A 57671-nucleotide genomic window follows, 5' to 3' on the forward strand; every position below is an offset into this window, starting at 1 on the left:
AATGTTAATATTAGGCACCGGAATTAACGGAGCAGCCATCGCTGAATGGGGAAACATCCCGACGGTTATAGCTGCCGCCATAACGGCTGCAATCATTCTTGGCTTAGACACTTGCTTTACCTCTTCTCACGATCATTTTTGGGCTCACTTGATTTATTGTAAGCGTCAAAAACAGCAGGAAATTTTTGCGTCATATGCTGCAGGGAAGCAAGTTGTCGTTGAAAGATACTATCAAATCCGGCTGCCGGAGCTGCCGGCAGATGTGCTCTCATTTTTTCAATTTGTTCCGATTCCGTCAATTCCTGCAACAGAGAAATGGAATGATCAGTAACCCCCAGCACCAAACATTTACCGGCAATCTCAACCACGTACACAGCCCGATTAGGTCCCAGAGGCAACGTAGCCAATATTTTTTGATCGTCCGTAACTGACAAACGCCCCATTTTCTGGCCAAGAAACCGGGAGGTAAAATAGGCCAGCCCAATCACCAAAGCAAAAGTTAGCAGCAATGAAAACACATAACCAATTGTCGACCACCAGGAAAAGGACGCGGTTAGCTGCGGTTCCTGATATGTAAGATACTCCCCGTTTGAGTCTGCGGCAAAAGCTGCACTACTAAAAATTATCGCAGCAACCAGGCAGCAAATCACGCATAATGTCCAAAAACGGCCTGCTTTCTGTCTCATTAACCGACTGCTTTACGAACAGCTTCAAGCACCCTGTCCGGTTGAAAAGGTTTAACGATAAAGTCACGGGCACCTGATTGTATCGCTTCAATGACCATGGCTTGCTGTCCCATGGCACTGCACATAATAACCTTTGCATTCGGATCTATTTTTTTGATTTCCTTTACGGCGGTAATACCATCCATCTCCGGCATCGTGATATCCATCGTCGTAAGATCCGGTTTTAAATCCTGATATTTTTCTAACGCCTTCGCCCCATTCTCAGCCTCACCCACAATTTCATACCCGTTTTTCGATAAAATATCTTTTATCATCATTCTCATAAACGCCGCGTCATCGACAACCAAAACTTTTATTGCCATGAATATATCTCTCCTCGTCTACATTTTAGTTTCCTCTATTGTGATCTTCAACCGCCTTGCTCTGACTCTGTTAAAAACAGATGCCGGGCAATAAGCTACTGAAGATTTTTAGCGCGTTCCAAGGGACTTACTATATCCGTAATCCGCACGCCAAAATTTTCGTCAATGACAACAACTTCCCCTTTGGCAATAAGCTTGCCGTTTACCAAAATATCAACAGGCTCACCTGCTAATTTATCCAGTTCAACGACTGAACCGGGTGAGAGTTCCAGAATATCCCGAATTAATTTTCGGGTACGTCCCAACTCTACAGTAACCTGAAGCGGTACATCCATAATCAAATTAATGTTGCCTTCGTTAGCCCGCATTGCCGGCTGAGACAAGGGAGCAAATTGTACCGGCTGCACCGAGATATTCGGTGCGGACTGAGCTGGAGACGGTTGTTGGACATACGTTGCTGAAGACGGTGCAGTCGGAGCCGGTTGAGCAGGCTGCGGTGAACCAGCAGGAGGAGCCGTCGGAGAAGACGCGGCAGCCTGCTGTGCCTGATCTTCAGCCGGCTGCTGCACTGCCGACATTAGACTTTCGACCATTTCTTTCGCTACATTCACCGGCAGTATCTGCATAATTTCGCTGTCAATTAAATCTTCCACTTCCATTCGAAAAGCAATTTTCACAATACTGCCATCATCCGCTAATGAACTGGTAATGGCAGAATCGGTAGCAAAATCTACCAGATTTACATTAGGCGGTGAAATATCAATTTTTTTCTTAAACACCGTTGACATCGAAGTAGCAACCGAACCCATCATTTGGTTCATGGCTTCCCCGACAGCACTCATATATAACTCGTTTAACTCTGTTGGAGGATTAGTTCCGTCCCCGCCCATCATAAGGTCGGCAATGATGAGTGCATCGGCTTCGCGAATCGCCAGTAAGTTTGTACCCAAGATTCCATGAGTATAACCCACTTCAATCACCAAATAAGGCAATGGATACTCATTTTGAATCGTCTTTAAATCAGTTACTGAAACCCTTGGCGTAGTAATGGATACGCGCCGGCCAAGTAAAATTGACAGTGTAGTAGCGGCGCCTCCCATAGAAATATTACCGATCTCACCGAGAGCATCTTTTTCCATATCGGATAAATCGGCTACCGCATCCGGCGATGCCGCCGGTTCACCCCGCAGCAGCGCATCTATTTCCTCTTGGGAAAGAAATCCGTCACTCATCATTCTCATCTCCTTCAGAAATTATTTGCGTAATTTGTACCGCGATCGTATGATTGGATAATCCGGGCTTGCACTTGAATTTTTCACGCTGCCCGATCAAGACATTCAATTCATCGTCGACTTTAGTGCCTAAAGAAAGCACGTCGCCGACAGATAAATCCAAAAGTTCATGCACCGTAACATTAACCCGTCCAAGTTCCACATTCAAGGGAATAAGCGCCTGTTCTAACTTCTTCTGAATCGCGCTGACATGTTCCGGCAAGGATTGTTTTGCCACTGAAGATGCAACCCAAAAAGTTGTTGTCAATTTAGGCATAATCGGTTCCAAAACAAAATAAGGTATGCAAATATTAATAAGCCCTTCTGCCTGTCCAATCTTTGCCTGCAGAGTAATAATAACCACCATATCGTTAGGTGGAACTATTTGGGTAAACTGAGGATTAGTTTCTATCGCTTCCAGATGCGGTTCTATGGCAACCACTTGTTTCCAGGCTTCCGTAAAACTATCTAACGCCCGGTTAATAACCCGGCGCACAATGGCTTCTTCAATGTCCGTCAGAGAACGGGCTTTAGCCGGCGGCAGACCGGGACCGCCAAACAGCCGGTCAATAATCGAAAAAACGATATTCGGATTCAGCTCCAATATGGCGTTCCCTTTTAAGGGCTCCATATTAAAAACACTGATTACACTGGGACTGGGAAGTGAGCGAATAAATTCTTCATAAGTTAATTGATCGACAGACGCTACATTAATATGGACAAGAGCCCGCAGATGAGCGGAAAGAAACGTATTGACAAGACGGGCAAAATTTTCATGCAGCATATGCAAAGTGCGAATTTGGTCTTTGGAAAATTTATCAGGGCGCCTAAAATCATAAACTTTAATTTTTCGCTGTTTTTCTTCGGTTTGCATATCTTCGGCGGATACAACGCCCGTCGACAGCGCCGATAATAATTCGTCAATCTCCGATTGGGATAAAACGTCAGGCCCCGACATTATTCCCCCTCCTTTCACACCATTTTATTATACAACTTCCAACTCAATGCAACTATAAACTTTATTGCAAAACGAAGTTAGTAATATAGACCTCATAAACCCGATCCTCGCCTAGCGTCTTGTTGACTTCGGTCTTAATTAAATCCTTCAATTGCTCCTGCTTCGCCGGATCAAAATCCTCTATTTTTTGTGAACGTAAAATATGGACTACCGTATCCTGAATTTTAACTTCCTCAGGCGATAGCGCTTTTCCTTCTTTTGGAGCAGCTTTCTTATCCGGTTTTAACTCAAGAATCATCCCAATCTTCAAAAACCGGCCGCTGCTAGAGCCGCCAATATTTAAGACTAATCCGTCTTTAGCATCGCCCAATTTCATAAATACTCCCGGCTCCCGCTGGGCAGCTGCCTTATCTGATGCTTTGTCGCTTACAATTTTGGTGGCTATAAAATAAGAAATTCCTCCTGCCAGCAGCAGACCGACTACTACCATGCCGACAATCAGCATCATTGAAACCTTCTTTTCTCCTTCTGCCACTACCTCACCTCCAATTAACCAATAAATGCTGCCTACAAATTTATACAACTAACGAAACTTACCGAAAATTGCCCGGCGATAATCCATAACTTTGCGAACCAGCTCATCCATAGATTCTTCCACAATTAGTTTTTTTCCGTTTACCAGGGTAATCACTGTGTCCGGAGTTTCCTCAATCGTTTCAATCAGTTCGGCATTCAATACAAAATCATGATCCTTGGATTTTAAACGGGTTATTTTAATCATATTGGGACATCCTCCTTAAAAATCAAGTTACATCTGGGGGGATATTTCCCCCCAGATGTATCTATTACCGTTTCAGATTCGTCAAATCCTGCAGCATCTCATCAGCAACCGTAATAATCTTCGAATTTGCCTGGAATCCCCGTTCAGTAATAATCATATTACTGAATTCTGACGACAAATCCACATTCGACATTTCCAAAGCACCCACGGTCATGGTTGAATCTTTTAGAACATCCATTTTCCCGGAATTGCTGGACTCGCTATATAAATTATCGCCGACTTTTGTCAAACCTCCCGGATTATCGCACATCATAGTAACAACCTGACCCAGATTCCGCTCCTGGCCATTGGTAAATTTGCCAACGATTACCCCATTTGAATCAATCACCGTATTATTCAATTTGCCATCGCTATAGCCATTAGCGTCACTGGTAACCGAGGTAGCAGATGAGAACTGGGTTAATCCGGTCATATCCACAGTCAGAGTCGAACTGTTTGCGCCATTGGTAAAGGAAAGCGGCAGATTCCCGCCACCAGTGGAATAACCCCCATTCTGGGTAAAGGTAACCTTATTGGCCGGAGGAAGCGGACTGGTAACTGTCATTCCCGAATCAGAACTATTGGCTGCCCAGTACCAAGTATTTGCAGCGGGCGGTGCCGTATTGGTTGGAGTCGCGGCACCGGCTGCATACGTTCCGTGCCCGGAATACACGAGATTAAAGTTGATATTCTTGCCATCGTTAATATTTATACCAGTACCTGTGGTCATGTCGGCTACACTCTGACTGTTTAAGGTCGTTATCGTGGCCCCTTTTTCATCTTTCACTGTAATATTCCAGGTAGGTCCCGTAGCTGTAGCAATTGTAACATTCAAGTTTCTTGTTACTCCTCGATCGTCGAGAACCTTAATTGTTTCATTGTGAGTGCTACTGAGAGTATCATCAAGCGTAGTACTATCGGAAACTGAAGTTGTCTTTATCGGTTCCGCATCGGTATAGGCCACAGTACCTGCTTTGTAGCTGCCAACACCGGCCCCAGGATAAGTTAATGTAAAATCAAGGTCTCCCGCTTTAATACCCAAACCCGTACTGTTCATTTGCGCTAATGTTTGTCCAGTCAACGTAGTAAGTGTCGCACCATTCTCTTTCACCGCTACATCCCAGGTTTGCGGCGATGCGGCAGGGTTCGGCGTGACTTCAATCGTCAATGCATGCAATACTCCATTTTTATCACCAACATAAATTTGCTGGCTGGATGGAGTAGTCGAAGTGTTATCCAAAGTCGCGCCGTTAAATTGCACCGCACTGGTGATCATGGGTTTAGCAAAAACCGTGTCAACCGAATAGGCATTGCCCTTAGCGTCGTACACTTCTTTCGTTGTCGCAAATTCACGGGTACCGACTGCATCCTTGTCCGATAAATTAGCTTTAATGGTCAGCGCATCGGTTGCCTTGGCAGGAACAGTCGCCGAAGTCGGTATTTTAATCGGCACAATTGCTGACCTATCAATAACTCCGGTATCGACATTCCCCAAATACCCCATTACATGTTCACCTGTACCAGGAACAACAAAATTACCCGAAGTATCAAAGTTGAAATTGCCTGCACGAGTGTAATATGTATCCCTACCATTCTGAATCGCAAAAAAGCCCTGCCCGTTTAAGCATAAATCCGTTGGATTGCCTGTTGGCTGCGGGCTGCCGGGAGTAAACACGGTATCGACACTAGCAACACCCATGCCGAGACCAATCTGCATCGGATTCGAGCCGCCGGTGGTGGCGCTCCCACCTGAAGCTCCTTGCAATGTTTGGCTCAAAGTATCCTGAAAAGTAACCCGGCTGCCTTTAAAACCAATTGTATTAACATTGGCAATATTATTGCCGATAACATCCATACGGGTTTGGTGATTTTTCAATCCGGAAACAGCGGAAAATAAAGAACGCATCATAATAAAACAACCTCCCTATGATTTCATTTTTATCGTTGCTGCCTCAATCAGTCGGCAGCCTGCAGGGCTTCCTCGAGAGGTCCGGCCCTAAACAATTACAGCACTGTCAATATTGGTAAAAACATTATTCTTCATACTGGCTCCATCCATCGCGGTAATCACGGTTTTGTTTTTGACGCTCACCACTAACGCCAAGTTGTTATTCATCAGCACCAAGGATTCCCTGGCGCCCTTTTGTGCCGCTTTTTCAACTGCAACATTCAGCTTATTGAGTTCCGCCTGATCAAACTGAATGTTACGGCTCTCCAACCGCTGCAACGCATGCTGAGAAAACTGAACGCCGCTGATTTCCTGCTGAAGGACTTGAGCAAAGGCCAGTCCGTTGGCGACTTGGGATTTGGCTGATTTATCCGGTTGATTGATGCTGCTGGATTTCTGTAAGGGAAAAACCGGCTGCTGGGGATAATAAATGCGATTACCAGCCATAGAAATCAGCTTCCTTTCGGCGGGGTAGGAGTAGGCGCATTCTCAACCATTATGACTTGGGATAAATCGACGCTAATCGCTGCCTTATCCAAATCACCAACCATTAGCGAAGGTGTTCCATTGGTCACTTTAACAGCCGAAACAACGCCATAATATACTTGCCCGTCACTCCCGTTCCAGGTAATCTGTTTACCGATCATACTGTTGGCTTGGGTTGAAATCATGGAAGAATTCATATTTTGCATCTGCTCCAAGCTGGTGAACTGTGCCATTTGTGAAACAAACTGGGTATCATCCATTGGTTTCAGCGGATCCTGGTACTGCATCTGGGTAACCAAAAGCTTTAGAAAATCATCCTTACCAAGGGTAGATTGTTTATTTGTGACTTTTGGGGCCGCTGAAGTCCCGGAATTCGACTGTACAGAAATGTCTGACATGATTTTCACTCCTTTCTATATACGGTAATCTACACCTGATGCTGCGGCTGAGGATTGTGGACTGCCCGCCGCCTCCACCGCCTGAATAAACTCTTCGCTAACCGGCTGTCGCTTGTTTTGACTTTTCATTGTCGGCTGTTGCTGAAAATTTTCCCGCGAACCGTCGGAAAAAGATTGTCCCAGCTGGGCCGATACTCCTACATAATCAATTTTAATTCCCTGATCCGCCATTTCTTGTTTTAACTGGGGTATGGCAGATTCCAACATGCTGCGCACTTCCGCATTGCCGGAATGAAAGGTAGTACTGACTGTGCCATTTTCTACTGCCACTTTAAGGGTCAATTCTCCCAGGTGTTCCGGCTTTAGTTGGATAATCATTTCAGAATTGTGACCATTCTTTAGCAAATGAGCCTGCTGAACGATCTGTGATGTGATATCGTAAGGATCATGAACGGAATTTTGATCGGGCTGACTTGGATTGGCCGACTGCATCGCAATTTTGCCGGTAATATTCTGCTGATCGAGCAAGCCCTGAAACGCAGTAGTCGATGCGGAATTGCTATCAGACAAAGAATCCGTATTCTGCCCTGGCAAATGTTCCTTCTGACCGGTAAGCTGACCTCCGTCCTGATAAGCAGTATCATTGGCATTTGTACTATTTTTAACTATTACAGTAGATGCCTCATTAAAAATAGAATTTTTCAAATCGTCATCTTTCGCTAAAGTAGCATTACTGCCAGTTGCCATGCTAACAGAGAGTACGTGAGCATGCCCAGGCTGATTTTCTTTTTGGTCAACAACCGTCTGCTTTTGTCCAGCAGCTGATTCCTTCTGTTCGCCATTGGCTGCAACAGCTGATACAACTAAATCCTGATTGCCGCCAATTACTTCCGTTGGCTGCGCTTGTGTGACATCGAATTGTTGTGTCGTCAAAGCAGCTTTGGGCAAAATCGCAGCCTCTTGCTTTACCAATTGAAAAGGTATTGAGGGATCATTGTTACCGGTCGCCTGGGGTTGCTGCTGACTCACTGTCGATATCTGAGCATTACCGGTCGCCTGGGGTTGCTGCTGACTCACTGTCGGTATCTGAGCATTACCGGACGCCTGGGGTTGCTGTTGACTCACTGTCGATATCTGAGCATTACCGGTTGCCTGGGGTTGCTGCTGACTCACTGCTGAATCAGAAACCACTGCCCTGTCCATTGCAATAAGTTGTTGTCCGACTATACTGTTTTTCCCTTCAGGCGATGCTGCATTTTTACCCTGCCGCATCGTCGGTAACAACTCTACAATCCCCCTAGCAGGAGATTTAAGTTGTCCATTCACAGCGGCAGTAGTTTGAATTACAGTTTTTTTCTCACCAGCACCAACTGTTGAGACTTGCGGTATTGCCCCCGATAAGGAACCCCCTATTATCGGTGCGGTACCCAATAAAGCGCTGGAAACGGAACCCTTGCCATCCACTAACAGCTTTTTGTCTTTTTCGTCCTGTTCCGGTGAATCAGCCTGCTCTTTAGAATCATCCGAATTCGCTTTCCCTTTAGCTGAAGAATTCTTTGCCGTCGGTGATGATTCCCTGGCAGCACTCAAAATGCCGGCAAAACTTTGATCGGTTTTAGCAGCTTCTTCCGTAGATTGGAAACCAGAACCTTTGTCAGATAATGCTGTTTTCGAAGTCTGAATTTTTATTGGAATCATAGCCGCCATCGCATTCATTATTTCACCTCCTTTCCCAGTTCATTTATAATAAAAGGCTGATACTATCTGCCTCTCATCATCGATTGGGTCAAACGAGCAGCACGGCTGCTATCCATCAATGCCAAAATTTTAGCCACCTGCTCATCTTCCATTTTACTTAAAATCGCAATTACAGTATTGTCATCCATTTTATTCAAAATACTAACGGCCTCTTCCGGTTTCATGGCACCATATAACCTAGCCATTTTAGAAATTCGTTTATTTTCTTCCTGCTGCAGTTTCTGCATGGCCAATTTTTCCTGTTTTTCTTTTTCCGGATCCACCGGGATTGGCGCAACCGGTGCAAGAGGCAGCGCCGGCTCCACCGGCTGCAGCCCGGGAACTTGATTCTCGTCCGGCAAGCCGTCTAAATCCACCGGTTCAAAGTTAGTCTGTGGTTTGGTAAAGTATTGACCGATAATTGGGTAATTATATAATTTCCAATTATTTCCCATTCCTTGTAAATCCACTAATTTTAAATAAACGCCTGCAGCAAAACCAAGCCCGCTAAGAATAACTAAAACTAAAACAACAATTCCTATTTTAAAAAATACTCTGGAAGATTTTTTTGGAGGGGAAACGGATTTTTCTTTTTCTGCAAGTTTTGCATTTTTTTCGGCCATCTTCTATGTTAACCCACCTTGCCTAAATTGCGATGCATTCTCAGATAAAATAATATAATGATCACACTATTGATTATATAAGGACAGCACCTTTGCCACATACGACTGGGTTTCCGAATAGGGCGGAACTCCGCCGTAATTTTTTACAGCCTGCGGCCCGGCGTTATAAGCGGCGACCGCTTTAGTCATATCCCCATTAAACTCAGTCAGAAGCTGTCCCAGATATTGTACTCCCCCGTCGATGTTTTCCCGGGGATCCCGAATATTGCGGACACCCAGAGATTGGGCAGTTGACGGCATAAGCTGCATAACTCCTACCGCACCGGCAGAAGAAACCGCATCGGGAGACAAATTGGACTCTGCCGTAGCCACGGCCAACGCCAGCTTGGGATCCACACCATATTTTTTTGCCGCTAAATAAAGCATTTTTTTAATATCACTATCGTTAGCCGCGGTAGAAACTGAACTTGAAGTAATAGCTTGTCCCTGTGCTCCCGCCAAAGCCTGGGGAAAATTGCCGCTGGAGTTACTGCTGCTGGATCCTATTGAGCGTGAAAAGCGCTGCTCAATAGTATGAATCCGCTGTATTACTTGTGTCATTCCATCCATCTAATCACCTGACCCTGTTTTTCGCGCATATTGCTGAGCGCCAATTTCATCAAGACATTTCTGTTCTTCCTGTAAAACTGTGATTTGATATTGCTGAAACCGTTTTTCCCGTAACTTTTCTACGGCCTCACAGTTTTTCGCCGCTTCTTCGAAAATTTGAAGACATTCCTGGCGATTCTTTTCCGCTGCGGCAACAAAATCCTTTTGCCGCAAAATGTCCTTATTTATTTTATCGATATAATTGTGAAAGCTCTTAAATAATTCAACCGTGACTTTCTGACACTGGCGCTGGCAAAAAAGCTTTTGATATTGCGACAATTCTTCTTCAAATTTAGTAAGAACCTTAACCTCTTTATGATATTGCAAAGTTGCCATAGCAAACTGGGACTGAGCCTGCTCTTTTTTCATTTTGCGAAAATTAAGCAATGCTTCTAAACGGAAAGTAAAACGCTGCATCCCGGTCCCCCCCGTCGATCTCATTCAAGCATCAACCGACTAACGTCAGCAACCTGGAGATACTCTCCTCCATGGTTGTATTATCATAAACATCTTGCCGCAAAAACTGCTTGATTCCGCCAATTAGTCGAATTGCCTGATCAATACTGGGGTTACTTCCGGCTGCATAGGCTCCAATATTAATTAAATCCGCTGCTTCCCGGTAGGTCGCCATAATAGAGCGAACTTTTTGTGCCGCCTCATAATGTTCTTTTTGAACAACTTCCAGCATAACCCGGCTCACACTGGCTAATATATCAATAGCAGGGTAATGATTTTGCGCGGCGATGTTCCGAGACAAGACAATATGCCCGTCCAGGATACTTCGTACCGCATCCGCTATTGGTTCGTTCATGTCGTCGCCATCGACCAATACCGTATAAATTCCGGTAATGGATCCCCGGTCACCGTTACCGGCCCGTTCTAAAAGTTTAGGCAGCACAGCAAACACGGAAGGAGTATAACCTCTGGTAGCCGGCGGCTCGCCTACTGTCAGGCCAACTTCCCGCTGCGCCATAGCAAAACGAGTAACCGAATCCATCATAAGCATAACATTGGAGCCCTGGTCTCTAAAATATTCGGCAACCGCAGTGGCTGTCATTGCTCCTTTGATTCGGACCAAAGCCGGTTGATCGGAGGTAGCCACTACAACTACCGACCGCTTCAAACCTTCTTCTCCTAAGTCCCGTTCAATGAATTCGCGGACTTCCCGGCCCCGCTCACCAATTAAAGCAATGACGCTGATGTCGGCTTCCGTATTACGAGCCATCATGCCTAATAAAGTACTTTTCCCTACGCCGCTGCCGGCCATGATGCCTACTCTCTGCCCGCGGCCTAAGGTCAATAACCCGTCGATTGCACGAACTCCTACCGATAATTTCTCGCTTATGCGCCGGCGTGACAAAGGCGGCGGCGGTGCAGCATGCAACGGATATTCCAATTCAACTCCCAATGGTCCCTTTTCATCAATTGGATTGCCTAACCCATCAAGAACGCGTCCCAACAACTGCTTGCCCACTTTGACCTTTAAAGTCTGCTGAGCGGAAATCACTTCGCATCCCGGCCCGATTCCCTGCATTTCGCCAATGGGCATTAACAGCACCCGATCCTGACGAAAGCCGACAACTTCAGCCGGAATGAACGGCGTATCGTTACGGGGACACACATAACATAATTCTCCCAAATTTACACTGGGACCATGGGCTTCAATCACAAGCCCGATAATTTGCGTGATTTTCCCACTCAGCTTCATAGTATCTAGATTATTGATCGCATTGATATATCGGGCTGTATCGATCTGCTTCATGGCAGCAGCCCCTGCAACACCTGCTGAACAGCCGCAAACTGAGTATCCAGCCTGGCATCCACTGTCCCATTAGGAGTTTCAATCATACAGCCGCCAATATCCACAGCCTGATCCGCCGTAATTCTCAGTCCCTGCTCTCGCCCAATCATCTTTTGCAAATCCTGCTTTGCCTGCAAGACCATGTCAAAATCCTCTTGATTCACCCGGATCACAACCTGATCCTGATCCCGTACTTTATCTAATGCAGTCTTTACAATCGGCAAAACGGCCATGGGATTTTCCTCTATCTCCCTAGCCAAAATTTTACGGGCAATTGCCATGGCAATATCAATAACCTGACGTTCGGCGGAAGCAATCATTTCCTTTGCTTCCTGATCCGACATAGCTAAAACATGCTCTGCCTTCGCGACGGCGTCATTCAAACCTTGCTGCATTTGCTCCAATGCCGCTTGTTTTCCCTGCTGCATACCTTCCTCGTAGCCCTGCTGACGGCCAGTTGTCGCGGCTTGCTGTGTGATAATCTCAATCTGCTGATTTGCTTCTTCAATACAAGCGTTTGCTTTTGCCTTGGCGTCGGTGATGATTTTATTCGCCTCTGCTTCTGCTGCTCCAACCATACCAGTAGTTTCCGGGGAATCAAATTCCGGCTCTTCCACCGGCGTTGAAATGTCAGGCATAGAAAAATTACTAGTAATAATAACCGGATCATCCTGCAGCGATACAGATTTTATAATTTTAAACAATGATTTCGTCTCCTTTGCCACGGGAAACAATAATTTCACCGGACTCTTCAAGACGACGGATTACATTTACAATTTTCTGCTGTGCTTCCTCGACATCACGGATACGAACCGGTCCCATATATTCAATTTCCTCCCGGAGATTGTCGGCAGCCCGCTTAGACATGTTTTTATATATTTTGTCACCCACTTCACTGGAAGACGCCTTAAGGGCCAACGCCAAATCTTTCGAATCAATTTCCCGCAATACCAGCTGCAGGGAGCGATCGTCAAGCAGCACAATGTCTTCGAAAACAAACATGCGGCGCTTGATTTCCTCCGCCAGTTCCGGATTCTGGACTTCCAAATTTTCAATAATGGTACGTTCCGTCGTACGGTCAACCCGATTCAGTACTTCAACAATGGAATCCACACCGCCGGCAGCCGTAAAGTCCTGGGTTGCCAGCGACGATAATTTACGTTCCAATATACGCTCCACATCTTTTAATACATCCGGCGAAGTCCGGTCCATAGTGGCAATTCGTTTTGCCACATCCACCTGACGATCCGGCGGTAAGGCGGAAAGAATAGCAGCAGACTGTTCCGGATTCAAATAAGCCATGATCAAAGCAATCGTTTGAGGATGCTCATTCTGGATAAAATTCAATAATTGAGCCGGGTCTGTTTTTCGGGCAAAATCAAAAGGACGAATTTGAAGACTGGAAGTAAGCCGGTTAATAATCGCTACTGCCTTTTCTGTTCCCAGTGCTTGCTCCAAAATCTCTCGGGCATAGTCCAAGCCGCCGGAGGAAAGATACTCTTGCGCCAAGGCCATTTGGTGAAATTCAGTTAAAACTTTGTCCTTTTGCTCTTGTGTCACTTGCCGCTGATTGGCAATTTCTAATGTTAATTTTTCAATTTCATCTTCCCGCAAATGCTTAAACACCTGGGCGGAAATTTGAGGTCCAAGAGCGATCAAGAGTATTGCTGCTTTTTGTTTCGTCGTCATCTCATTTGATTGATACACCTTGTTCCCCCCCTGTTTACTCATCAGCTAGCCATGACTTAATTAATTGGGCAACATCTTCTGGTTTCGATTTAGCCAGTTTTTCAATTTCTTCCCGCTGTTCAATTCTTTCTCTTTCCTGTGGGCTGAGTTCATTTTCGTTCTGAATATTCAATTCCTGATCACCAGGCAAAGTAGCTGCTATTTCTTGCAGTTCCTCTTCTCTTTCCCGCCGCCGGGCAACCATTCGGATGATATATAAAACCGCGGCCAGCGCCAATACACCTAGCCCGATTTTAAGCCACAAGGCGTGAGTCTGCTGTCTTTGATTTTCTTCTTCTTCCTTCTTCTGCTTATCAGCCAATTCCGTATTGAAGGCAATGCTTTCCACAGAAATCGTATCTCCCCGGGTAGGATTGATCCCTATCGCCGAAGAAACCGTTTTCATAATACTGTCCTGCTGGTTTCGATTGATATCGGCATCAACCAGCACTGCCACTGTCAGCCGTTTTATCGACCCCGGTGTTGCCACCACTTTTTCTTTGGTTTCGTTGATTTCATAATTTCGCGTTGCTTCTTTCTTTTCATAATTGGACTGAGGATTGTTGTTAGTATTCGCCACATATCCCGGTATATTGGAGGTTGTGCCAGGAGGGCCTCCCTGGCCTGTCCCGCCGCCTTTATAGCTTTCATTGATATCCTGAGAGCTTCTGATAATTCCTTTATCATCCACCACCGGTTCAAAAGTCTGCTTGTCCACAGTCCGCTGATCAAAGTTAAGTTCCACATTGACCCGGACTGCCGTCTTCCCGGACCCCAATACCTGTTCCAGCAGAGTTTGAACATTCTTTTGCAAGTCATCCTGGACTTTCTTTGTCATTTCAATTTGTGTTAAACTTCCCGCGCTGGTTACTCCCATAGGATCAGCCGGATCATTCAGCACACGAGCATCACTATCAACCACAGTCACATTTTCCGGTTTAAGTCCCTGAATGCTATGAGCCACAAGGTTAACGATACCTTTTACCTGTTCCCGCGATAACTGAGCCGAAGGCCGCAATTTTAACATAATGGAAGCCGTTGCCGGTTTTTCATTCTTTTTATACAAGCTGTCTTCCGGTAAGACAATATGTACTCTGGCTTTTTCTACTTCCGACATTTGTTCTATCGTGCGGGTAAGTTCTCCTTGCAGTGCCTGAAGCAGATATACCTTATTTTGAAATTCCGTGGCACCGAACTTATTTTGGTCAAATATTTCAAAACCTTTATTGCCCCGGGGTAACCCCTGACTGGCCAAATCCAGCCGAACGCGATAAACATCCTTTGACGGAACTAATATCGTCGTCCCATTGCCGCTTATTTCATTCGGGATCTTCATTTCTTTTAGTTTTGCCACAACTTCACCTGCGTCTTTAGCTTCCAAATTAGTAAATAAAGGCACATAATCCGGCCGTCCGCCCCACCAATAACTCCAGGCTACTATAACAGCAAAAATTAGCACGGCTGAACCAACTATGAGATACCTTTGTTTTTTACCAAGGTTTTGCCATAGGCGCAGAGACTGTTCCTTCCATTCGGCCATCGTCTCCACCCTTTCAAGTGACGAATTACTCTATATTATACCTGCATTCGCATAACTTCCTGATAGGCATCGACAACTTTATTACGTACCTGCATGGTTAATTGTAGTGCAATCGTCGCCTTTTCAGCCGCAATCGTTACTTGAGAAATATCCTGTATCTTTCCTGCCGCTAAATCCAAAGAAGCCTGAGCGGAATCATTCTGTAATTTATTTACATCGTTCAACGCATCAGTAAGAAATTGACCAAAGTCCTTAGTGCCGACTGCTGCCGCTGAACCTGATTCGCTAGTAGATTTTCCCTGCACCGGCAGTAATTTCAATGGTGCAATACCCATAATTTATCTTGCCTCCCTACTTGCCTATTTCTAACGCTTTCATTGCCATACTTTTCGCTGCATTCACCGCAGTAACATTCGCTTCATAAGCTCGGGTGGCAGTAATCATATCCACCATTTCGGACACAATATTCACATTTGGCATCTCCACATAGCCATCCTGATTCGCATCAGGATGATTTGGATCATAAACCCTGCGGGTAGGTGACTTATCCTTTTCTATACCGGTTACCCGAACGCCCGAACCGCCATCCAGCTCCTGGGAAAGCATCTGAGAAAATGCCATTTCCCCGGAACGGGGTTCAAATATGACGATCTGCCGGCGATAAGGACCGCCTTCTGCCGTCCGGGTCGTATTGGCATTGGCAATATTATTGGAAATCACATCCATACGCAGGCGCTCGGCAGTCAGACCGGAAGCCGAAGCGTCAATAGCGCCAAACATTCCCATTATTAACGTCTCCCTTTATTGAAAATTTCACTTAATTTAACTTCCTTTAATAGCGGATTTAAGATTGGTAAAATACGTGCCTAACTGTTGAGCCACCGCATCATAATAGATACTGTTCTTAGCAAGGCCGGCCATTTCCACGTCAATATCCACGTTATTTCCGTCTGTTCGAAAGGCAGTACTGTCATCGGTGCTAAGCAGCGGTAAAATTTTATCATTCCCCGGTGTTGGTATATGCTGTTCTTGCGTCCTTGTAAGTTGCAATTTCCCACCATTTACCGCATCCTGCAATAAATCCTCAAAAATAACAGTGCTCTTTTTAAAACCTGGCGTATTGACATTGGCAATATTATTACTGATTACTTTTTGTCTGAGTGAAGCTGCGCTAAGTGCTTGTTCTAACACAGAAACTTGTGATGATGCTAAAAGTGATCTTAGCACGACAAATCCTCCAATATTTTACGTAAAAATATTTTACGCATTTTTATCTTACCCATTTCTACATTCTTTTCCAAAATCCTTTAAAATAGTGGCTTAGCTTCAAAAAATGGGGCTGTCGTACTAAGAAATTAGTGCGACAGCCCCATGCAAAAGCGCCTTATTTTTTTAACTTATTAAGTTCCTCTAACAATCGATCATTCAGAACCTTTATATAGGTTCCTTTCATTCCCAAAGATTTCGACTCAATCACACCGGCACTTTCAAATTTCCGTAACGCATTGACTATGACGGAGCGGGTAATACCAACCCGATCCGCGATCTTACTGGCGACCAACAGCCCCTCATTGCCGTCCAGCTCGTTTAAAATGTGCATTACGGCTTCCAGTTCCGAATAGGATAAAGTTCCCAAGGCCACCTGTACCGTTGCTTTTTTCCGAGCTTCCTCCTCAATCTTCTCACTGCGATCCCGTAGAATCTCCATTCCTACAACTGTAGCGCCATATTCTGCCAACACTAAATCATCATCATTCATTTCATCATTAAATTTTCCGACAATCAAGGTGCCGATTCGTTCCCCTACGCCATGGATCGGCACAATACTAGTATATTTATCACTAAACATGCAGGCAACACCCTCGCTAAATGCGCACATCCCTCTTTTTAATCGCAAATTAGGCGAAGTTTCGGTCACTTTAAGCAGCCATTCAACATAATACTCGGGGAAATGCCCCAGCTGCAAAACACGCTCCCGCATCAAATTGCATTCAAAATCATCCTGTAAAGCATACCCCAGAACATCTCCCGTTTTACTTGCAATGTAAACATTAGCGCTGATAACGCTGCTTAATACCCGAGATATTTCATCGTATTCTACCTTTTCCGATTTCTGTAACAGTTTATTTATTTTTCGAGCGCGGTCCAACATTATCGACATGAATAATCCACCTTTCTCTAGGCTGTTCACCTATCATAATCTTTTAAAACAAACTTATAAAATAAACCGGCTCAAATCCTGATTTACCACTATATGAGCCAATTTTTCATTTACATAAGCACGATCAATAACAACCACTTTGTCCGATACATCCGGTGCATCAAACGCCAGATCTTCCAATAACTTTTCCATAATGGTATGCAACCGCCTGGCACCGATATTTTCGGTTTGCGCATTAACCTCACAAGCAATATTTGCTATTTCATCAATAGCATCTTCGGAAAATTTAATTTTTATTCCTTCTGTTTCCAGCAGCATAATATATTGCTTTATCAAGGCATTTGCCGGTTCCGTCAGTATTTGGCGAAAATCATCCTTCGATAAGCTGGTTAACTCCACCCTGATAGGGAAGCGTCCTTGCAATTCCGGTATCAGGTCGGATGGTTTGGAAATATGAAATGAACCGGCAGCAATAAACAAAACGTGATCGGTTTTCACCGGGCCATATTTGGTCATAACGGTTGATCCTTCAACAATCGGCAGTATATCACGCTGCACACCTTCCCGTGAAACGTCTGGCCCTGAAGAATGGCCGGGGCCGGAAATTTTATCAATTTCATCAAGAAAAATAATGCCGTAATTCTCCGCCAAATTGATAGCAACCGTATTCACTTCATCCATATCAATTAATTTTTGGGCTTCCTCCTGGATAAACAGTTTCCGAGCGTTAGCTACCGTAACCTTGCGCTTCTTCTGCTTCCGGGGCAAGAAATTGCCCAGCATATCCTGAATATTCATTCCCATCTCTTCAACGCCGGACCCGGCAAACATGCCCAGCATCGGATTGGAAGTGTCCTCTACAGTAATCTCAATTAAACTGTCTTCCAGCTCGCCATTATTCAGCTTTTTCTGCCACTCTTCCTGACTTTTATCCGGATTAGGTGAAGGCTCCGGTGCCTGAGCTTCTTGCTGCTTCTCAATACCGCTGCTGGCGGAAAATAACATTTCAAACGGATTCTTAGACGACTCTTTCTTTGTCGCTGGCCGAAAATATTCCAGTATTCTCTCATCCGCCAATTTACGTGCCTGATCATTCACCGCCAGCATTTTTTGCTGCTTGACGATGCGAATCGCAGTTTCAACCAAATCCCGTATCATCGATTCAACATCCCGTCCTACATAACCCACTTCAGTGAATTTTGTTGCTTCTACTTTAACAAAAGGAGCATTCACTAATTTGGCCAGCCGTCGGGCGATCTCAGTTTTTCCCACTCCGGTTGGACCGATCATGAGAATGTTCTTAGGGATTATTTCCTCTTTAAATTCGGCAGGCAGTTGTTTGCTGCGCCAGCGATTGCGCAAGGCTACGGCTACGGATTTCTTAGCCTGCTGTTGACCAACAATATATTTGTTCAATTCAGCCACAATCTGTTTAGGCGTCAGTTCGATCAACTTCATCCCCCCTAATCATAATTCCTCTACCATAATGTGATCGTTTGTGTAAATACAAATAGCTGAGGCAATTTCAATTGCTTCCCTGGCAATTTCAGCCGCCGATAAATCAGAATGCTTGATCATCGCCCGGGCGGCCGATAGCGCATAAGCTCCACCGGAACCGATGGCAGTTACCCCGTCATCAGGCTCAATCACTTCGCCATTACCGGATATAATTAACATATGCTCTGCATCAGCAACAATAAGTAATGCCTCTAATCGTCGTAATACCCGATCCATACGCCACTCTTTCGCCAGTTCAACAGCCGAACGCATCATATTGCCGTTAAATTCCTCAAGTTTGACTTCAAATTTACTAAAAAGGGTAAACGCATCGGCAACTGAGCCGGCAAATCCGGCTAAAACTTTCCCGTGATACAAACGGCGAACCTTTTTTGCGTTATGCTTCATCACCGTATTGCCTCCAAAAGTAACTTGACCATCGCCAGCAATCGCAACTTTATCTCGGTGATGAACCGCGACGATTGTTGTAGCATGAAACATAAAGGTCACCTCCTAAGCGCCTAGATTGGTATACTGACTGCAATCTCTTTTAAATGTCTCCTATTTCCCAAATTCATAAGCTAAGAATGAATCAGCAGCAACGTCACATTTGCAAAAAGCGCCTCACCAACATCTTGCGAAATTGCAAATACGACGAAACATTCAATATCTGCGTAAGTTCGTAAGGGTGTGCTGTGAAGCGTTCTGTTCAATCGATAGATATGGAGGAACTGCTGTATTGGCTGAGTCAATTTTTTCGGCCACACTTTAAAGCGAACTGTAACAAGATATGCTAATTTATACTAGCATAGCCAAGAAAATTATGCAAGAATATTGTCGAATTTTTCTTTAAATTTCCTCAAATTTGTCATTGAGCGCTCTGCGATAAGACTGTTCTTGACCTTTTTATCCTTAATCCGCTGCTCCAGCGGTATCATTAAACCGAAATTAATATTCATCGGCTGAAAGTGGGAAGGATCTGCCTCCGTAATATACCGGCTTAAAGCGCCGTGAGCTGTTTCAGCGGGAAACACAAGGGGCTCTTTCCCTTTAGCCAGGCATAGCGCATTAATTCCTGCCATCAGACCGGATGCGGCAGATTCCACATAGCCTTCCACTCCGGTAATCTGACCGGCAAAAAAGATATCCGGTCGGATTTTCATTTGCATAGTGGACTGCAAAATTCGCGGCGAATTAATAAAAGTATTGCGGTGCATCACGCCAAAACGAAGAAACTCCGCCTGCTCCAAGCCGGGAATCAAATGAAATACCCGTTCCTGCTCCGGCCATTTTAAATGAGTTTGAAAACCGACAAGATTAAACAGTGTCCCGGCAAAATTGTCCTGCCGCAATTGAATAACCGCATAAGGAATTTTCCCTGTGGACGGATTGATTAATCCCACCGGCTTTAGCGGTCCAAACCGCAATGTGTCTATTCCCCTTGCCGCCATTTCCTCTACCGGCATACAGCCTTCAAAGAAAACGGTCTTCTCAAAATTTTTAACCGGTGTTGTCTGCGCTTGAGTCAATTCATTCCAAAAATTTTCATATTCTACTTTATTCATCGGACAATTGAGATAATCTTCGTCCCCCTTGCCATAACGGGAAGCCCGAAATATTTTATTCATATCCAGGGATTCTCCTGTTACTATTGGCGCTGCGGCATCGTAAAAATACAAATAATCCTGTCCGGTCAGTTCTCCGATCGCTTGTGATAACGCCGGCGAAGTTAACGGCCCACTGGCAATAATCAAAAGCTCGCAGCGGGGAATGTCGGTAATTTCCTCATGAATTACATTCACCCGGGGATGAACGGTCAATGCATTCGTTATGTAAGCACTAAATGATTGGCGATCAACTGCCAACGCTCCTCCTGCCGGTACCCTGCTATTGTCTGCCGCCTTCATGATCAAGGAATCAAAGCGCCGCATTTCTTCTTTCAATAGCCCGACTGCATTTTCAACTGCAGTTGCCCGCAGGGAATTGCTGCAAACCAATTCGGCAAACTGATCCGTATGGTGGGCAGGCGGCATGACCTTAGGCCGCATTTCGTATAACTCAACGTCAATTCCTGCCTGAGCAATTTGCCAGGCGGCCTCGCTTCCGGCCAAACCGGCTCCAATCACAGTTACCTTAGCCACTTTTCTTCCTCCGATTCGCCGATTGCTTAGTTTTCGCTTTCTTTGTTCCTGCTTTTTTCGTTTCTTTCGAATTTGCTGTTACTTTACTTGTTTCCTTCGCCAAATCAGCCTGCCTAGTTGGACAAGCATCATTACTGCAAATCGTTACAAAGCGGCCATTTTTAAAATTATGACGAGTCATAAACGAACCGCAGGTTTGACAACTCTCCAGCAGCGGCACATCCCAGGTAACAAAATCGCATTCAGGATAATTTTTGCAGCCATAAAACACTTTACCGCGTTTTGTGCGCCGCTCGACAATCGCTCCGGCGCATTTGGGGCACTTCACTCCGGTATCTTTTAAAATAGGTTTCGTATTGCGACAATCGGGAAACCCGGGACAAGCCAGAAACTTTCCATAGCGTCCGTGCTTAACAACCATATACCGGCCGCATTTCTCGCAGGGAACGTCGGAAACTTCCACCGGGATTTCCGCGTCGCCGATTTCTTCTTCCGCATGAGCTAACGTGGCGGCAAAAGGTTCATAGAATTCTCTCAACAGTTGAATATGGGATCCCTGTCCTTCGGCAATTTCATCTAATTGATCCTCCATACCCGCCGTAAACTCAACATCGACAATAGCTTTAAAATATTGCTTTAACAGGTCAACGACAACAAATCCCAGTTCCGTCGGCTCAAACCTTTTTTCTGTTCGAATCACATACCCCCGGGCCAGAATGGTCTCAATAATTGGTGCATACGTGCTGGGACGTCCGATTCCCTTCTCTTCCAATGTCTTTACCAAAGATGCTTCACTAAATCGGGACGGCGGCTCGGTAAAATGCTGCTGGGAAACCAGCTTATACAGTCTCAGCTTCTGACCTGCCGTTAATTCCGGCAGTGTCGTTTCTTTTTCTTTTTCCTGACTCTCTTTGCTTTCCGTATAAACAGCCATAAATCCGTCAAATTTAATTTTTGATCCGTTAGCCCGCAACTTGTAGCATCCTGCCCCAATGTCTACGGTAACTGTATCATACACAGCAGCCGCCATTTGGCTGGCAATAAACCGCTCCCAAATGAGCGTATATAATCTCAACTGATCACGAGATAAATGAGCTGCGATCTTCTGTGGCACTGCGTCAAAACTGGTGGGGCGAATCGCTTCATGAGCATCCTGCGCTTTTTTCTTTACCGAATATACCGGCGGTTTATCCGGTAAATAGGAACCGCCGTAACCAAGTTCGATATATTTACGGGCATCTTCCTGGGCTGAATCCGCAATTCGGGTGGAATCGGTACGCATATAGGTAATTAATCCGACCGTTCCCGCTTTACCAATATCCAATCCCTCGTATAACTGCTGCGCGACCATCATTGTTTTCCTTGTTGTAAATCCCAGCTTACGGGATGCGTCCTGCTGCAAACTGCTGGTTGTAAAAGGCGCTGCCGGATTGCGGCGTCTTTCCCGACGTTTCACCGTCAAAACGGTAAACTCTGCTTGTTCAAGCTCGGATTTTATCTGTTCGGATTGTTTTTCGCTGACAATTGATATTTTCTCCCCATCCTGCAAAATCAGTTGAGCATCAAACAGGGCTGACCTGGGTTTTTCCCGCAGTTTTGCCGTCATAGTCCAATACTCTTCCGGAATAAAAGCCTGAATTTCTTTTTCCCGGTCACAGATAAGCCGTACGGCAACCGACTGTACTCGTCCGGCGCTAAGCCCTTTACGAACCTTGCGCCACAGCAGCGGGCTTAATTTATAACCGACAATCCGATCCAGGATCCGTCGAGCCTGCTGGGCGTCAACCCTGGCCATATTAATCGACCGGGGATGTTTCACAGCATTTTGAATAGCCGGTTTGGTAATTTCATTAAATTCTATGCGACAATTTTCTGTGGGAGGTATGTCTAAAATATAGGCCAAATGCCAGGCAATAGCCTCGCCCTCCCGATCCATATCAGACGCCAGATACACAACATCAACCGTCTTTGCCGCCGTTTTTAAACTTTTTATAATATCGCCTTTACCGCGTATATTAATATATTTAGGCGTAAAATCATTTTCAACATCCACGCCAAACTGACTTTTGGGTAAATCGCGCAAATGCCCCATAGAAGCCCGGACAATATAATTTTTCCCTAAAAATTTCTCAATTGTTTTTGCTTTTGCTGGAGACTCCACAACAACAAGCGCTTTACTCAACTGACTCCCTCCCCGGCAGCACGGACGTAGCACTGACCGCTGCATTCCGTCACCAGCCCACGCAATTCTAATTGCAATAATATATATGTAATCGTAGTTGGTAACCCATTTGTTTTAAGAATAATTTCTTCAATTCCCAAGGGAGTGTCGTAAGAAAGAACAGCGTAAACATTCTTTTCTTCATCCGTAAGAGACAATTCAGCCTTCTTATTGCGCCTATCCTCCGGCTGCAGATGATATTCTTCCAGAACATCATCTGCAGAATCAATAATTTTTGCGCCTTGCTTAATCAGCCGGTGAGTGCCCTTACTCTGCGAAGAAAAAATACTGCCGGGAACAGCAAATACATCCCGTCCCTCTTCCAATGCATAATCGGCAGTAATCAATGCCCCGCTCTTTTCCGCAGCCTCAACAACAATAACTCCCTGCGACATCCCGTTGATAATCCTGTTTCTGGCGGGAAAATGACCGGGATGAGCCATGGTTCCGGGGGCGTATTCAGAAATTACAGCACCTTTCTCGGCAATTTCAGCCAGCAAGCGACCATTTTCCGGCGGATAATTCACATCTACCCCACACCCCAGTACCGCAACAGTAGACCCTTTTGTCAGGGCGCCGGTATGAGCCGCAGTATCAATCCCGCGGGCGGCGCCACTGACGATGCAAAAACCAGCTTGAGCCAATTCAGCGCTCAGCATCCTAGCAGCATTTCTGCCATATGCTGAAGCCTGCCGCGCACCGACAATAGCGATTATATTTTTTACCTCAGGCAGCCTTCCCCGATAAAATAATACCATAGGGGGATTGTAAATATTGCGCAGGAGAAACGGATACTCCGCATCGTCAATCGAGCATATTTGTATACCCTGTTTTTCCCATTGCCGTACTGCTGTATGTATATTTATATTTTTCCGCTGTACCAACAATTTACTACAGGTATTCCGATCAAGACACCCCGACGACAGCAGATCTTTTTCATCAGCCTGCCAAACCTGTTGCGCACTGCCAAAAAAATCGAACAGCTGTCTCGTCCGCGTTGCCCCAATTCCCGGTATCATTTGCAAAGCCGCCAAATACAACTTGTTCATTTTCGTCTCTGCAACCTCCCTCTTTGCCCTTTATCAGCACGAGTTAACGGTAATTATAGCATATTTCAGCAATGTATACCATGGAAACCACCGTTTTCCTGTCTTATCCCGAAAAAAAATCAGAATAAATTCGGTCGGCAATCACTTCAGCGGCTGCCGGATGTCCTAACCCCAATGCCTGCTGCTTTAAAAAGATTAATCGCTCGGGGTGCTGTACCAGTAAATCGATTAGCAATGATTTGAGTTCCGACAGGGAATCGGCTCGGAGAGCCGCCTTTTGTTCTAATAAATATTGGGTATTGGCTTGCTCCTGTCCGGGAATGGGATGATAAATCAGCATCGGCAGCCCGCGGCTCAACGCTTCTGCCGACGACATGCCCCCTGGCTTGGATATCAGCACATCCGCTGCCGCCATAAATTCATGAACATTATCAACAAAGCCTTCTATTCGCAGATGATGCTGGGGCGCAAGCGGAATACGCCGCAGTTTCTCATACATTTTTGTATTGTTGCCCGTAACTGCAATTATTTGCAACGGAATATCCAAGGTATCGCACAAAGCGATGATCTCGTCGATTGGCAGCATACCGGCACCGCCGCCCATGATCAGGATTGTTTTAATATTGTGTGCGAATTGAAGTTTTTCTTCCATCTGCTGCCGGTCAAAGGGTTGGCCAAAAACCAAATCTACCGGAATTCCGGTAGTTTGGCTTTTGGCCGGCCCAATGCCATATTGCTGCAAATATTCCTGCATCTTTGATCTGGCAACAAAATAATAATCCAACTCCGGATATACCCACAAACGATGTACGACAAAATCAGTAATAATTGCGACAGAAGGAATATGAATCTCCTGTCTATGTAATAATCGTGCTACCAATCCGGCCGGAGTAGCATGGGTACAAACAATGACTGCCGGGTTACATGCCGAAATAAAGTGCTTCATCCGCCGAGCCAAAAAGTAGCTGATCACTTCCCGCCCGAAGAGAGCCAGTGAACCATCATTGCCCCATTGATACATTCGGCCGTAAATTTGGGGAAACACCGCCAGTAGCTTTAAATACATTTTCAAAATTGTATTCCCCAGCCATGGACTAAAAAAGTCAAAAACATTGACAATTTGGACGTCGGCCTGATATTTTAAACGAAAAACGCGAGAAACTGCTTGAGCAGCCCGAATGTGTCCTGAGCCAATGGGAGCGGTAATGAATAGTACCTTAAAAGGTCTGTCCATGACTTCCCCTCCTAATCATGCCAAAATCCGTCTCTGATTTTATAAAGTTTTACTTTCTGCGTGTCAACCGTCTGTTTTAATAAATTCATAGGCGTCAACCCTCGCGTAATAATCTCATCGCCGGCAATCTCTACTAAAGGAACTAAAACAAACCGTCTTGCCGCTAAGCGGGGATGCGGTAGAATTAATTCCGGTACATTTAACTCTACCGTCTCATAAACGAGAAGATCAATATCAATATTTCGCGGCCCCCATCTGGTTACGCGAACTCGTCCCATTCTCTTCTCAATCCCGAGACACACCGCCAGTAACTCTCGTGGAAGCAATTGAGTACGAATCCGGATAACCGCATTTAAAAATTCGGGCTGTTCCTTCACACCGACAGGCTCTGTTTCATACAAAGAAGAAACCGCATCAATCAAAATGTTCTTGTGTGCTGCCAGCAATTGAATAGCAGTTACAATATTGCTCTCACGCTCACCAACGTTTGAGCCCAATCCCAGCGCAATCAATTCTTACCCCTGCTCCGGTTAATTTCTACTTGTACATAATCAATCGGACCAGGAATCGGTACTGCCGGTTTTCGCAGCCGCACCGTAACAGCCGTCACTGCGTTCCAATTAGCGAGAAGCATGTTGGCGATACGGGTTCCTAAAGCTTCCAGCAATTGAAATCTGTGATTTTCAACAATTTCTTTAATCTGACCGTATACAATGCTATAGTCAATTGCTTGTTTAAGGTTATCGGTTTCTCCCGGAACGGCAGCATCGGTATGCAATTCTACATCAATATAAAACCGCTGCCCCTGTTCTCGTTCATATTCGTAAACCCCATGAAAACCATAAAACATCATATTTTTCAATAAAATTTTATCGCTCATCGAAACTCCCCTTTAGCATGCTATCTGTCATTTTAGCAATTCTGGCCATTTCCCGTACGTCATGTACCCGAATAATATTGGCACCTTTGGTTATGCCTAAGGCAACTGTAGCCCCGGTACCTTCCAGCCTGTCTTCCACCGGCAGGTTCAGCACCTCGCCGATAAACCGTTTGCGGGATGTGCCAAGCAACATAGGACAACCAATTGTCTTCAATTCCTCCAACTGCGACATCACTTGCAAATTCTGTGCAGAGGTTTTCCCAAAGCCTATTCCCGGATCAATAATGAAATTTTCAAACGGAATGCCGGCAGCCCGTCCAACTTCAATACTGCGATATAAAAAGGAACTTATCTGTGATAATATGTCCTTCGCATAATTTGTTCCTGTCTGATTGTGCATAATAATGACCGGCACCTGGTATTGGGCAGCGACTTCCGCCATTCGCGGATCACCCTGCAGCCCCCAAATATCGTTAATAATATGTACCCCCAGTTTTAAGGCAGCTTCAGCCACGCCTGCCTTATAAGTATCGACTGACACAGGCACCGAAGATACCGAAAGAATCTTTTCCAGCAAAGGCAGCAGCCGTTCTTTTTCCTTCGCCTCCGACACAGTTTCAGCCCCATGATACGGCCTGGTCGATTCGGCTCCGACATCAATAATGTCTGCTCCAGCATCAATCATTGCCTGAACATGCTGCAATGCCCTATCAGTAGTATTAAATTCCCCCCCATCGGAAAAAGAATCGGGAGTAAGATTTAAAATTCCCATGACCAGTGTTCGATGCGGAAGAATGGACAATCGTTTTCCCGGCCATGAATAATCCCGTCGGGGAAATGCTTGAACGGCATTTAGGACGCTCTCAATCTCGTTTGCCAGCTGCGGCAACCCCCATGGCTGTAATTTCAGCTGCGCTAAAGCTAACCGGTATTGTTTTATGGTTGCACAAATAAGAACGTCGGTATGCGAAATGCTTAGATCCGCTGCCCCTCTGGCTATAGCCACCTCGCCGCCCTTCGCCAGAAAGGTTTGTTTTAAAAGATTGGCCGTCTTTGTTGGCAGTCCCTCTATTTTTATCGTTTTGAATACCGCCTTAGGTGCCATAATAGTAGTGCCCATTTCATCACAATTCAATTTGTTCAGTTCATAGCAAGCCTGCTCCAAATTCTCTATGAATAAAATTCGTGGATTCAACGTTTTTTATCCCCCATTGCAACAAAATATGATTTTATTGTACCATAAATAGTATACAAGAATAAAATCAGCTATACAAATTTAAGTGTGAAGACCGTTATGCGAATGACGAAATCGCGGTCAGGAAAACCGTCATGACATTGGGACGAAACTGCAGAAAAGCCGCCAGCTTAATTCCGAGGCCACTGAAAAAGTCCCTTAGATGCAAAAAAAGGTATAGTTCCTCAAGAAAATGAGGATGCTGTACCTTTTCCTGTATAATTAAGGTATCAAAGGGAGTAGGTTAGTTTATGATATAACAACAACAGTGCAGATTCCTCATTCTCTGGCTAAAAACGCATCTTGCCATGGCTAAATGAAGGTAAAACGGTCATTGGGGATACTGCTTACTCTGAAAAAATACCATCATTTAACCAGGAACAATCACATCGAACTCATCGCTACGTTCAATCCTCTGATTACGCGAGAGAACCGAAAAAATGGGGACGGCATTTAATTTTCTTCAGCTGAAAAATTTTTCCCTAGTTTACCAATCGCCCTCTTCTCAATTCTGGACACATAGGAGCGAGAAATTCCCAACATCTGTGCAATGTCCCTCTGCGTTTTTCGACTGCCATCCGGCATTCCAAAACGCATCTCTAACACCCACTTCTCCCGGCCGCTAAGACGGTTGATCTGCTTATTCAGTCGTTCACATTCACACTGATTTTCCACAGTTTCCGCAACCACATCAGGTGCCGTTCCCAATACATCAATTAAAGTTATCTCATTTCCTCCATGTATTTATCCGTATATTTTTATTGCATCATTACTATATTCGTTGTGGAATTTTACTTCCTTTGTAACATACAAAACCGTTACCATCAAGTACCGTACGTAACATGCTTCTCCGGAAGAATATTATTCCGCTGCCTTAGCGTCGTGTGAAATAGGGAGCAATCTTTGCGTTTTGACTGTCTACTTCGCGGGGGACGCCGCACCCTAGTTTTGTATAATTTTATGTGTTAGTTTGTTTAGTGACATAAATAAATTTTAACACGCAATCCTCAGGCTGTTTAGTCTGGGGATTATTTTTTTCATAAAAAGGCTGCTGCATCTAAGCAGGTTAATTTCTGCTTAGTGCAACAGCCCCTTTTTAAGTAGTTTATCTTATTATCTAGGAAAGCGCAGCGGTTTTCCAGGTTAAAAAAATTTATTGACATTCGAGATGACAGATATACGGCTTGAATAGCGCCTGTCATGCGGTCTCAATTTGGTCATCTGTCTGCAAGCCTAATTTTGCGATTGCCTGTTCGCGCATCTTATATTTCATAATCTTTCCGGCGGCATTCATCGGGAATTCAGTAACAAAATCAATGTAGCGGGGAGTTTTATGTTTGGCCATATGAGAACGAATATAATCCTTAAGTTCGTCCTCAGTTATTGTCATTCCCTCTTTGAGAATCACACACGCCATAATTTCCTCACCATACTGCTTGTCTGGCACGCCTATTACCTGAACATCCTTGATTTTAGGATGTGTATAGATAAAATCCTCAATTTCCTTAGGGTAGATATTTTCACCACCTCGTATGATCATGTCCTTGATACGCCCGGTAATTTTATAGTATCCATTTTCGTCACGCCTTGCCAAATCGCCGGTGTGAAGCCATCCATCTTTATCAATTGCAGCTGCTGTTGCTTCGGGCATTTTGTAATAACCCTTCATGATGTTGTAACCGCGGGCTATAAACTCGCCGTCCACATTGTCGGGTAAATCGTTACCGCTCTCGGGATCGACAATCTTGCACTCAACGCCAGGCAGCGGACGGCCTACGGTATTAACTCGCAAAGCAACAGAATCATCCACGCGGCTTTGGGTACAACCGGGTGCAGATTCGGTTTGCCCGAATACAATTGTAATCTGAGTCATGTTCATCTTTTCTATGACATTCTGCATTACCTTGGTAGGGCAAGGGCTACCGGCCATAATGCCTGTCCTCATATAAGTAAAATTTGTCGTAGAAAAATTCTTATGCTCCAGCATGGCAATAAACATAGTAGGAACCCCGTGGAAGCAGGTTATCTTCTCCCGATTAATGCACTCCAGCGATACCCTGGGAGAGAAATAAGGTATCGGTGACATGGTGACGCCATGAGTCATCGCAGCAGTCATGGCAAGCACCATACCAAAACAATGAAACATCGGCACATGTATCATCATGCGGTCGGCTGTAGAAAGGTCCATACAATCGCCAATGCTTTTTCCATTATTCACTACGTTATAATGAGTAAGCATGACACCCTTCGGGAAACCGGTAGTTCCTGAAGTATACTGCATGTTGCATACATCGTGTTTGTTAAGAGAACGTTCGCGGCGATAAACTTCTTCGAGAGGAATTTTACTGGCTATGGCTAGGGCATCCTCCCACGTTAGACAGCCTTTCTGCCTTGAATCAACCGTAATGATATTGCGCAGAAATGGCAGACGCTTTATGTATAATGGTTTATCCGCTTCGGCGGTTTCAAGCTCTGGACAGAGTTCCTTCATAGTACGGACATAATCAGAATCCTTATATCCGTCTATCATCACCAGCGTATGAGTATCTGATTGGCGAAGAAGATACTCCGCCTCATAAATCTTATAGGCTGTGTTTACAGTGACAAGCACTGCACCAATTTTAGTCGCTGCCCAAAAAGTAATGAACCACTGAGGTATATTAGTTGCCCAGATCGCAACGTGATCACCCGGTTTAACACCCAATACAATGAGAGCACGGGCGAATGTATCGACATCATCCCGAAATTCCGAGTAGGTTCGTGTATAATCCATTGTAGTATACCGAAAAGCATACTGATCGGGAAACTCTGTAACCATGCGGTCAAGTACCTGGGGAAAGGTCAAATCAATGAGCGTATCCTTTTTCCAGATATATTTTCCCGTCTTGGTGTTATTATCAAATAGGCGGCCTTCACTTGCATTATTTTTAATAAAGCGTTCCATATAGTTGACAAAATTTGAAAAAACAACGCCTGCATCATCAAAATCAGCAGCCCAGCGCTTGACCCATTCCAGCGAAACATAGCCTTCATAGTTAATTGAGTTTAAGGCCAGTATGAACTTATCAATCGGTAAATCACCTTCGCCCATTACCCGGTATCGGATGATGCCATTTTCCACAACGGAATCCTTAATATGCACATATTTAATATATGCACCAAGGTTTTGTACCGTCTGTCCGGGTGTTTCACCCGCAAATCGGTAAGGATGATGTATGTCCCATAAAGCGGCCACCGCGTCGCTTGCCACTTGATTAAGCAGTCTGCACAATCGGGCAGTATCCGAATAAACGCCATTCGTTTCTACCAGCAAGGTTACGCCCTTTTCTTCGGCAATTGGAATCAAGCGTTTTAATGCGTCAAGCACAACTCCGTCATCCATATCATCGTTGGACTGAGGCTCAAGATCTGCCAGAATGCGGATATAGGGAGTGGAAAGCTTGGCCGCCAGCAAAATATACTGCACGATCTCTTTATGGTTTTCTTCAGCTTTTTCCGTGAACTTCAAGCAACAACCGGAAGAAAGGCAAGGAATTTCGAGATGCAGCTCCGACAATTTTTTTACCGTTTGCGGAATCTGCGCTGCGGTGAAAGGGTGTGCGTAGGTGGGAAATATTTCGTTACCAAGTCCGTGAATTTCAATGCCGTCAAAACAAAGATCCTTGGCCATAGAATAGATATCTGCCCAGCTGAAATTGGGACAACCAAGAGTAGAAAAAGCAAGTTTCATTGTAACCTCTCCTTGTAAACCTTTTTAAAACCGCTCATAATCGGTCTGTTTTTTGAGCTATACGCAGTAACAAAAAAAGCTTTCGTCTCTTAGCATTTCTGCTAAGAGACGAAAGTACTAGACTTCCGCGGTACCACTCTTGTTGATATACAACATATCCACTCGGCAGCATTATCAAAATGACGAATGCAATTCTCACGATAACGGCGAGAAAGCCGTTCACACTTACTCACTTCCGCTTTCAGTTGACTGCTCAAGGGTGAGTTTCTCCACTGCGCCGCGCGCTGTTTCTCAGCAATCAACAGTTCTCTGGAGCGTCATATCGCAGTGTTTTTTCCCTATCAATGCATTTCATTATTTTATTTACCTAAATTATAGTTCGAGATGAATTCACCGATTTCCTGGTTTTATTGGATTTTGAGTAAACTTTTCTTTGACTTTTTTCTGGCATTCCACTCCTATATCCTTTTTACTCTATATAGGGATAGAATAAAAAAGCTAAAGGTGCGGAACAGAATGCAAATCTTCCAATATAAAAAGCTTACCGGCAAGGCGCCTGTAAGCTACATAATTTTTACATTATGGTGCGGTAGAATGGATTTGAACCATCACGAGGTTGCCCTCACCAGCCCCTCAAGCTGGCGCGTCTGCCGTTCCGCCACTACCGCGAATCTTTATTTTATGGTGCGGCCGAGTGGATTTGAACCACCACGAGGTTGCCCCCACTAGCTCCTGAGGCTAGCGCGTCTGCCGTTCCGCCACGACCGCATTTACTGTTATGCCGCTCCAAGCGACATAGTTATATTACCATAACACCAAAACATCGTCAAGCAATTTTTAAAAATTATCTTCTTCAGTTTCAGAGATTAAAAATCAACTTCTAATTTGTATAAAAACCCCATTCCCAGGCATTCCACAAATTACCTGCCGGAGTAGGATTAGGTCGATAGTTAGCTACCGTTTTCTTCACTACATCAATATTAACTCGAAAGTAAAGAGGAACAACCGGACATTCCTGGATAATCAATTCCTGAATACGAAAATAAATTTGCTTACGAGCTTCTATATCCACTGTTGCAATGCCCTTTTCCGTTAGATTATCGACTTCAGAATTGTGCCAGCCGGGGAAATTATGACCGTCGTATCCATTGGATCGAGTTGGTATCCTTTTAGAATGCCATAAATCAATGTTGTCCGGATCCACGCCACCTACCCAGGCATACATTGCCATATCAAACCGGCGATTTTTTAAAATATCAGCAAAAAAAGCGGCTGTCTCTACCGGCCTGATTTCCACCCCAATTCCTGCTTCTTTAAGTTGCTGAGCAATCGTCTGGGCAACAAGCTCGCGGATTTTATTCCCGGCGGTAGTCGTAAGAGTAAAAGATAATTTTTTTCCATCCTTAGAAAAAATTCCATCCGCCCCCTGAGACCAGCCAGCCTCAGTTAAAAGTTCTTTAGCGGCATTTATATCTCGCGACGCCGGTTGCAGCGTGGGGTTATAAGCCCATGACAAAGGGGACTGATCCGCTGCTGCCGGACTTGCTGCGCTCTTTAATACACTGCTGATAATAGCCCGACGATCAAGTGCCAGAACAATGGCCTGACGCACCCGTACATCCTGGAAAATGGGGGTGTCCAGGTTGTAATCCAAATGCTCCCAAATCATATTGGGCGTAATCACTGTGTTCATTCCAGCAACGGTTTTCACCTGATCCAATTGAGCAAAGTGAATATTGGTTACAAGATCAACTTCTCCTGCTTTTAGTTGCGTCAATAAAACATTAGGATCCGGTATCACCTTGTAAATAATTCCATCCAATTTTGGTTTCCCGCGAAAATAAGCAGGATTTGCCTCCAGTACAACCGCCTCGGCAACACGCCATTCTTTAAATTTAAACGGTCCTGTTCCAACCGGTGCACGATTGAACGATGCTTTATTAATATCCTCCTCAGCTCCCAAAAGATGCTGCGGCAAAATTGTGGAAAACAAGGTTAGATAAGGCGCATAATATTCGCGAAAATGAATAACCACCGTATATGGATCGGGAGTGTCAATCGAAGCAATTTTGTCATAGCCCTCCCGCTGCACAATATTCACTTTCCGATTCATGATGATCTGCCAGGTGAATTTCACATCGGCCGCGGTAAATGGTGCTCCATCATGCCAGCTGACTCCCTGATGAAGTCGATAGGTTATTGTGCGCCCATCGGGACTGACCCCGCCGTTTTGCACGGTCGGGATGTCTAACGCTAAATCCGGTATCCATTCTCCCTTGTCATTAGTAATCACTAAACCGCTAAATATCAGGCTGCTGACCTCGGCCGTAGCTAGTACATCGGACAACAATGGATTCAATGTGTTTGGCTCCTGTAAGCTGCCGAAAGTTAACTGGCCGCCGGTTTTTATCTCTTTCGCCGGATTCTGCGGTAAAGCTTTTTGTCCACAGCCGGTCATGAGTACAATATTAACTAAGAGAATCGCAAGCATAAAAATAGTTCGGATACGCAATTTATCTCCTCCCAAATGCCATAAAAACTCGTAACAGATTCCACACTATTTTATATATAATTCTTTGTAATGCTGCCTACTGTTTAGCACCCTTATAACATATTCCCTGGTTTCCTGAAATGGTATTTGGTTTACATCAGAAAAAGACATCGTCCATCCATACTGGCGCATCCATTGTTTTACATTCCCCCGCCCGCCATTATAAGCTGCCAGCACCAAAATTTCGTTATTATTAAATTCTTTTTTCAATGATGCCAGATACCAGGTTCCCAGCCGGATACTCACTTCCGGATTTTCCAGATCCCTCGTAGAAAAATTAGGGTAATCCATTTGATCTGCAACCCATTGGGCAGTCTCCGGCATCAATTGCATCAATCCCATTGCCCCTTTGGGCGAGCGGGCCTGATTATTGAATTTACTTTCAGTTCGTATCACTGCTGCCACCAAAAAAGGATCGATATGATTTCTAGCAGCATAATGATAAACAAGACTCTGATAAGGAAATGGATAAGAATATTTTTTTTGGAACCAGTGACTGTTATAACCGAAGTAACCGAAAAATAAAGAAACTAGTAAGCCAAATACCAGGATTCTCATCCAGGTTAGCATATGCAAAACAGATCACTCCACAATACAAAATCAAAATCATTCAATTGTACACATCGCTGTTTTTTTCTCCAGCCGCTGCCAATTTTCCCATACCTGCCGGCGAGTAGCAGCCAAATCACCGTTATTATCAATTATAACATTGGCAAGCCGGACCTTTTCCGTTAGTTGCATTTGAGAATGGATCCTTGCCAATGCCTGCTCAGCAGAAAGGCAGTTTCGCTTTATCAACCGCTGTAGCTGCACTGAATCATCCACGTAAACGACCCATACTTCATCAGTCAGCTTTTGCCAGCCAACTTCAAATAAAAGCGGCACATCCAAAACTACAATTTGTTTTCCCTGTTGGCTTGCAGTTTTGATTTCTGCCAAAACCCTTGCTTTAATATTCGGATGTACAATATCTTCCAGATGCTGTCGCGCAGTTTTATCATTAAATACGATATCTCCTAATTTTTCCCGGTCAATACTGCCGTCCGGCAGTAGGATGGATGGCCCAAATCGGGCCATAATTTCTAGCCATGCCGGCTGTTTTGGTAAAACCACAGCACGAGCAAGCTCATCTGCATCAACAATATATGCGCCAAACTCTCGCAGCATGCCGCTGACAGCGCTTTTACCGCTGGCAATACCACCGGTCAGACCAACAATATACATAAGTAAACTCCAACCTTCTATTAAGAAAGTAAGTCATTGCCGACAAAATACTATCTTTGACAAGTGGGACAAAAATGAGTTCCCCGTCCGCCCACTATAGACTTAACGATAGGCGTACCACAAATCCGGCATGGCTCATCTTTACGGCCATATACTCGGAGATGATATTGATGCTTACCACTGCGTCCGGCTCCATCCCGGTAGTCGCGAAAAGTAGTACCGCCATCCTCAATACCGGCTGTAATGACCTTATTGATCGCTTGAAATAATTTGTCTGTTTCCAGCTCGGTCAGGCTACCCCCATCTCGTTCCGGGTGAATCCCTGCAATCGCCAAACTTTCATCCGCATAAATATTCCCCAAACCACCAATAATCTTTTGATTAAGCAGCAATGATTTGATTTTCCCTTTTCTATCTCTTAAAACATCGCGTAAATAAAATACAGTAAAATCCGCTGATAAAGGTTCTGGTCCCATTGTCGCTAACCCGGAAATACGCCATAATTCTTCTGTCGGCATCGCATATATTGTACCCAAAGTTCGAATATCGGCATAAACCAGTTGATCACCGGTATCCATTGTAAATACGATTCGTACATACTTTTCCTGTTCTTCCCCCTGGCGAATGTAGTACAGTCTACCGGTCATCCGCAAATGTACTACCATCACCAGCCCATCAGTCAGATAAAATAAAAGATATTTACCGCTCCGGCTCAGCCTCTTAATCGTCTTATCCGTAATAATGGCCTGAAACCGAGCGGCATCCGGCCATTTAATTAAACGGGGTAAAAGCATTTCCACTCGGATGATTTTACGCGCTGTTACCTTATCAACAAGGGTACGTCTAATTGTTTCAACTTCCGGCATTTCCGGCATTTCGATCCCCCATTTATTTTGCTTCAGCCCAACTTTTTCCCCATTTGACATCAACTGTCAAGGGAACAGCCAGCTGTACTGCCTGTTCCATAGCCTCTTTAACAATTGCGGCCACTTGATCAACTTCTTCTTGAGCAACCTCTAAAACTAGTTCATCATGAACCTGCAGCAGTATGCGGCTGCGCAAATTTTTTTGATTTAACGCCCGATATACTTCAATCATCGCTTTCTTGATCACATCGGCGGCTGTCCCTTGAATAGGTGTATTCATTGCTGTACGCTCGGCAAAGGATCTCTGGTTAAAGTTACTGCTCCTAATATCCGGCAGATACCGTCGCCGGCCAAACAAAGTGGTCACATACCCTAACTGATGGGCCTCTGTTACCACCCGATTCATAAATTCTTTTACACCAGGATATCGGGTGAAATATTTGTCAATATACTTCCCGGCTTCCTTCCGGGTAACACCAATATTCCGTGATAAGCCGTAATCGCTTATGCCGTAAACAATACCGAAATTAACGGCCTTGGCACGTGAACGCATCTCAGCCGTAACCTGATCCATATCCACGCCAAAGACCTCTGCCGCAGTGCGAGCATGGATATCCTTCTCTTGTATAAAGGCCTCGATTAAATTAGCATCGGAGGAAATGTGGGCCATTATTCTCAGCTCTATTTGGGAGTAATCAGCAGACATTATATATTCATAGCCTTCCCCCGGCACAAACAGTTCTCTGATCTTTCGCCCGATCTCTGTACGAATGGGGATATTCTGTAAATTAGGCTCGGAACTACTAAGCCGCCCCGTCGCTGTAACCATTTGATTAAAGTTCGTATGGACTCGTCCGCTGCTGGAGCTGATTAATTGCTGCAAGCCATCAAGATAGGTGGATTTCAGCTTGGTCAATACACGATATTCCAGCAGTTTGTCCACTATTGGATGAATACCAATTAACTTTTCCAACACTTCGGCATCAGTAGAATAGCCGGTTTTGGTTTTTTTAATCACCGGCAAACTTAATTTTTCGAACAAAACGTTACCTAATTGCTTAGTTGAATTCACATTAAAAGTTTCTCCGGCCAACAGCTGAATTTCGCTTAACAGCTGTTCAATTTGAGCAGCAATGGTCACCGACATCTCCTGAAGATAACCTTTATCAACCTTGATTCCGCAACCTTCCATAGCTGCCAAAACCTCAATGAGCGGCAGTTCAATTTCATAAAATAAAGATTCCAAACCATTTTCCTGCAGACGCTGTTTCAATACCGGATACAACACATGAACTACACTGCAGGACCAGGCGGCATAATCAGGTGCCGGAATTTCTTCTTCTCTCTGCAAGTTGCTGTGTTTACCTATATATTGTTCTTGCAATGATACCAGCGGATAACCAGCTGCTGTTGGATCTAATAAATAGGCCGCAAGCATGGTATCAAAAATGACTCCACTTAAAATAATTCCCTCAAAGGCACAGGCATTATACAAAATTTTGGCATCGTGGGTTACTTTCTGTACCGAACCATCTGCCATTAGCGCCATAACCTTGCCCCATCCCGGGCTTTTGGGAGAAATATATACCGTAGTATCAGCCCTGCCGACAATTGCCAATCCCTTCATTTGCACACGAGGCACTTGCCCTGTAATTAAAGGAAAAATTACCATAAATGACTGGATATGGATATACTGGCATAATTCTTCCAATTCCGTATCATTAGCAAGCCAAACCGCTTTCGGTAAATTTTCTTTCATTTCCGTTTTGGGGAGAACACTTTCTGGAAAAATAACATCCATTCTGGTTAATAAGCTTTTAAATTCAAACTTGGAAAATAGTTTCCGGATTTTATCAACGTCTGGCTGTAGCGTAAACAATTCCGGTGAAAATCTAAGCGGCATATCACACACGATAGTTGCCAATTGTTTAGACAAAATAGCCAGCTCAGCGTTATCCCTCAACCTTTCCTGCAGCTTTTTACCGGAAACTTTATCAATATTGGTAACTAGTTGTTCCACCGTTCCAAACTCAGTAAGAAGCTTCACGGCCGTCTTCTCTCCAACTCCCGGAACACCGGGAATATTATCTGAGCTATCACCCATTAATCCTTTTAAATCGATAAGTTGAGTCGTCTTTACTCCATACTTGGCCTCAAATGCTTTGGCATCGAATATTGCCAAATCCGATATACCTTTTTTCGTCAGCATAACCCTCGTTCGCGGTCCAATCAATTGGAGAGCATCCCGATCACCAGTCACAATAATAACTTCAAATCCGGCTTCTGCCCCTTTCGTCGCCAAGGTGCCTATAATATCATCGGCTTCGTAGCCCGCTTCTTCTAAGGTAGTAATGCCAAATCCAGTTAAAAGTTCCTTTACCAAAGGGAACTGCTCAGACAGTTCTATTGGTGTTGCTTTCCGCTGGGCCTTATATTGTGAATATTGCTCATTACGGAAGGTGATCCGCCCTTTGTCAAAAGCAACTGCAGCAGCATCCGGCTTAATTTCATCCAGCAATTTTACCAGCATCATCGCAAAGCCGTATACCGCATTCGTATACTGCCCATTGGCTGCAGTCAGCAGCGGCAATGCATAAAACGCCCGGTACACCAGGCTGCTGCCATCAATAATTAGAAATTTAGGGGACATAAGCCCACCACCCCAGATAACATATTTCTGTATAACCATTTTAATATTGGCTAATATTCCAAGAATTCCTCTATAGTTTTTAAATATCTGTCGCTCTTTATGTAATTCGCTGTTATTTTCCAATCTATATTGTTGTAAAATCAGTTCAATACCACTTCCAGAATATTTTCAGCCGGTTTCCAGATTTCCTGACATCCGAATAGCTTCTGCAGATTATCCATCGTCACATATACAATATCTCCTTTTACCAGCCCCGGAACAGCACATTTAGGGCCGCGCACCAAATGGTCTTGCTCATCCCAAAGAATATTTGTTTTCAACCCGCTTGCCACCGGCCAAACCGGTACATATAACGTATTATTCGTCAATACTCCTCTTTCATTTTTCTGCTGATCATTAATCTTTAAACTAAAGTATTGGGCAAATGTGACTTGTTTATCACTTCCCTGTTCGATTAACTGTTGTACAAAATTCTCACTGATCCAACCGTTCAAACCAAACTGGGCTAACTTATTGTATACATCGGCCACCGTAATCTGCTGATAGCCATAAATATCCGGATAAACTGCCAGAGAAACCTCTCCTTTGCCGTTGACCCTGATTTTAATACGTTCATAAGTGACCTGTACCGGTGTACCGCAGCCAATAATTTCAAACAATTCTTCGGCATCCGCTTCATTCATACGGACACAGCCATTTGATACTGCCAAGCCAATAGTCCATGCTGCGTTCGTTCCATGAATACCATACAAAGGCAAAAATCCCATCCACCGATATCCCAGGGGATTGTCCGGCCCGGATTCTACAACGTAACCTCGTCCAGGAGGAATCCAAACCGGATTCACCTCCATATTAGTAATCGAATAGCTGCCTAAGGGCGTTTGGGTCGATGGTTTGCCAATTGCAATGGGGTATTCCTTAACCAAGGTAGTCCCTGAATACAATTCCAATGTCCGGCTGGGCAGATTAATAACAATTCCCGGTGATTCTATAACAGCCATCCGGGCATTGACCGGAGCCAAGGACAGAAATAAAAATAAAGCAGCGTAAACTGCCTTTTTAAAAATAGACACAAGCATCCCTTCCTCGCAAAAAATTAGACACATTACACATATATGAAGAACGGCTCAGGGTTATGCTATGTCTGTACTCTTATTTATATTATTGTAAATTAAGAATTTGCTGATGGAGTACCGATATTTGATTCAGTCGATCATCGACGATTGGCAGATAGACATGAACTTTTGTTCCGCCCTTATCGCCAGCACTAATATTAATAAAACCACCATGTTCAGCGACAATTCGATGGGCGATCGGTAATCCGAGTCCAAAACGATCCAGCTTAGTTGTATAAAAAGGCTCAAAAACTCTAGGCAAAATTTCTTGCGAAACCCCGGAACCGGTGTCGGAAATAGATATTACCAGCATATTGAGGTCAGCGTTTAACCATGATTTAAGCGTTAAAATCCCTTCGTCTGCCATAGCCTCCATGGCATTTTGAATAATATTTACCAGAGCCTGCTCCAGTAAATTTCCATCGGCTGTTATTGTCGGTAATGACGGATCCAGCTGCTTATGAATCGCAATTTTTTCACCGCCAAATTGCTTGAAATTAAGCAATAATGCCTTTTCTATGCGAAGATTCATATTCACTTCAGGAATTTTTTCAACCGTTGGTTTGGCAAACAGCACCAATTCTTTTACTACGTCATTAATATAAGAAACCTCACCCAGTAGCATCTCCAATATATCCCGTCGCACCGTATATTGATCGTCTTTCAACCGTGTGAGCATCACCTGTAAATAGCCACTGATAGTAGTCAATGGCGTCCGGACATGATGGGCCACCCCGGCAGCCAATTCACCCAAGGACATTAACATTTGAGTTGTTTGAATCTGTTTAATGGCAGCACGAACGGCAGATACATCCTGTATAATCACAATCATGCCGCTAACCCGTCCCGTTGAATCTAATAACTTTAATGTATCTACGTGCAAATACAATACTTGCTCTTTTATGGTCAATTTTAAACTTGTAGTTTTTATATCATCATGCTCAGGAAAAGAAAATATCTTTAAAAAGCTGGCCCCATAGTCTCGAAAGACGTCTTCAACCCGTTTTCCCATTACGTTGGCGCGTTCAATCCCACAAACCCGTTCCGCTTCCCGATTCAAACTTTTTATACGCAAAAAACTGTCCAGACACATAATGCCGTTGGTCGTTGTTTCAAAAAACTCTTTATATTCATCATCACGGGACAGATAAATTACTTTGTCATGGAGTGACTCGGCAAAATGCATACTTTCCATCTCCTTTTCTCCTAATATGTAAGGTGATACATAACATTCTTGTAAATATTTGTATTTCCTGCTAAAAATGCCGAATTACTTTTCGTAAAAATGTGACACTTTCTTCTAATTTGAAATTTCAACTGTCGAATTATATGACAGAATGCTAGGAGACTTTGAGTTTCCTGATTTCATCTACCACTCATTTTCGACAATAACCTTACGATTTCAGGTAGCTCACTTTTACCAATAGATATCAGCCGGCAATTATTTACATATTTTATTTATATTTACATATATTTACAATATATAAGCGTTAAATTTTTTTATGTCTCTATCATTGACAATAATCCTTGTCAATGATAAAATACTATTTGTCCGCACGATACGCAACATAAAATGCCGAAGTGGCGGAATTGGCAGACGCACTTGACTCAAAATCAAGCGTAGTTACCCTACGTGCCGGTTCGAGTCCGGCCTTCGGCACCACGTAAATCAAAGCTTTCAAGGTTTTCACCTGAGGGCTTATTTTTTTATCTGTACAGCAACTCAAGAACTCGATTATGGTTCGGTCCTTTCTGAAAAAGCTTCCAGTACTAAAAAAAACCACATCCATGGATGTGGTTTTTTTTAGTATTCATTTATTCGCTTCCTGATTGAAATAAAATGCTTGAACTTGTTTCACATTTTTGTCAAGCTGATTGGATACGTGAGGAATGGAATACCCAATAAATAGTGGCGACGTAACAAACCGGGGCATAATTTTCGCAATAATCTGCTCTTTCACTTGGTAAAAAAAGATATTATAACTGTTGCATTTCTTATGAAAGTGATTTAATAAGTAATGAGCAATAATCTGAATATAGTCAGCCATTTGATCAATGTAAGCCAAATCATCTAAAATTACATTAAACTCAGTGAACCCCACTTTAGGCTTTGTAGTCAGATTCAGTTCCACGCCTGACCGCCTGTCAACTACTATCCCCTGAAAGGATTCTTCCGGTACCCGTTCCTGGCAATCAATATACTGTAACCCTACGATCTGCATGTGTGGGTGTCGAATCGTTCCGCCGGAAAAAGGCCCATGGTTTTTAAAAAAAATAACGGAGGTATAGTTCTTACTTTGTATCATTTCCAGCCACTTTTCCACTCCAAACCGAATAACTGCGTGCAACTGTTCCTTAGAGTACCGGGATAGTTCGGAACAGCAATCCTTCGTCTCGATAATTACGGTCTGAAAAGCATCCTGCAGTACAGGGTACTTATTTTTGATCCATAAAATATCGCCTCGCTGTTCAAGAATACCTTCCAGTTTGCTACGATCACAAAAAGGACACTTTGCTTCCGTATGAATAATATTTTCCGGTTTTAGACTGCCAATATCCGAATTAAAACAAAGATGACTGCCAAGACTGCGCATAAATTGACTCCTTTGAGATAGTTTTTTCTATCTCTTTAAAATATTCAACTTTCGACGTGCAGATACCTGCTAATCGTACTCATTTTATCTGTCCGTGTACCGCCAGCCAAATACAAGGCGGATTATTGGATGTCCACTCTACCCGATGCCGCTGATGTGCCGGAATCAATACCCAATCGCCTGGACCTATGTCGCGCACATGACCGTCTTCCCAACTCATCCGTGCCTGCCCTTGAAGCAAGGCGACCCATTCATCCCTCTCTTGGTCATACCAAAAACCGGGTGGGGATGATTGACCAGTAGAAACTATGCGTTCAATTAAAATTCCTTTATCCGGAAGAATAGGTTCGACAACCTCCCGTTCCGGCAAATCTGGCGACAACTCAAAAAGATTCACGGCTGATTCCCTTCTTCTCATGACTATCTTAGTGATACTATTTTCATAGCAACACAAACCTATTCCGCTATTGCTGTCAATTTATTATAATTTTTCTTTTTGTTCTATATTTCCTGCTTGTTATATTCCCCTTTTATGAAAATTAAGCAGGAAAACGCAATTCAATGACCAATTCATACTTAAATACAATTATGAGGAATACTGAATATGCAATATATTACTCTTTTCGAACATCTTTTGGAATACAGCGTCACCTATCAAAAAAGGCGAAAAACGCTCCGTATCAAACTATTGGATAAAAACAAATTAGAAATAACGGCTCCCTTTAACTATTCTAAGGCCGATATTCGAGAAATTATTCAGAGTAAGCAAAAATGGATTCTGACTCAAGTAGAAAAATTGACCGCTATTGAAAATAATCCGGTCAATAAATCAGTAAACCACGGATCTTCTATTTTATTTTTAGGCAAACCTTATACCCTTTCTATCTCTTACTATCAAAGTCAGAAACCAAGGGTAATAGAACAAGAAAATAACATTTTTTTACAGTTGCCTTCTGCAACAGCAGGAATTGGAACAATGAATCCCGAATTTGTATTAAAGCAATGGTATGTAGAATCCGCCGGAAAAATATTGGCTGACAAAACAGCAGCCTGGGCAGCTAAAATCGGCGTTTCGCCACAGCGCATCTGCATTAAAGAGCAGAGAACCCGCTGGGGCAGCTGTTCCACCAGGGGCAACATCAACTACAATTGGCGAATTATTATGGCCCCACCGCCGGTAATTGATTATCTGGTGATCCATGAACTTTGTCACTTACTGGTACTCAATCATTCAAGCCAGTTTTGGCAGCAGGTAGCAAATTACTTACCTGAATTCAAACAACATCGGGATTGGTTGCGAATCAACGGCCGGCTGCTAACCGGAATTCTATGACGACTGGAGGAAAATAATGAGTGTTTTATTTGAACCAATTTCCATCGGATCAATGGTAGTGAAAAATCGTTTTGTCCGCTCAGCAACTCAGGACACTCTTGGCAACGAAGATGGCAGCATTTCCGAAAAGGAGATATTACTCTATCGCCGCTTGGCAGAAAATGACGTCGGCTTAATCATCACGGCCCATTCTTATGTTCAACATCCCCTAGGCCGGGGAAGCATCCGCCAAAATGGCATCTTCAACGACTCCTTAATCGAAGGCTATCAACGACTTGCCGCCGCCGTACACCCCTACGGCAGCAAATTAGTCCTGCAGATTTCTCATGCCGGACGCCAAACTGCCGTTGACTTACCTGCCGGGGAGCAAGCTATAGCACCGTCGGCGGTAACAGACAACAGTACCGGTATAACTCCACGGGCGATGACAAGCGACGAAATCAGCCAGCTGATTCATGCTTTTGTCGAGGCTATGGTACGGGCAAAACGCTCCGGCTGTGATGGTGTACAGCTCCATATTGCCCATGGTTATTGTCTTTCCCAGTTCTTATCCCCCTACACGAACCGGCGAACCGATGAATGGGGCGGCTGCATCAAAAATAGAACCCGAATTTTAAAAGAAATCATTCTACAAGGCAAACAGCTTATCGGTGACGATTATCCCGTTCTGGTCAAACTTAACTCCACCGACGGCTACAGCGGAGCCGGGTATCTTTGCCTGCAGGATGTGCTATATACAGCCAGACTTTTAGAAAGCTTGGGAGTATCCGCTATTGAAGTGAGCGGCGGTATTCGCGAGTCAAAAAAAGTAATGTCCCAGCCAAATATCCGTCAGCCGGAACAGGAAGCCTACTTCGCTCCGGCGGCAAAAAAAATAAAAGCCGTAGTAAACATCCCGGTTATCTTGGTAGGCGGTATCCGTTCCCTGTCTGTCATGGAAGATTTAATCACAAGGCAGACTACCGACTTAATCTCTTTAAGCCGGCCTTTTGTCAAAGAACCTGATTTGGTAAACCGGTTGCGCCATAGCCAGACCAAAGCTGCCTGTGTATCCTGCAATGCCTGTTTTAGCCCAAACGGACTACAATGCTATTATACCGGAGGAATAAATAAATGAGATGGAGTAAAATTGCAACACTGTTGTTAGTATTGCTACTGTTAAGTTCTGTAGCCCAAGCCAAAGATATCCCCGCCGTCAGTACGGTGACTGTGCAAGGTACTGGTGAAATGGATGTTATCCCGGATCAGGCAATGATTAAAATCGGCATCGTCTCGAATGCGGATACTGCTGAAGCAGCGCAAACTGATAATGCCCGGTTGACTACTGCTGTCCTGCAAAAACTGCAATCAATAGACAGCGTGAATCAAGCTAAACTACGTACAGCCTCATATGGTTTTTCCCCTGTGTATGGCACAGACCAGGACAAAAGCAAACCGCCGCTTATTATCGGCTACCGTGCCAGCAATACGATTATGGCGGTTATTGAAGATCCAGCCCAGGTTGGCAGTGTCATTGATGCTGCGCTGACATCTGGCGCCAATCAAATTTCCGGAATCCAGTTTCAGGAAAAAGATGAGTTCCAGATAAAACAGGCAGCGCTACAATTAGCAGTTAAAGAAGCTGCCGCAAAAGCGGAAGCTATCGCCGCTGCCATAGATAAACATCTGGGCCGGGTAGTCGAAATCAATGAAGGCGGGGTAAGCATGCAACTGCCGGAAAATGATCGGTTCCTTTTAAAGGCGAGTGCAGCAGCCACCCCGGTGCTTCCCGGTACAATCCATATGAATGCTTCCGTTACTATCGTTTATGAGCTTCAGTAACTAGTCAGTCTTTTTACTCTTCGACTAACGATTGTCGCCAAGAATCCCCCTGCCAGGGTAGTCACAAGCTGCGGCCAGCTCATAACAAACAGGATTCCAGCTGCAATTTTGGGTGGAATAGCAATAAACGATAAAAGCCAGACAAAAGATACATACAAAAACAAAGTTTTACCTAAAGCTGCCAGAGAAACGCTCTGCCAGCTTTTCCATTTCCCGCCTAACCAAAACAGTCTGCTGTACAAGATGTTACCAATCGCCACTGGTAGAATGAATACCGGCAGCGGCAGCAGTTGTTGAAAATAAGCAACGCAGGGTGCCAACAGCGAAATCAGTAATGCACCCCGTAACCCCGTTGTTTCAACAGCCACCAGCAAACAGGCGTTTACCAGACTGCCGATAATAAAAGTAGTAGCAAATACCGGCAACGGCAACAATAGCCTAAGTGACTGAAATAATAATGTCAATGCCAGCAGCAATGCAGTTCTGGCCAAGCGTTTATTTCCTGCTACCATTTTCCCACCATCTCTCTGTTATAAAAATCCCATTGCTTAAACATTATGTAGTTTAAGTGCCAATCTAATTTTAGAAAAGCGCCGTACTCGCTAGAGTACAGCGCTTTTCTATTTATGCCATTTATGCCGCAGTGTAACCCTTCTGCCCCTATTATTCTTGCCGCCAAACATCACCCAGGCAACTAAGGCTAAAGCAGCTAAATTTCCTAATAATCCATCCAATATATTAATATCAACCAAAATATTAATAAGCGTCAGTCCACCTAAAAACATCATGCTTTTTTTCAAATTTATGAATGAACAGCGCCGTAATAGAATATAAGAAATCCCTAATACAATAAAATCGACGGCTACCCATATCCAACTATTTACTATAAAGTATTTGACAATCGCACCACAAATCATAGCCGTAAAAACCTGCAGCCAAACTTGATCCAAAAGATATCTGCCTCCTTTATACAATCTCAGACTAAAACATAGTTTATTATTTATTATCCTATCATTGGTCTATTAGATAAGTCAAACGAAAGTAAAAGTTGATAAACACAAATAAATAATTTTTTTACAAATATATCATATAGTTTCCCAATATTGAGCATACTTTACTATAAATAATTAGTTTTAGGAGTGATATGGATGGATTTCTCGTTTACCTTATTTGAACCCCATAGAGAACGAAATGAAAGGCCTGCCGAACCTATTGTGGCAATAGGACCAAACGGAAGAATCGTTTTCAATAAAAAAGCGACAGAAATGTTAAATGGTCAGCAGTTTTGCATGCTAGGGTATGATGGAGAAAATAACACAGTGGGCCTGCTTCCTTTGCTTGATAGAAAAACAAATGCCTTTCCCATTCGTTATGCCGCAAAGGGAGCTTATATTGGTGCTAAAAAATTCTTTACTCATTTTAACATTTTGCCAACTCAATTGGTAGAAAATAGCCCCCTTCCTGCCGGTAAATTCATTGGGATAAAATTATAGCCCACATTTCAGTATCAAACGAACGAGGAATTTTCCTCGTTCGTTCTCTTTTGTGATTTTTTCTTTCCCCAATTTAAAATTCAAAAACAATTTGCTATTTTTTTATATAATGTTGTAGTATATTACTGCAGAAACTGTACAAACATTCATTATTTTGGAAGGAGTTCCCATGTCAAAACAACGAGTTATAGCCATTGAATATATTCGCGGAATATCCATGCTTGGAGTCGTCGGTATTCATACCGGCGCCTACTCTCTGACTAACCCTCTGGTAAATGTTCATTTATTTGCTTTATTTGATATTTTTACCCGGTTTAGCGTACCGATATTTTTCTTTGTATCGGCATTCGGCCTTTTTTTTAACCACAAGTTAGAAGAGAGCTTAGATTATTTAAGTTTCATGCAGCGCCGTCTACGAACGGTATTACTGCCCTATCTGTCCTGGTCGTTTCTGTACATGATTCATTACACGCTTATCAGCGGCGACAACTCAATTTGGCATCCCGTTCTATTATTAAAATATTTTATCTTTGGACTGGCATCTTACCAATTATATTTTCTCGTAATTCTGTTGTGGTTTTACGCTCTAATGCCTTGCTGGCGTTCAATTCTGCGTTACATAATCAAAAACCCCATCCGCAATTTAGCTATTCTGCTGGCAATTCAAATCGTCTTCAACTATTATTCAAGTTACTTGCTGCGCCCGATATTCAGCAATCATTATTTAAACTTAGCGATACAATACCGATTAAGCTATTGGGTCATCCATTATGTCTTTATTTTCCTCTTGGGTGCCATATGCGCTTTAAAGTATCAGGACTTCAAATTATTTCTTGATCGATACCACCGCACCACCATTTTATTTTTCGGTCTGACTCTTGCCGGAATGCTGCTCTTTTATTATTACCTGCTGTATCATCTCGGTTATACTCCGGAAGAAGCGGTAAATACCGACCATCAGCTTAGCCCTATCGGTGTCTTATATACGTTAGCCGCTTCGCTGTTCTGGTTCTTGCTATTTTGCAAAAGCGACCTGCCACAGGCTGTCAAAAGCATACTAAATCAATTGGGAAAACATTCTTACATAGTATATTTGGTACATCCTCTATTTATGTACTATCTGGCGAGCTGCCTAACGGGGCATGGTATTATCATGACTGCTGCCGTAACTATTTTCTTTTACCTGATAACCGTATGCCTCAGCCTGTTCTTTGCGCTAATGGTCCAAAAAGTCAGTAAGTCAATCCCTATACTGAGCACGATTCTAATCGGCAGTCGTTTACAAACAAAGAAATCCGGGTAATAACCCGGATTTCTTTGTTTGTTATTGATTTATCGGCTTTAGAATTCACAATCCTAACTGTTTTCTGTCCTGCTTGGAAAGCAATACAGGTTCAACAAGTTCTGGAGCCAATAACGGTATACTGCGTTTTGCTTCACGTTGACGAATTCGCTGCCAAAACAGCAGCAATAATTGGCAATACTTCTTAATCGCTTTTTGACTGCAGTTTGCCTGCGGATAAATAACCCAGCAATGATAAATCTCGGCAATTACCTCGCCGACAGAAATAGTCATACTCTGACGTGCTTTTAGTTCAGCCAGCATTATAGTTTCTCTGAGGACGATAAACAATTGCTGCAAGCGAAATCCATCCCCATACTGACCGAATTTCAACTCTGCTGTCAGTAATTTTCTGCCGCTGTCCAATAATGGAAACAGCATAGAAAAGGCTTCTACAATTCCATGACGGGTCGCCGCTAAGGCTGATACTTGGCCGACCATCTTAATTGCTCTGTTCCAAACCGGAATGTCGGCCCGTACTCCCGCAGCTTCAATCACCACTAAAAATATTTGAGTTGCCAATTCGCTCTTGGGGTTAAGGCATGCCGCTCCCGCAGCCTCTCCCCACTCGCGAAACAGGATACTCAGAGCATCATCGGTAAGAACATCACATTCTATCAGTTTATGCACCAGCGGCGTAATAATTTCAAACGGCGTCATTCCATTATATCTGATGATCCTATAAAGCCAGGCAGACAATACGCCAACAATAGTTCCAGACGCTGAACTTTGCGGAATTTCGGTAATCCACCCGGACATTCTAACAACCAATTCACGCCATAAGTCAGCATCCTGCCGGCGTAAGGCAAGAATGCCGGTAACCTGCAGAGCCTGAAGTATAGCGACCCCCGCAGGATTGTTATCACACTTCGTCCGATCGGCAAGAGCAAATATACATGTAACAGCTTTCGAAAGTATAAATGAATATTTCTTTTTTACTGCTGTGGTACTAATTACAGTCAACTGTTCTGCCGCATCAGGCAAAGCCTCTGCGGGCAAACACCGAAACAAAGGATGAAACCCGTCCATAATAATGCCGGCGAGTTCCGGCTGCCTGTTGTGAATTGCAACAACACAAAGTGACATTAGACGAGCTGCCTCATCAACCCGGAATAATTGAGAACCAAAGGCAAGTTTCAATAAATCCACCAACTGATAGGTAACAGAAGCATCCCCAGCGGCGATACTAGTATGAAGGAGACTATATAACTGACGTAAGAGCTTCGTTTCCGCCTTTTGATCCCGCTGTCGCCGCTGTATCAGTTTGTTCAATTTTGCAGCCGCAAGTTTAATCTTCCAATTCCACCTGCGGCTGCGATGCCACAATGCTGCAGCAGCCAAAAGCAGAATGCCGGTAACGGATACTATCCACAGCTCCATAAAAGCCCCCGCTTTTCTCTCATTTGATCAACTGATAGCTTTATCTGGCATTAATTTCTCCCTGATATACAATACCTTGCATGGCATCCACAGTAACTATCATGCCATCGCTTAGGCATTTCGTAGCAGACTCCACACCAACTATTACCGGCATTCCATAGCTTACGCCCACAATGGCGGCCTGGGAGGTCAAACCGCCTTCTTCGGCAACAATGGCCGCTGCCTTGGCAGCAAAGGCAGCCGTTTCTTCATCCACACTGGACAGTACCAGGATATCGCCTGGCACAAATTTTTCTTCAAAATCCTTTAATGTCCGGGCAACACAGACTTTTCCGGTTACTGCTCTATGGCAGATTCCAGTTCCCCGCAGCAGGATGTTGCCTACGACATGTACCCGAATCATATTCGTTGTTCCCACTGTCCCCGCCGGCACACCGGCCGTGATCACTACCAAGTCGCCATCTCGAACTGCACCGGCCTTTAAAGCGCTGTTTACCGCATTGCTGACCATATCATCCGTATTGCCGAAGCTCTGACCCAAAATCGGATGTACGCCCCATAAAAGCAGCATCCGCCGCACCGTTTTCTCATTCGGCGTCACGGCAATAATTTCAGCTTGCGAACGATATCTTGAAACCATTCTGGGAGTATGGCCGCTTTCTGTTGCAGTAATAATCGCAGCAGCTCCCAGTTCATGAGCAATCTGGACAGTGGCATGACTAATCGCATCCGTAGTTGTATGCTGCGGCAACCTACCTTTAGCCAGCAATATAGTCCCATAATTCAAAGCCGCTTCGGTACGAACTGCAATCTTTGCCATCATCTCCACCGCTTCTACCGGATACTTGCCGGAAGCAGTTTCTCCGCTCAGCATGATTGCATCCGTTCCATCCATAATGGCATTGGCAATATCACTAGCTTCGGCTCTGGTTGGACGGGGATTGACCACCATAGACTCCAGCATCTGAGTAGCCGTAATAACCGGCTTACCGGCTTTATTACATTTTTCAATTAACATTTTTTGCACAAGAGGCACTTCTTCAGTAGGAATCTCTACTCCCAGATCACCCCGGGCCACCATAATCCCATCAACAACTTTTAAAATTTCATCAATGTTTTTTACGCCCTCAGCGTTTTCAATTTTGGCTATAATATCCATTGCGGCCCCGGCCTCTTCCAAAACTTTCCGAATAGCCAGGACATCAGCCGCTCGCTGCACAAACGATGCTGCGATAAAATCCATATTATTCTGTACGCCAAATAAAATATCCGCCGTATCCTGTTCCGATAAAAACGGCAAATTTACACTCACCCCCGGTACTGCGACCCGTTTACGATTGCTCATCTCGCCGCTGTTCAGCACCGTTGTGATAATATTCTGGCCTTCAATCGCGTCCACATGGAGACTAACCAAGCCGTCGGAAAGCAATATTGTATCTCCCCTGCTGACTTCCTGCGGCAGCAAATTATGATTGACTGATGCAATATCTTTAGAGCCATCAATATCGCTGCTTGTTAATACAAATTTCTGACCTTGAGATAAAAGCACTTTTCCGTTAGTAAAATTCCCTAAACGCATTTCCGGCCCCTTGGTATCCAGCAAGAAGGCTATCGGCTTTCCTGCCTGCTGCGCTGTCTCCCGCACCATAGCGATCCGTTTGGCCTGTTCCTCATGTGAACCGTGGGAAAAGTTAAACCGCGCCACATTCATGCCGGCCTTTATCATCGCCGGCAATATTCCTGCTTTATCGGTACTGGGCCCCATTGTACAAATAATTTTCGTTTTTTTAAACATAACACACTCTCCTTGGCTCTCATATCAAATTTTTACTTGACAATATTTTGACATAAAATTACCTGCGCTTCGTCAGCTTCCGACTCTAAAACCAGAATTTCATACGACCCGTCGCCAAGCATAGACATGACACCTATCGGCCTGATCTGGGCAAGAATTCCCTCGCTATCAAGAAGATTTTTCAGCATCTCGGCCTGGGTACGATTTTGTGCAATATAGATAACCGTCCACATTATATTTCCTCCTGTAGCCTAATTTATTAGATACAATTGCTTTTCTTCATATTAAACTGTATTCCTGCTAAAAATAAGATTATATGGCGAACTCGTTCAGCTAAAGCCGAACTGCCGCTTATAGAAGGATCAGCCCTGTGCTGTGAATAAAGGGTCCCGGTTAGCAGCAAACAGCTACACAGGACCCGTCCGGATATTATTGTTTGCCTTTTTTTATTTCCTGAATCAGTGCCGGCAATACCTCCAGCACATCGCCGACAATTCCATAATCCGCCACTTTAAAAATTGGCGCATTTTCGTCTTTGTTGATCGCGATAATAATATCGGCAGAACTAATTCCTGCCATATGCTGAATCGCCCCGGAAATACCACAGGCGAAATACACTTTGGGGCCAACGGTTTTCCCTGTTTGCCCGATTTGATACAGCGCCGGCTTCCAGCCCGCATCAACCGCTGCTCTTGATGCTCCGACCGCCCCGCCAAGGACAGCGGCCAGTTCTTCGATCAGAGCGAAATTCTCCGATTTTCCTAAGCCCCGTCCACCGGAAACAATAATTTCCGCCTCTTCCAAATTGCAGGATGCCGTACAAACCTGAATAGTTTCGATGAATTTAGTCCGAATATCCTGAGAAGTAACTTTACTGGGAACCCGGATGATTTCACCGCTGCGGCTTTCAGCCGGAATTGGGCGTTTGAAGACTTTAGGACGCACCGTACCCATCTGCGGGCGATGATCCGGGCACAAAATAGTTGCCATTATATTACCGCCAAAAGCCGGCCGTGTCCATGCTACCAGTTTTGTTGCCGCATCAACCCCTAAATCAGTGCAATCCGCCGTTAAACCCGTACCAAGCCGGCAGGCTACCCGCGGTCCCAAATCCCGGCCGTCTACAGTTGCTCCCAGCAGCACAACCGCTGGCTTATAAGTACGGATCAAGTTGGTAAATGTAATTGTATAGCCGTCGGTATTATAATGTTCAAATTCTTTACCTTCTACCAGATACACTTTGTCGGCCCCGTTAGCAAAAGCCGCTTTGGCCAGCTGCTCCACCTGATAACCGACAATGACGGCCGCCAGTTTCTGTTGCAATGCATCAGCCAGCTTACGGCCCTGTCCCAGCAGTTCATAGCCCACACTTTTTGCCTTACCGTTATTTTGTTCTATATAAACCCAGACACCCTGGTAGTCGCGTTTATCCATAGTAACAATTTTATCTTCAACTTCACGCCGGATGGCCTTCACCGGACAAACATCAATGCAAGCACCGCAGGCCGTACAAACCTCGGTAATAACCGCCTGGCTCCCATCCATAGCAATTGCACCGAACGGACACGTACTGACACAGGCACCGCAGCCGCTGCAAGTATCCTTCTTTACATTCACTGCCATTTTTTTACCCCCGTTATATAATTTTTGCATCCATGAGTTTTTTAACCAAAAGCGCTGCCGCACCTTTAGCCGTATCCGCCTGGATCATTTCTCCCTGCACACGCCGCTTCGGGGTAAATATGCGCCGTACCTGAGTCGGCGATCCCTTGATTCCGATACGCTGCCGATCCACGCTGACATCCTCGCTGGTCCATACGGGAATTTCTTGTCGATTAGCCCGCATGACTCCCTTTACACTGGAATGGCGGGGCTCATTGATTGATTTGACAACTGTGATTAGCAGCGGGAAAGGGGCTTCGATCATTTCATAGCCATCTTCATGCTCCCGTTTTATTCGGGCAATACTGCCATTTACCTCAATACCTGCCGCACAGGTAACCTGAGGAATTCCAAGATGTTCGGCCAATTCGGGACCGACCTGAGCCGTATCGCCATCAATCGACTGCTTCCCGCAAATAATCAGATCATATCGGCCAAATTTCCGCAATCCTGCGGCTAATGTCTCACTGGTAGCCAGCGTATCCGCTCCGCCAAAGCCGCGATCACTCATTAAGATGGCTGCGTCCGCTCCCATCGCCAAACATTCTTTCAGCGCGTCCTTCGCCTGAGGCGGCCCCATAGAAATAACCGTGACATGTCCACCATGCTGTTCTTTTAATTGAAGCGCCGTCTCAACAGCATTCTTGTCAAAAGGGTTAACAATACTGGGAACACCTTGCCGAATTAAGCTGTTCGTCTTGGGATCAATCTTTACCTCTGTAGTATCAGGCACTTGCTTAATACAAACTACTATTTCCATCCGAAATCCTCCTATATGGCTAAAGTTCAAAATAGAACAATTACAGCAAAACATGATATACTAAGAATAATAACACAATCCTGGGAGGAGTGTCATGAATTTTACCATAAAATTAAGGCATTATTTACTCATGCTTACTATCTTTATCCTGTTGGTCATCGAACTTCCGATTATAACTGCCGGATTCCTGGTAAAGCCGGAACCCGGCGATACCATTATCGTCCTCGGCGCAAAATTAATTGGCGGAGAGCCAAGCACAATGCTCCGCCTGAGACTCGATGAAGCCGTCAAATTATATAATCAAGGTTATGCATCAACCGTAATTGTCAGCGGGGCTCAAGGAGCCGATGAAGAATCCAGTGAGGCGCTTGCCATGCAGAGCTACTTAATTTTTCATGGTATCCCCATGAAAGATATCTTACTGGAAGACCAATCCTTCAATACATATCAAAACCTTACAAATTCGCAGGCCATCATGCGTGAACATGGCCTGAAGCAGGCAATTATCGTGTCTAATGCATCTCATATCCACCGTGCCTTAGTCCTGGCGCATCATTTGGGAATCACCGCTACCGGCGCTCCTGCGCCTATGGCTCATAATACCTACCTCACGGCAAAACAATATGCCCGGGAAGGAGCCGCTATGGTTGCCCTGCTGGTGTTTAACAAATAAGCGGACTCACCACAGAACTGTAACGGCTCCTTTCCCCAAAATATTTTCCAAATCGCCGATTGCTTCCGGTGAAGGAGCAATCCAGAATTGTCTTTCCGTTTTAATCACACGATGGCTGTCGACGAGATGGAGATAAACGATGGCCGCGCCATGATATTTTGCAAAGCTTTCTTTTATCTTAGCAAATATCACTTCATTCTCCTGGTGCTTACGAATTTTTATCTGCACCTCGCCGCCTGCTTTTTCCAATAATAAAACAGTATCCGCCATAATTTTAACACTGTCTTCACTAGCGTTCAGCCGGCCTGCCACAATCACCGGCATATCGGGAATCAGCAGCCGGTTGACTTTATTAAATACTCGGGGAAAGGCAATGATTTCGATAGCGTCAAAAAAATCTTCCAGCGTAGCAAAACACATCATATCGCCGGCTTTAGTCGTAATTCGCTTGGCGCCGGTAATCAGTCCGGCCACTCTGACCACTTTACCGTCTTCATATTCCCCGCTAAGCAGTTCTTTTATCATCGGAAATTTTTTCATTTGTTCACGAAATTTATCCAGAGGATGACCGGTTATATAGAAACCGGTCATTTCTTTTTCCAGATTCAGCCTCTCCTCCTGTGGTAGTTCCGGAATATCAGGCAGCACAATATCATTAATACCAGTTAATGTTTCTTCACCAAACAAGTCCATTTGTCCACTGGCTAAATCACGCTGTCTTACTGCCGCAGCATCTACCGCCCGGTCCAGCACGGCCAAAAGCTGAGAGCGCCGGGCAGCAAAGGAATCAAACGCACCGCATTTTATCAAACTTTCGATCACCCGTTTATTCACAACCCGCATATCAACCCGGGTACAAAAATCAACTAAGGAACTAAACTTATCCGCCTTGCTGCGAGCTTCGATAATATTTTCAATAGCATTATCCCCAACATTTTTTACTCCTGCCAAGCCAAATCGTATCGCGTCACCATCAACTGAAAAACTTGCCTTACTGGCATTGATATCCGGCGGTAAAACAGGGATTTCCATGCGTTTACATTCCTCAATATAAAAACCGACCTTTTCATTGGCCCCGCCCATAACACTGGTCAATAAAGCCGCCATAAATTCCTGGGGATAATGAGCCTTGAGATAGGCTGTCTGATAAGCAACAAGAGCATAAGCAGCGCTATGGGATTTATTGAACCCATAATCAGCAAAGTGCGTCATCAGCTCAAAAATTTCAATCGCCAGTTTATCTTCAATATTTCTTTCTCTGGCCCCCCGCAAAAAATCATCCCGCTGGGCAGCCAGGACTTCGTGTTTCTTCTTGCCCATGGCCCGGCGCAGTAAATCCGCTTGTCCTAAGGTAAAACCAGCCAAAGTCGAAGCAATCTGCATAACCTGCTCCTGGTACAAAATGACGCCAAACGTATCCTGCAATATTGGTTTCAGTATGGGATGCAAATAAGTTACCTGTTTTTCTCCATGCCGTCCATTGATAAAGTCGGCTACCATCCCGCTGCCCAAAGGGCCAGGCCTGTATAATGCCACTAAGGGTATAAGATCGGCAAAACTTTCCGGTCTTAGCTCCTTTACCAAATTCGTCATGCCGCTGGACTCCATTTGAAAAACACCAGCAGTATCTCCGCTTGCCAGCATATTGCAAGTTTTTTCATCGGCAAGGGGAATATGATCCATATCTACAGTCTCCCCCCGGTTTGACCGAATCAGCTCCAGGGTATCACCTATAACCGTCAGCGTCCGCAGCCCCAGTAAATCCATCTTCAGCAACCCGATTTCCTCAATGCGGTCTTTATCATACTGAGTCGTCAAAAATCCTTCCGCTGAATTCTGCAACGGCACATAATGCGTCAGAGGCTCTTTGGCAATGACAAGACCGGCGGCATGGGTAGAGGCATGACGGGGCAATCCTTCCACCGCCATCGCCAAGTCCAATAATTTTTTCACTGCCGGTTCCGCTTGATAAGCAGCTTTGAGTTCGGCATTGACGGTTAATGCTTTCGCCAAAGTAATGCCCAGTTCATTCGGCACCAGTTTGGCAATACGGTCAACTTCTCCATAAGGCATGTTGAGGGCACGCCCCACATCACGAATTGCCGCCTTGGCCGCCATGGTGCCAAAAGTAATAATCTGCGCTACCCGATCCGCTCCATAGCGTTTCGCTACATAATCAATCACTTTACTTCGCTTCACATAGCAAAAATCAATATCAATATCCGGCATCGTGACCCGCTCCGGGTTTAAAAACCGTTCGAACAGCAACCCGTAGCGCAAAGGATCAATATTGGTAATGCCCAGTACATACGCGACAATACTTCCCGCCGCCGACCCGCGTCCGGGACCAACGGGAATGCCGTTGTGGCGGGCGTAATTAATAAAATCCCACACAATTAAAAAATAGCTGGAATAGCCCATCTTTTGAATTACCGCCAGCTCGTATTCCAGCCGCGACTTCACTGTCTCATCTACTGTTTTATACCGTCCGGGCAGCCCCTCACGACACAGCTGACGTAAATATTCGTCATCGGTAAGTCCCTGGGGAACGGGAAATTCAGGTAGGAGCAAATGACCGAATTCAAACTTTACATTACAGCGTTCAGCAATTCGCCAGGTATTTTCCAGTGCTTCCGGAATTTCTCCAAAAAGGCCGGCCATTTCTCCGGCACTTTTTAAATAAAACTCATTATTGGGAAACCGCAGTCTCCCCGTATCATCCACCGTTTTCCCCATTTGAATACAAAGCAGAACATCATGGCATTCCCCATCGGTTTTATTAATATAATGCAAATCGTTCGTTGCGACTAAACCAATACCCGTTTTCCTGGCGATTTCAATAAGACGGCCATTTACCTGCTGCTGCTCCGGCAAGCCATGATCCTGTACCTCCAAAAAGAAATTATCGGCGCCAAAAATAGAGCGGTACTCCTCAGCTAATGCTCCGGCACCGGCAAAATCACCTTTGAGCAGCAGTGAGGGAATTTCACCGGCAATACAGGCGCTAAGACAAATCAAGCCCTCGCTGTATTGCCGCAGCAGTTCTCTGTCGATCCTCGGCTTATAATAAAATCCTTCCGTATACCCCCGGGAAACCAGCTCGATCAGATTCCGGTAACCCTGATTGTTCTCAGCCAGCAGAATCAAATGATAATAGGATTCCCCTTCCACCGCGCTTTTTTCCAGCCGTGAGCGGGGAGCCACATAAACTTCACAGCCAATAATAGGCTTGACACCTTGCTTTTCGGCCTCCTTATAA

56 protein-coding genes, 3 tRNA genes and 1 other annotated feature (2 of these 60 cut by a window edge) are annotated in these 57671 nt (G+C 44.5%); of the genes, 7 read left to right on the forward strand and 52 right to left on the reverse strand.

Annotation, left to right across the window (positions count from 1 at the left end; genetic code table 11):
• The 42 genes from fliP to ABFC84_10755 all read right to left on the reverse strand — a co-directional run.
• Positions 1 to 111 carry the start of a flagellar type III secretion system pore protein FliP gene (gene fliP, locus ABFC84_10550; GenBank protein ID MEN6413179.1) on the reverse strand. The gene continues 654 nt to the left of window position 1, outside the view, so only the first 111 of its 765 coding nucleotides appear in the window; its start codon is at positions 109 to 111; its stop codon lies off the left edge, out of view.
• 5 nt (positions 112 to 116) lie between these two features.
• Positions 117 to 686 (reverse strand): flagellar biosynthetic protein FliO, encoded by a 570-nt coding sequence (fliO, locus tag ABFC84_10555; protein ID MEN6413180.1) that lies wholly within the window; start codon positions 684 to 686, stop codon positions 117 to 119.
• A complete protein-coding gene (locus ABFC84_10560; protein ID MEN6413181.1) occupies positions 686 to 1048 on the reverse strand; it encodes a response regulator in 363 nt (120 codons plus the stop codon). Before ABFC84_10560 ends, fliO begins: the two co-directional genes overlap by 1 nt.
• A 95-nt stretch (positions 1049 to 1143) precedes the next feature.
• Positions 1144 to 2280 carry a flagellar motor switch phosphatase FliY gene (gene fliY, locus ABFC84_10565; protein ID MEN6413182.1) on the reverse strand — a complete coding sequence of 379 codons (1137 nt, stop codon included), beginning with the start codon at positions 2278 to 2280 and terminating at the stop codon, positions 1144 to 1146.
• On the reverse strand, positions 2273 to 3277 hold the full coding sequence (gene fliM, locus ABFC84_10570; protein MEN6413183.1) for a flagellar motor switch protein FliM: 1005 nt from the start codon (positions 3275 to 3277) through the stop codon (positions 2273 to 2275). The genes fliY and fliM overlap by 8 nt, the downstream gene beginning before the upstream one ends.
• 61 nt (positions 3278 to 3338) lie before the next feature.
• Positions 3339 to 3812, reverse strand: a complete 474-nt coding sequence (locus ABFC84_10575; protein MEN6413184.1) for a flagellar basal body-associated FliL family protein — start codon at positions 3810 to 3812, stop codon at positions 3339 to 3341.
• 48 nt (positions 3813 to 3860) lie between these two features.
• Positions 3861 to 4058, reverse strand: a complete 198-nt coding sequence (locus tag ABFC84_10580; protein MEN6413185.1) for a flagellar FlbD family protein — start codon at positions 4056 to 4058, stop codon at positions 3861 to 3863.
• A gap of 64 nt (positions 4059 to 4122) precedes the next feature.
• Complete coding sequence (locus ABFC84_10585) at positions 4123 to 6006, reverse strand: flagellar hook-basal body complex protein (GenBank protein MEN6413186.1); 1884 nt, start codon at positions 6004 to 6006, stop codon at positions 4123 to 4125.
• An 87-nt stretch (positions 6007 to 6093) separates the two neighbouring features.
• The gene (locus ABFC84_10590) at positions 6094 to 6492 is read right to left on the reverse strand and encodes a TIGR02530 family flagellar biosynthesis protein (GenBank protein ID MEN6413187.1); all 399 of its coding nucleotides are present in this window, start codon (positions 6490 to 6492) and stop codon (positions 6094 to 6096) included.
• A 5-nt stretch (positions 6493 to 6497) separates the two neighbouring features.
• Positions 6498 to 6929, reverse strand: coding sequence for a flagellar hook capping FlgD N-terminal domain-containing protein (locus ABFC84_10595; GenBank protein MEN6413188.1), 432 nt, complete (start codon positions 6927 to 6929; stop codon positions 6498 to 6500).
• Positions 6930 to 6944: 15 nt separating this feature from the next.
• Positions 6945 to 8645: a flagellar hook-length control protein FliK gene (locus tag ABFC84_10600; protein ID MEN6413189.1), complete on the reverse strand. Its 1701-nt coding sequence runs from the start codon at positions 8643 to 8645 to the stop codon at positions 6945 to 6947.
• A 44-nt stretch (positions 8646 to 8689) separates the two neighbouring features.
• Positions 8690 to 9289, reverse strand: coding sequence for a hypothetical protein (locus ABFC84_10605; GenBank protein MEN6413190.1), 600 nt, complete (start codon positions 9287 to 9289; stop codon positions 8690 to 8692).
• 66 nt (positions 9290 to 9355) lie between these two features.
• Positions 9356 to 9889, reverse strand: a complete 534-nt coding sequence (locus ABFC84_10610) for a lytic transglycosylase domain-containing protein (protein ID MEN6413191.1) — start codon at positions 9887 to 9889, stop codon at positions 9356 to 9358.
• A 9-nt stretch (positions 9890 to 9898) separates the two neighbouring features.
• Positions 9899 to 10354 carry a flagellar export protein FliJ gene (gene fliJ / locus ABFC84_10615; GenBank protein ID MEN6413192.1) on the reverse strand — a complete coding sequence of 152 codons (456 nt, stop codon included), beginning with the start codon at positions 10352 to 10354 and terminating at the stop codon, positions 9899 to 9901.
• Positions 10355 to 10385: 31 nt separating this feature from the next.
• A complete protein-coding gene (gene fliI / locus ABFC84_10620; protein ID MEN6413193.1) occupies positions 10386 to 11699 on the reverse strand; it encodes a flagellar protein export ATPase FliI in 1314 nt (437 codons plus the stop codon).
• Complete coding sequence (locus ABFC84_10625) at positions 11696 to 12442, reverse strand: FliH/SctL family protein (protein MEN6413194.1); 747 nt, start codon at positions 12440 to 12442, stop codon at positions 11696 to 11698. The genes fliI and ABFC84_10625 overlap by 4 nt, the downstream gene beginning before the upstream one ends.
• The gene (gene fliG / locus ABFC84_10630; protein MEN6413195.1) at positions 12435 to 13445 is read right to left on the reverse strand and encodes a flagellar motor switch protein FliG; all 1011 of its coding nucleotides are present in this window, start codon (positions 13443 to 13445) and stop codon (positions 12435 to 12437) included. Before fliG ends, ABFC84_10625 begins: the two co-directional genes overlap by 8 nt.
• A 16-nt stretch (positions 13446 to 13461) precedes the next feature.
• Entirely contained in the window at positions 13462 to 15006 is a 1545-nt protein-coding gene (gene fliF / locus ABFC84_10635; GenBank protein MEN6413196.1) for a flagellar basal-body MS-ring/collar protein FliF, read from the reverse strand.
• Between the two features lie 35 nt (positions 15007 to 15041).
• Positions 15042 to 15341 (reverse strand): flagellar hook-basal body complex protein FliE, encoded by a 300-nt coding sequence (fliE, locus tag ABFC84_10640; protein MEN6413197.1) that lies wholly within the window; start codon positions 15339 to 15341, stop codon positions 15042 to 15044.
• A 16-nt stretch (positions 15342 to 15357) separates the two neighbouring features.
• A complete protein-coding gene (gene flgC / locus ABFC84_10645; protein ID MEN6413198.1) occupies positions 15358 to 15792 on the reverse strand; it encodes a flagellar basal body rod protein FlgC in 435 nt (144 codons plus the stop codon).
• A 36-nt stretch (positions 15793 to 15828) separates the two neighbouring features.
• Positions 15829 to 16233 carry a flagellar basal body rod protein FlgB gene (gene flgB, locus ABFC84_10650; protein ID MEN6413199.1) on the reverse strand — a complete coding sequence of 135 codons (405 nt, stop codon included), beginning with the start codon at positions 16231 to 16233 and terminating at the stop codon, positions 15829 to 15831.
• Between the two features lie 157 nt (positions 16234 to 16390).
• Positions 16391 to 17167 (reverse strand): GTP-sensing pleiotropic transcriptional regulator CodY, encoded by a 777-nt coding sequence (gene codY, locus ABFC84_10655; protein MEN6413200.1) that lies wholly within the window; start codon positions 17165 to 17167, stop codon positions 16391 to 16393.
• A gap of 54 nt (positions 17168 to 17221) precedes the next feature.
• Positions 17222 to 18625, reverse strand: a complete 1404-nt coding sequence (gene hslU, locus ABFC84_10660) for an ATP-dependent protease ATPase subunit HslU (GenBank protein ID MEN6413201.1) — start codon at positions 18623 to 18625, stop codon at positions 17222 to 17224.
• Between the two features lie 9 nt (positions 18626 to 18634).
• A complete protein-coding gene (gene hslV, locus ABFC84_10665; protein ID MEN6413202.1) occupies positions 18635 to 19165 on the reverse strand; it encodes an ATP-dependent protease subunit HslV in 531 nt (176 codons plus the stop codon).
• A gap of 320 nt (positions 19166 to 19485) precedes the next feature.
• Entirely contained in the window at positions 19486 to 20805 is a 1320-nt protein-coding gene (trmFO, locus tag ABFC84_10670) for a methylenetetrahydrofolate--tRNA-(uracil(54)-C(5))-methyltransferase (FADH(2)-oxidizing) TrmFO (protein ID MEN6413203.1), read from the reverse strand.
• On the reverse strand, positions 20798 to 22987 hold the full coding sequence (gene topA / locus ABFC84_10675; GenBank protein ID MEN6413204.1) for a type I DNA topoisomerase: 2190 nt from the start codon (positions 22985 to 22987) through the stop codon (positions 20798 to 20800). The genes trmFO and topA overlap by 8 nt, the downstream gene beginning before the upstream one ends.
• Positions 22984 to 24075 carry a DNA-processing protein DprA gene (gene dprA, locus ABFC84_10680; protein ID MEN6413205.1) on the reverse strand — a complete coding sequence of 364 codons (1092 nt, stop codon included), beginning with the start codon at positions 24073 to 24075 and terminating at the stop codon, positions 22984 to 22986. Before dprA ends, topA begins: the two co-directional genes overlap by 4 nt.
• Positions 24076 to 24178: 103 nt before the next feature.
• Positions 24179 to 25309 (reverse strand): glycosyltransferase, encoded by a 1131-nt coding sequence (locus ABFC84_10685; protein ID MEN6413206.1) that lies wholly within the window; start codon positions 25307 to 25309, stop codon positions 24179 to 24181.
• Positions 25310 to 25320: 11 nt separating this feature from the next.
• A complete protein-coding gene (gene folK / locus ABFC84_10690) occupies positions 25321 to 25821 on the reverse strand; it encodes a 2-amino-4-hydroxy-6-hydroxymethyldihydropteridine diphosphokinase (GenBank protein MEN6413207.1) in 501 nt (166 codons plus the stop codon).
• Positions 25818 to 26189 (reverse strand): dihydroneopterin aldolase, encoded by a 372-nt coding sequence (gene folB, locus ABFC84_10695; protein MEN6413208.1) that lies wholly within the window; start codon positions 26187 to 26189, stop codon positions 25818 to 25820. Before folB ends, folK begins: the two co-directional genes overlap by 4 nt.
• Entirely contained in the window at positions 26179 to 26991 is an 813-nt protein-coding gene (gene folP, locus ABFC84_10700; protein ID MEN6413209.1) for a dihydropteroate synthase, read from the reverse strand. Before folP ends, folB begins: the two co-directional genes overlap by 11 nt.
• 885 nt (positions 26992 to 27876) lie before the next feature.
• The gene (locus ABFC84_10705) at positions 27877 to 28131 is read right to left on the reverse strand and encodes a sigma-70 family RNA polymerase sigma factor (protein ID MEN6413210.1); all 255 of its coding nucleotides are present in this window, start codon (positions 28129 to 28131) and stop codon (positions 27877 to 27879) included.
• A gap of 490 nt (positions 28132 to 28621) precedes the next feature.
• Complete coding sequence (locus ABFC84_10710; protein ID MEN6413211.1) at positions 28622 to 31153, reverse strand: AMP-binding protein; 2532 nt, start codon at positions 31151 to 31153, stop codon at positions 28622 to 28624.
• Between the two features lie 101 nt (positions 31154 to 31254).
• Positions 31255 to 31507, reverse strand: a binding site (T-box leader).
• Positions 31508 to 31735: 228 nt separating this feature from the next.
• Positions 31736 to 31821: transfer RNA gene (locus tag ABFC84_10715), tRNA-Leu, on the reverse strand.
• 14 nt (positions 31822 to 31835) lie between these two features.
• Positions 31836 to 31921 (reverse strand) — tRNA-Leu (locus ABFC84_10720).
• Between the two features lie 112 nt (positions 31922 to 32033).
• Positions 32034 to 33665 (reverse strand): peptide ABC transporter substrate-binding protein, encoded by a 1632-nt coding sequence (locus ABFC84_10725; protein ID MEN6413212.1) that lies wholly within the window; start codon positions 33663 to 33665, stop codon positions 32034 to 32036.
• A 45-nt stretch (positions 33666 to 33710) separates the two neighbouring features.
• Complete coding sequence (locus tag ABFC84_10730; protein MEN6413213.1) at positions 33711 to 34274, reverse strand: lytic transglycosylase domain-containing protein; 564 nt, start codon at positions 34272 to 34274, stop codon at positions 33711 to 33713.
• Between the two features lie 36 nt (positions 34275 to 34310).
• A complete protein-coding gene (gene coaE / locus ABFC84_10735; protein ID MEN6413214.1) occupies positions 34311 to 34928 on the reverse strand; it encodes a dephospho-CoA kinase in 618 nt (205 codons plus the stop codon).
• A 50-nt stretch (positions 34929 to 34978) separates the two neighbouring features.
• The gene (mutM, locus tag ABFC84_10740; GenBank protein MEN6413215.1) at positions 34979 to 35854 is read right to left on the reverse strand and encodes a DNA-formamidopyrimidine glycosylase; all 876 of its coding nucleotides are present in this window, start codon (positions 35852 to 35854) and stop codon (positions 34979 to 34981) included.
• Positions 35817 to 38444 carry a DNA polymerase I gene (gene polA, locus ABFC84_10745; protein MEN6413216.1) on the reverse strand — a complete coding sequence of 876 codons (2628 nt, stop codon included), beginning with the start codon at positions 38442 to 38444 and terminating at the stop codon, positions 35817 to 35819. The genes mutM and polA overlap by 38 nt, the downstream gene beginning before the upstream one ends.
• A 140-nt stretch (positions 38445 to 38584) precedes the next feature.
• Positions 38585 to 39517 carry a L,D-transpeptidase gene (locus ABFC84_10750; GenBank protein ID MEN6413217.1) on the reverse strand — a complete coding sequence of 311 codons (933 nt, stop codon included), beginning with the start codon at positions 39515 to 39517 and terminating at the stop codon, positions 38585 to 38587.
• 88 nt (positions 39518 to 39605) lie between these two features.
• On the reverse strand, positions 39606 to 40754 hold the full coding sequence (locus ABFC84_10755; protein MEN6413218.1) for an ATP-binding protein: 1149 nt from the start codon (positions 40752 to 40754) through the stop codon (positions 39606 to 39608).
• A gap of 380 nt (positions 40755 to 41134) precedes the next feature.
• On the opposite strand from ABFC84_10755, the gene ABFC84_10760 reads away from it, so the two are divergent.
• Positions 41135 to 41222, forward strand: a tRNA-Leu gene (locus ABFC84_10760).
• 148 nt (positions 41223 to 41370) lie between these two features.
• Here the strand turns inward: ABFC84_10760 and ABFC84_10765 are convergent.
• Positions 41371 to 42153 carry a DUF4931 domain-containing protein gene (locus ABFC84_10765; GenBank protein ID MEN6413219.1) on the reverse strand — a complete coding sequence of 261 codons (783 nt, stop codon included), beginning with the start codon at positions 42151 to 42153 and terminating at the stop codon, positions 41371 to 41373.
• 79 nt (positions 42154 to 42232) lie between these two features.
• Complete coding sequence (locus ABFC84_10770) at positions 42233 to 42550, reverse strand: cupin domain-containing protein (GenBank protein ID MEN6413220.1); 318 nt, start codon at positions 42548 to 42550, stop codon at positions 42233 to 42235.
• A gap of 207 nt (positions 42551 to 42757) precedes the next feature.
• Here ABFC84_10770 and ABFC84_10775 point away from each other — a divergent pair, with 207 nt between their 5' ends.
• From ABFC84_10775 to ABFC84_10785, 3 genes are read left to right on the forward strand one after another with little or no spacing between them, the layout of a single operon-like run.
• On the forward strand, positions 42758 to 43486 hold the full coding sequence (locus ABFC84_10775; GenBank protein ID MEN6413221.1) for a SprT family zinc-dependent metalloprotease: 729 nt from the start codon (positions 42758 to 42760) through the stop codon (positions 43484 to 43486).
• A 16-nt stretch (positions 43487 to 43502) separates the two neighbouring features.
• Positions 43503 to 44603, forward strand: a complete 1101-nt coding sequence (locus ABFC84_10780) for an NADH:flavin oxidoreductase (GenBank protein MEN6413222.1) — start codon at positions 43503 to 43505, stop codon at positions 44601 to 44603.
• On the forward strand, positions 44600 to 45307 hold the full coding sequence (locus ABFC84_10785; protein MEN6413223.1) for an SIMPL domain-containing protein: 708 nt from the start codon (positions 44600 to 44602) through the stop codon (positions 45305 to 45307). Before ABFC84_10780 ends, ABFC84_10785 begins: the two co-directional genes overlap by 4 nt.
• Here ABFC84_10785 and ABFC84_10790 read toward each other — a convergent pair.
• Positions 45301 to 45819, reverse strand: a complete 519-nt coding sequence (locus ABFC84_10790; GenBank protein ID MEN6413224.1) for a hypothetical protein — start codon at positions 45817 to 45819, stop codon at positions 45301 to 45303. The genes ABFC84_10785 and ABFC84_10790 overlap by 7 nt on opposite strands.
• Positions 45820 to 45927: 108 nt before the next feature.
• Positions 45928 to 46257: a hypothetical protein gene (locus tag ABFC84_10795; protein ID MEN6413225.1), complete on the reverse strand. Its 330-nt coding sequence runs from the start codon at positions 46255 to 46257 to the stop codon at positions 45928 to 45930.
• Between the two features lie 198 nt (positions 46258 to 46455).
• On the opposite strand from ABFC84_10795, the gene ABFC84_10800 reads away from it, so the two are divergent.
• Positions 46456 to 46800, forward strand: coding sequence for a hypothetical protein (locus ABFC84_10800; GenBank protein MEN6413226.1), 345 nt, complete (start codon positions 46456 to 46458; stop codon positions 46798 to 46800).
• Positions 46801 to 46969: 169 nt separating this feature from the next.
• Entirely contained in the window at positions 46970 to 48103 is a 1134-nt protein-coding gene (locus ABFC84_10805; GenBank protein ID MEN6413227.1) for an acyltransferase, read from the forward strand.
• Positions 48104 to 48148: 45 nt separating this feature from the next.
• Here the strand turns inward: ABFC84_10805 and ABFC84_10810 are convergent, their stop codons facing one another.
• From ABFC84_10810 to ABFC84_10830, 5 genes are all read right to left on the reverse strand, one after another.
• The gene (locus ABFC84_10810) at positions 48149 to 49522 is read right to left on the reverse strand and encodes a hypothetical protein (protein MEN6413228.1); all 1374 of its coding nucleotides are present in this window, start codon (positions 49520 to 49522) and stop codon (positions 48149 to 48151) included.
• A gap of 40 nt (positions 49523 to 49562) precedes the next feature.
• On the reverse strand, positions 49563 to 51317 hold the full coding sequence (gene pyk, locus ABFC84_10815; protein MEN6413229.1) for a pyruvate kinase: 1755 nt from the start codon (positions 51315 to 51317) through the stop codon (positions 49563 to 49565).
• Between the two features lie 32 nt (positions 51318 to 51349).
• Entirely contained in the window at positions 51350 to 51550 is a 201-nt protein-coding gene (locus ABFC84_10820) for a DUF2007 domain-containing protein (protein ID MEN6413230.1), read from the reverse strand.
• 196 nt (positions 51551 to 51746) lie between these two features.
• Positions 51747 to 52940: an electron transfer flavoprotein subunit alpha gene (locus tag ABFC84_10825; protein ID MEN6413231.1), complete on the reverse strand. Its 1194-nt coding sequence runs from the start codon at positions 52938 to 52940 to the stop codon at positions 51747 to 51749.
• Between the two features lie 13 nt (positions 52941 to 52953).
• Positions 52954 to 53739, reverse strand: a complete 786-nt coding sequence (locus ABFC84_10830) for an electron transfer flavoprotein subunit beta/FixA family protein (protein ID MEN6413232.1) — start codon at positions 53737 to 53739, stop codon at positions 52954 to 52956.
• A 94-nt stretch (positions 53740 to 53833) separates the two neighbouring features.
• Between ABFC84_10830 and ABFC84_10835 the strand changes: the two genes are divergently transcribed.
• On the forward strand, positions 53834 to 54412 hold the full coding sequence (locus ABFC84_10835) for a YdcF family protein (protein ID MEN6413233.1): 579 nt from the start codon (positions 53834 to 53836) through the stop codon (positions 54410 to 54412).
• 6 nt (positions 54413 to 54418) lie between these two features.
• Here ABFC84_10835 and ABFC84_10840 read toward each other — a convergent pair whose 3' ends face one another.
• Positions 54419 to 57671 carry the 3' portion of a DNA polymerase III subunit alpha gene (locus ABFC84_10840; protein ID MEN6413234.1) on the reverse strand. Its footprint extends 167 nt past the window's final position, so the window shows 3253 of its 3420 coding nt (coding positions 168-3420); its start codon lies beyond the right edge, outside the window; it ends in the stop codon at positions 54419 to 54421.

Source organism: Veillonellales bacterium, from assembly GCA_039680175.1.
Lineage (GTDB): Bacteria > Bacillota > Negativicutes > JAAYSF01 > JAAYSF01 > JBDKTO01.

Excerpts from the sequence above, each read along its gene's own strand:
- ABFC84_10595 (MEN6413188.1), bottom strand. The coding sequence starts at position 6,929 with ATGTCAGACATTTCTGTACAGTCGAATTCCGGGACTTCAGCGGCCCCA.
- dprA (MEN6413205.1), bottom strand. The coding sequence starts at position 24,075 with ATGAACAAGTTGTATTTGGCGGCTTTGCAAATGATACCGGGAATTGGG.
- fliM (MEN6413183.1), bottom strand. The coding sequence starts at position 3,277 with ATGTCGGGGCCTGACGTTTTATCCCAATCGGAGATTGACGAATTATTA.
- ABFC84_10560 (MEN6413181.1), bottom strand. The coding sequence starts at position 1,048 with ATGGCAATAAAAGTTTTGGTTGTCGATGACGCGGCGTTTATGAGAATG.
- hslU (MEN6413201.1), bottom strand. The coding sequence starts at position 18,625 with ATGAAGTTGATCGAACTGACGCCTAAACAGATTGTGGCTGAATTGAAC.
- hslV (MEN6413202.1), bottom strand. The coding sequence starts at position 19,165 with ATGTTTCATGCTACAACAATCGTCGCGGTTCATCACCGAGATAAAGTT.
- ABFC84_10605 (MEN6413190.1), bottom strand. The coding sequence starts at position 9,289 with ATGGCCGAAAAAAATGCAAAACTTGCAGAAAAAGAAAAATCCGTTTCC.
- codY (MEN6413200.1), bottom strand. The coding sequence starts at position 17,167 with ATGTCGATAATGTTGGACCGCGCTCGAAAAATAAATAAACTGTTACAG.
- ABFC84_10810 (MEN6413228.1), bottom strand. The coding sequence starts at position 49,522 with ATGGAGCTGTGGATAGTATCCGTTACCGGCATTCTGCTTTTGGCTGCT.
- fliI (MEN6413193.1), bottom strand. The coding sequence starts at position 11,699 with ATGAAGCAGATCGATACAGCCCGATATATCAATGCGATCAATAATCTA.
- coaE (MEN6413214.1), bottom strand. The coding sequence starts at position 34,928 with ATGTATATTGTTGGTCTGACCGGTGGTATTGCCAGCGGTAAAAGCGCT.
- ABFC84_10600 (MEN6413189.1), bottom strand. The coding sequence starts at position 8,645 with ATGAATGCGATGGCGGCTATGATTCCAATAAAAATTCAGACTTCGAAA.
- flgC (MEN6413198.1), bottom strand. The coding sequence starts at position 15,792 with ATGGGAATGTTTGGCGCTATTGACGCTTCGGCTTCCGGTCTGACTGCC.
- ABFC84_10780 (MEN6413222.1), top strand. The coding sequence starts at position 43,503 with ATGAGTGTTTTATTTGAACCAATTTCCATCGGATCAATGGTAGTGAAA.
- ABFC84_10610 (MEN6413191.1), bottom strand. The coding sequence starts at position 9,889 with ATGACACAAGTAATACAGCGGATTCATACTATTGAGCAGCGCTTTTCA.
- ABFC84_10785 (MEN6413223.1), top strand. The coding sequence starts at position 44,600 with ATGAGATGGAGTAAAATTGCAACACTGTTGTTAGTATTGCTACTGTTA.
- ABFC84_10730 (MEN6413213.1), bottom strand. The coding sequence starts at position 34,274 with ATGCTAACCTGGATGAGAATCCTGGTATTTGGCTTACTAGTTTCTTTA.
- ABFC84_10835 (MEN6413233.1), top strand. The coding sequence starts at position 53,834 with ATGAATTTTACCATAAAATTAAGGCATTATTTACTCATGCTTACTATC.
- ABFC84_10820 (MEN6413230.1), bottom strand. The coding sequence starts at position 51,550 with ATGTGGACGGTTATCTATATTGCACAAAATCGTACCCAGGCCGAGATG.
- fliE (MEN6413197.1), bottom strand. The coding sequence starts at position 15,341 with ATGGGTATTGCACCATTGAAATTACTGCCGGTGCAGGGAAAATCTACT.
- polA (MEN6413216.1), bottom strand. The coding sequence starts at position 38,444 with ATGTCCCCTAAATTTCTAATTATTGATGGCAGCAGCCTGGTGTACCGG.
- fliF (MEN6413196.1), bottom strand. The coding sequence starts at position 15,006 with ATGGCCGAATGGAAGGAACAGTCTCTGCGCCTATGGCAAAACCTTGGT.
- ABFC84_10585 (MEN6413186.1), bottom strand. The coding sequence starts at position 6,006 with ATGATGCGTTCTTTATTTTCCGCTGTTTCCGGATTGAAAAATCACCAA.
- fliY (MEN6413182.1), bottom strand. The coding sequence starts at position 2,280 with ATGAGTGACGGATTTCTTTCCCAAGAGGAAATAGATGCGCTGCTGCGG.
- ABFC84_10775 (MEN6413221.1), top strand. The coding sequence starts at position 42,758 with ATGCAATATATTACTCTTTTCGAACATCTTTTGGAATACAGCGTCACC.
- ABFC84_10710 (MEN6413211.1), bottom strand. The coding sequence starts at position 31,153 with ATGAAACTTGCTTTTTCTACTCTTGGTTGTCCCAATTTCAGCTGGGCA.
- ABFC84_10790 (MEN6413224.1), bottom strand. The coding sequence starts at position 45,819 with ATGGTAGCAGGAAATAAACGCTTGGCCAGAACTGCATTGCTGCTGGCA.
- fliO (MEN6413180.1), bottom strand. The coding sequence starts at position 686 with ATGAGACAGAAAGCAGGCCGTTTTTGGACATTATGCGTGATTTGCTGC.
- ABFC84_10830 (MEN6413232.1), bottom strand. The coding sequence starts at position 53,739 with ATGGAAATAGTAGTTTGTATTAAGCAAGTGCCTGATACTACAGAGGTA.
- ABFC84_10765 (MEN6413219.1), bottom strand. The coding sequence starts at position 42,153 with ATGCGCAGTCTTGGCAGTCATCTTTGTTTTAATTCGGATATTGGCAGT.
- ABFC84_10825 (MEN6413231.1), bottom strand. The coding sequence starts at position 52,940 with ATGGCAGTGAATGTAAAGAAGGATACTTGCAGCGGCTGCGGTGCCTGT.
- ABFC84_10580 (MEN6413185.1), bottom strand. The coding sequence starts at position 4,058 with ATGATTAAAATAACCCGTTTAAAATCCAAGGATCATGATTTTGTATTG.
- ABFC84_10805 (MEN6413227.1), top strand. The coding sequence starts at position 46,970 with ATGTCAAAACAACGAGTTATAGCCATTGAATATATTCGCGGAATATCC.
- ABFC84_10755 (MEN6413218.1), bottom strand. The coding sequence starts at position 40,754 with ATGGAAAGTATGCATTTTGCCGAGTCACTCCATGACAAAGTAATTTAT.
- ABFC84_10590 (MEN6413187.1), bottom strand. The coding sequence starts at position 6,492 with ATGGCTGGTAATCGCATTTATTATCCCCAGCAGCCGGTTTTTCCCTTA.
- fliJ (MEN6413192.1), bottom strand. The coding sequence starts at position 10,354 with ATGCAGCGTTTTACTTTCCGTTTAGAAGCATTGCTTAATTTTCGCAAA.
- folB (MEN6413208.1), bottom strand. The coding sequence starts at position 26,189 with ATGAGCGATAAAATTTTATTGAAAAATATGATGTTTTATGGTTTTCAT.
- ABFC84_10800 (MEN6413226.1), top strand. The coding sequence starts at position 46,456 with ATGGATTTCTCGTTTACCTTATTTGAACCCCATAGAGAACGAAATGAA.
- pyk (MEN6413229.1), bottom strand. The coding sequence starts at position 51,317 with ATGTTTAAAAAAACGAAAATTATTTGTACAATGGGGCCCAGTACCGAT.
- mutM (MEN6413215.1), bottom strand. The coding sequence starts at position 35,854 with ATGTCAAATGGGGAAAAAGTTGGGCTGAAGCAAAATAAATGGGGGATC.
- ABFC84_10685 (MEN6413206.1), bottom strand. The coding sequence starts at position 25,309 with ATGGACAGACCTTTTAAGGTACTATTCATTACCGCTCCCATTGGCTCA.